We start from the raw sequence: 57,671 nt of genomic DNA, 5'->3' as shown, positions 1-57,671 counted from the left end.
GGTGTCCGCCGGCGACCTCGCCACCGGTTTCGACAGCTGGATCGCCCGGGCCCTCGACCGGTTACGCGCCGACGAGCCGGACACCTGGTGAGCCGCCGGGCTCAGCCGAAGGACTGTCCTTCGCCGCGGTAGGTGGGGACGCTGATCCGGGAGCCGTCGGCGTCGATCAGGTGCACGGTGTCGAACCGTTCGCACAGTTCACCGGCCTTGGCGTACCGCATCCACACCCGGTCGCCGATCTTCAGGCCGCCGGCACCCGACAGTGGGGTCTGTACCTCGCCGGCGCCCTCGGTGCCGATCAGGCGCAGGCCGGCCGGCCAGACCGGCAGCGGTGAGCGGCTGGCGGCGGCCGGGCCCGAGGCCTGATAGCCGCCCGCGAACGCGGTGACGATCCCGGGCGCGGGCTTGCGGACCACGGGTAGCGCGTAGAACATGGCCGGCCGGGGCGTGAAGCCCCGGTAGCCGTCGAACAGGGTCGGCACGTACAGTCCGGATCCGGCGGTGACCTCGGTGACGCCGGGGTCGGACACGCTCAGTTCGATCGATCCGCTGCCGCCGCTGTTGACCAGTTCCAGGTCGCCGACCACTTCGCGCACCGCGTCGAGCACCTTGCCGCGCCGGCGGCCGATCTCCGCCCCGGAGATCGACTTCACCAGGCGCACAGCGGGATTGGTGTCGGGCAGGCCCGCGATCTGGGCCTCGTAGGTCATGACGCCGGCGACCGTGAAGCCCCGGCCGGCGGCGACTCCGGCCAGTTCGGCGGCCTGTTCGGGGGTGCGCAGCGGCGAGCGGCGGACGCCGAGGTGCAGCGGGCCGAGCCGCAGCGAGGCGTCGACGTCGAGGCAGACCCGCAGCGGGCCCGGCCCGGCCACGGTGCGCAGCAGATCGAGCTGCGTGATGTCGTCGACCATGAAAGTGACTGCGGCGCGGACGGATTCGTCGGCGCCGATTTTCGCGATCGCGGACCGGTGCACGGTCGGGTAGCCGAGCAGGATGTCCCGCGCGCCGTGCTGGTGCAGCCAGAGCGCTTCGGCCGGCGAGTAGGCCATGATCCCGCGGTAGCCGCCGGCGGCGGTCAGCTCGGAGCCGAGGACCTCTTCCAGGACGGCACGGACGCGGACGGATTTGCTGGCGACCCGGATCGGCACGCCGCGCGCGCGCCGGACCAGGTCGGCGGCGTTGGCCCGTAGGGCGGGGAGATCGATGACAGCGAAGGGGCCGTCCAGGTCGGCGGTGGCGGTCTGGAGCCGCTCGAGCGCGGTGGAATCGATCACCTGTTTACTGAACCACGAATCTGGTCACCCGTCCAGGACCACTCCCGGCGGGAACCGGGATCAGCGGTCGACGGCCTTCGCCGCCAGGCAGGACACGAGATCGTCGAGCACGACCAGGGTGGTCTCGTCGTTGCAGTCGGCCAGCCAGCGCAGTACCGAACCGTGCACCACGGCCAGCGCGTAGGCGGCGATGGAGTCCAGCGGCTCGATCCACATGGTCCCGGACCGGTCGGCACACAACTGCAGGAAGGAGGCGACCTGACCGTCCAGCGCGCGGAAGAGCGCGACCACGTCGGGGTCGGCCGAACAACCCGCGGCCGGCGCCTCCCAGCGTCGCTGCAACGCCGCGATACAGGTCTCGAAGCCACGAATATGCTTGTCCGGCTTCGCTTTGATCGCCGGGAACAACGAGCTGATCCCGGCGTGCAGCAGCACCCGCAGGGCGCGGGTACCGGTGCAGTTCAACGAGGACGCGGCCTGTTCGACTGCATTCTCCAGTAGCGGAAGTGTTCTCACCGCGACTGTCTGTCCACTTGCCATCACTTACGACAACCTCTCGGCGACACGAATCGCGCGCACACCCCTCTTGCGCGGCGGAGCAGGACCTTCGGTCGCCGTTGACCTGCGGACCCCTGGGCGGGCTCACCCGTTCAGTGCTTTCACATCATAGCCCTATTACAGGGAGCGCGACCAGGTTCGGGAGAATTTCCATACCGAAGGATTGTTTCTGGCCGAAACTATGAATACACATACAAACCGACCGGACGTATTAATTGTAAAAGATAGCCTTGACCGGTGAATTCCGACCACCCCGACCATCCCACCCTGTCGGGCACATTCAATGTCCGCGATCTGGGCGGCCTACGCACCGCCTCCGGCGCCACCGTACGCGCCGGCGTCCTGCTGCGCTCCGCGCACCTTCCCGACCTGGACGAAGACGGCCGGCGGACCCTGCGGACGCTCAGGGTGACCGCGGTCTTCGACCTGCGCAGCACCCACGAGATCGCGCACATGGGCGCCGACGCGCTCCCGCCCGGCGTCCGGCTGGCCGCCGTCCCCTTCGACCCCGACAGCGGCCGGAACCTGGGCAGCCCGCCGGACCGCCCCGACGCCGCCGGCGACATGCTGCGCTCCTACCGCGGATACCCGACCCTGCCCGGCACTGCGACCGCCATCACAGCCGTCGCCCGCGAACTGTCCCGGCCCGACGGCGTCGCCCTCGTGCACTGCGCGGCCGGCAAGGACCGCACCGGCTGGACGATCGCCACCCTGCTGCGCGCCGTCGGCGTCACCGAGGACGACATCCTCACCGACTACCTGGCCAGCATCGGCGCCATCGACGCCCTCGCCGCCGACGTGGCCCGCAAATCCGGCGGCTACCGGCTGCCGCAGCCGTATCTCGAAGTGCGACAGGAATATCTGGCCGCCGCCACCGAATCGATGCACACGCACTACGGCAGCCTCGACGGCTATCTCACCACCATCGGCATCGACACCACCACCCGCGACCGGCTGGGCGAACGCCTGCTGAGCTGAACCCTCCGGGACCGCTGTCGACCTACGCGACCCGGTGCACCAGACCGTCGGCGTCGATCCGGACCTCGTTGCCGGTGTGGAACCACGTGCCGGTGAACCGGGAGCTAGTGGTCTGCGGATCGTTCCAGTAGCGGCGGCTCACGTTCGGGCCGCGGCACAGCAGCTCCCCGTGCCCGCTGTCGGCCGCCGGACCCCACAGCGCCAACTCGGTGCCACCGAACGGGAGCCCGAGCACATCACGGCCGTGCACCGCGCCGTCGGGCAGATCGCCGGCGCAGGCCAGGCCGATCCCGCTGGTCTCGGTGGCGCCCCACACCGACCACTGCTGCGCGCGCGGGAACATCCGCCGCAGCACCGCGCCCACCGTCGGCGCCGGGCCGCGCTCGGACCGCGCCGCCTCCGACGGCCCGACCTCGGACCGGTGACTGGCCAGGCACACCTGCTTCACGCCCTCGGCCCGCACCTCGCTCAGCTGCGGCAGCAGCCCGGCGACCGTGCGCGGCGTCGTGGACACCATGTCGATCTGTCCCCCGGTCAACGTCTCGGCGATCCGGGCCGAATCCGGCACCAACACCACCGTGCCGCCCACCGCGAACGTGGGCAACACCTGGTCGACGCAACCGCTGGCGTGCGCGAGCGGCGCCAACACCAGATTGCGCAGGCCGTCGGTGGGCAGATTGAGCGCACCGACCATCGACCGGACCGCGGACAGCAGATTCTCGTTGGTCAGCTCCACCCCGCGCGGCGCGCCGGCGGGCGTCTCGGCGCTGGTGTAGCAGAGCAGGGCCAGCTCGGTCAGCGAGGCACCGTCGTCGATGAACGCGGCACCGTCGGGGAACCGGCTGTAGCCGTACTCCGGGCCACCGCCGTCGAGCACGAAGTCGGCGCTGCTGTCGGCGAGCACCCGGCTCGCCGCCGCGTCGGACAGGCCGTCGGCGACCAGCACCGGGACCGCACCCGACAGCAACGCGCCCAGGAAGGCCTGCACCCAGGACGCGCCGACCGGCATCTTGACCGCCACCCGGTCGCCGTAGCCGATGCCGTGCTCCTGCAGACCGCCGGCGATGCGCGCGGCGGCATGCCACAACTGCCGGTAGGTGAGCCGCGGACCGCCCACCTCGACCACCGCCTCCCGCGCGGAGAAGGCATGCACCTGCACATCCAGCAACTCCGTGAGCGCCGGATTGAGATTGCCGTACCGCAGCACACCGTCGGCACCGCGGGCCAGCGGGTTACTGATCCACGGACCCCGCGAGCACTGCGGGTATTCGACCAGAACAGGCGGCATACGTCCTCCGATGCCTCGAGTCGCCACGGCCCATGATATGAGGTAAGTCACAACAATGGGCGGATAGTCGACAATCGGTGCCCATCCGCGATGTGCCGACCACCCACGTCACGCTGCTGTTTTGTGCCACGACACCGTCGGCGCGTGCCACCGCCCTGGTCCGCGGGTCGCTACTTCCCGGTATAGGTCGCCTTGCCCGGACCGTCGGTCAGGAAGCTGCGGACCGCGCCCTTCAGATCGTCGGTGCCGAAAAGCTCGCCGGAGACCCGCGGGGTGACCGAGTCGGCATGCGCGATTCCCCCGGACCGCCAGGCCGCCACGATCTGCTTGGTGGCAGCGTGCGCCCGGGTCGGCCCGTCGGCCAGCCGCACGGTCAGCGCCCGCGCCACGGCGTCGACGTCCTCGTGCACGCCGTTCACCACACCCCAGTCGGCGAGGGTCGCGGCGGGATACAGGTCACCGGTCATGACCAGCTCCCGGGCCCGGCCCGAACCGGCCCGCTCGGCCAGCCGCTGCGGACCGCCCATCGACGGCGTCAGCCCGACCACCGTCTCCACCAGACCGAACTTCGCCTTCGGCGCGGCCAGGATCAGATCACACGCCAGCGCGATCTCGAACGCGGCGGTGAGCGTCAGACCGTGGGCGGCGAACACCACCGGACAGGGCAGGGCCTCGAGCGGGGTGATGATCCGGTCGAACAGCCCCTGCCACAGCTCGGCACCCTCCGCGACCGTCAAGCCCTCGAAGACGTGCACGTCGACACCGCCGGAGACCACCTTGCCCTCGGCACGCAGCAGCACCGCGCGCGGCGTGCGAGCCGACAGCTCCGCGACCCGACCGGCGACCGACTCCATCATCGCCGCGTCGAACAGGTTGAGCGGCGGACTGTCGAAGGTCAGCACGGCCAGTTCCGCACCGGCGGGGGTAACGCTGTACTCGAGCCGGGTGGGTGTCGAATCAGTCATGACAGGAATGTATTCCACAGTCTGCGAAACTGACAGGGTGACCACGAACAGCCCCGCCACACCGGGGAGCTACGTCGAACCCGGCGAATTCAAGCGCGACACCAACTACATCACCACCCGCATCACCGCCGACGGTCGCGACGGCTTCCCCGTCGAGCGCGGCAGCTACCGGCTGATCGCCGCCCGCGCCTGCCCGTGGGCGAACCGCACGCTGATCGTGCGCCGGCTGCTCGGCCTGGAACCGGTTCTCTCCCTGGGCCTGTGCGGGCCGACGCACGACGCGCGCAGCTGGACCTTCGACCTCGACCCCGGCGAGGTCGATCCGGTGCTGGGCATCCACTTCCTGCGCGACGCCTACCTGCGCCGGTTCCCCGACTACCCGCGCGGCATCACGGTCCCGGCAATCGTCGACGTGAACACCGGCGCCGTGGCGACCAACGACTTCGCCCAGATGACCCTCGACTTCTCCACCGAGTGGACCGAATTCCACCGCCCCGGCGCACCGCAGCTGTATCCGCCGGAGCTGCGATCGGAGATCGATACCGTCGCCAAGCGGATATACACCGAGGTCAACAACGGTGTGTACCGCTGCGGCTTCGCCGGCGACCAGCAGGCGTACGACGCCGCCTACGACCGGTTGTTCACCGCGCTGGACTGGCTGGAGGACCGGCTGAGCCGGCAGCGCTATCTGGTCGGCGACACCATCACCGAGGCCGATGTCCGGCTGTTCACCACCCTGGTCCGGTTCGACCCGGTCTACCACGGCCACTTCAAGTGCAACCGCAACAAACTCGACGAGATGCCGGCGCTGTGGGGTTACGCCCGCGACCTGTTCCAGACCCCGGGTTTCGGTGACACCGTCGACTTCGACCAGATCAAGGCGCACTACTACATCGTGCACACCGACATCAATCCCACCCGGATCGTGCCCAAGGGCCCGGATCTCAGCGGCTGGCTGACCCCGCACGGCCGGGAGAAGCTGGGCGGTCGCCCGTTCGGCGACGGCACCCCGCCACCGCCGCCGGTCCCCGCCGAGGTCGTCGGCCGGAAGTGAACTCGGCGGCCCCGGGTGCGATCAGCCCGGGGCCGCCCGACCCGGCGCAACGCTCAACGGCCGGCGCGGCCGAGATACCGCAGGGCGACCGCGCCGGCGCGCGTACTCAACAGCACCGCCGTCGCGACGAACAGGCCCGCGTCGACGGCCGGGGCGAGCGGACCGCGTGGCGGCGGCGTCCGTAACACGACCCCGTCTCGCACTCGGTACTCGGCGTCACGCATCGATGTCCCGCGTCCGCAGCAGCCACCACGCGCCCGCACCCAGCCCGGCCGCCCACAGCAGCAGCACGATCGCGGCGGCCGGGGTCGGGGCCAGCGCGGACGCGTTCGGGAAACTGTCCACCGAGATCAGCCGGATGCTCGCCGAACCCGGCAGCAGCACCGCCGTGCCGGGCATGCCCGCGCCGCCGAACACCGCCCACAGCACCGGTTCGGCGACCAGCCAGCCCACCAGGGCCACGAGACCGGAACCGAAGGCGCGCAGGATGATTCCCAGACTCGCGCCGATCACTCCCCAACAGCCGGCCGCGAGGACCCCGCTGCACAGGTTCTCCACCAACACCCCGACCGGCAGGCCGGAGCGGCCACCCGCCAGCAGCCCGATCGTCCCGCCGACCGCGGTCACCACCCCGAGCAGCAGCGAAAAGACCGCCACCGCACCGAATTTCGCGCCGGCCAGCAGATCCCGGTCGGGGGTGAACAGCACGGCCAGCGCCAGGCTGTCGTCGCGGTACCACCGGCTGGTCGCCCGCAGCCCGGCGACCGCCGCCACCACCGCCGTCACGACGAACGCGGCGTACAGCCCCAACCCGTACGTGCCGAGTCCCCATTTGCCGTGCTCCTGCGGCTTGTTGCCGAAGGTGCTGCCCGCGATCCCGGTGACCAGCGCGAACACGGCACAGGCCGCGAGCACGTTCCAGGTCGACCGCAACGTGGTGTAGCCGCGGAACTCGGCGAGACCGGCGCGGGTCACCTCCGCCGGGACGGTCAGGTTCATCGGGTTCATCGCGGCATCCCGTACGAGGTCGGAGGTTGCGGTACCGGACCGGGCGGCGGCGGATAGCCGACCGGCCGGGCCGGAACCGGATAGGCCGGGGGCTGCGCCGGAGCGGACTGGCCACGCGCGGTCAGTTCCGCCAGCACGCGATCCGGGTGGATCGTCTCCAGCGCGGGCGGGCTCACATGCACGCGGGCCACGCGGGCCGCGGCCTGGACCTGCTCCGGCGTGGCCTCGGCGACGCCGAGCCGGCCGTCGGGCCGCATGACCGTATCGGTGAAACCCTCGGCGGCCAAGGCGGTGGCGAGCGCGATCGGGCTGGAGGAGGCGACGACCAGCCGGTCCGGGTGGTCGCGACGCAACCGGCGCGGACTGCCCTGGAACACCACGGAACCGCCGGACAACACGATCAGGCCGTCGGCCACCGGCACCACCGGCGCCAGGCTCTGCGCGGTCAGCACGACTGTGCCGCCGCGCCGGGCGTGCCCGCGCACCACATCCAGCAGCCCGACCTGATCGGCGGGATCGAGTCCCGCGAGCGGATCGTCGAGGACCAGCAGCGGCGGATCGCCGATCACCGCGACGGCGAGAGCCAGCCGGGTGCGCTGGGATTCGGCCAGTTCGCGGATGCGGATATCGGCCACCTCGGCCAGGCCCAACCGGGCCAGCAGCTGATCGACCCGCTCGTCGCCGGCGCCCGCCGCCGCCGCGTACCGGCGCAACTCACCGCGCGCGGTGCGGGCCGGATGCAGACCGCGCGACTGCAGCATCGCACCGACCGGAGTGGCACCGCGCCCACCCGGCGCCCGGCCGCCGACCGTGACGGTCCCCGAGCTGGGCGGCAGCAGGCCGAGCAGGATCCGGACCAGCGTGGTCTTGCCGGAGTCCGGCGGTCCCACCACCGCCGCGATACCGCCCACCGGGACCCGGAACGACACGTCCCGCAGCACGGTCACGCCGCCGAAGGCGCGGTGCAGGCCCGAGACCGAGCAGGCGGCTCCGGTCATCGGTGGCCTCCCTCGGCCGCGGTGTCGCTACCCAGGGCGGGCAGCGGGTCGGCGTCGATCACCCGCGGCTGCGGCCAGGTGCGCGGCGCGGGCCCGAATGCCTTGCGCGCGTTCATCGTCACGATCCGGCCGAGCGCGCGATTGCCGAATCCGCCGATGGCCGCACCGATTCCGGCCGGGATCACCTTGCCCAGCATGAGCACACCGCGCTTGGCCACGAACTGCAGCACGAACCGCTTCACCAGGGAGTCGTTCATGGCGCTGATCCCCGGAATGCGGTCGGCCAGCAGCATTCCCCAGTTCTTGGCCGAATGCCCGACGTTCTTCTCCACGATCTCCATCCCGGAGTCGCCGAGCACCACGGCCAGCACCAGGGCACGCCGGCGGGCGGCGTCCTCGGGGGCGACACCGTGTACCGCCGCGACCGCGAGGGTGAAGATGGCCGAGGCCTCCAGGAAGAACGCGGTCTCGGCGCCCATGGCGGCGAGCGAGGTGATCGTGCCGACGCCGGGGACGGCCGCGGTCGCGCCGACGGCGGTCCCGCTGCTGGTGACCGCGGTCAGATACATCCGTTCCATCCGCTGGACCAGTTCGGCCGGGGACTCCTCCGGATACATCCGATGCAACCGGCCGACGTACCGGGCCACCGCGGGTGCCTGCAGTTCGGCGCCGTTGTCCAGCAGGGACACGATCGCCTTCTCCGCGGCGTCGGTGAACATTCGCCATCACCCCTCTCGTTGCCGCCGAGTCTATTGTCCGATGCCGGGTGACGGTGGCCCCCGCCCCGACGAGCTGTCACGCTGGAACGATGACCGAGACCGACGCGCACGTACCGCCGACCGGTTCCACCGCGATCTGGCCGAACTTCGTCTACCGCGACGCACCTGCCGCGATCGAATTCCTCTGTACCGCTTTCGGATTCACCGAGGTAGCCCGCTACGGCGAGGGATCGACGGTCGATCACGCCGAACTGGCCGGGCCCGAGGGCGGCGGCATCATGCTCGGCAGTGTCCGGCCGGAGAGCTCGCTGCACACGCTCCCACCGGGCACCGGAGCCGCCTATCTGGTGGTGAGCGACCCGGACACGCTCTACGAACGCGCCAAGGCCGCCGGCGCGGTCGTCACCCACGAACTGCAGAACGAGGACTACGGTTCCCGCGGCTTCGCCTGCCGCGACCCCGAGGGCGTCCATTGGAGCTTCGGCACCTACGCGGGCGCCAGGCACCCGGGCTGAGCGTCGGCGGCGAGACAACCGTGCCACCGGCCCCGGTGAGTCGATAGTTCCGACCCGAGCGACGGTAACGCTTGCCCGCGATCTGTTCACCGGGCGCGCTGTGGTGTACCCGGCAGAATGCGTAGACCGCCGCGCATCCGTGCGAGGCATCACGCCCGGTCGTCGGGCGTGATGCGGTGTAGCGATCCGGCCGGAATGGGTCGACCGCCGTGCGTTCGGCGAGGCGTCGGCGCCCGGTCGGGCGGGGTCCCGGCAGGGCGCGGATGTGCCGGCTGCGAACACGGAGGCGGCTTGTCAGGGCCGGTGGGTACCGTCGATTCCGATGAGTGAGACTGCGCGGACCGACCGATCCGACCCCGGCTGGCTGCGGCGACTGTGGACGATCACCCGGCAGCGGCCGGGGCTGCTGACCGGCACGATCGCCGCCGTCCTCGCCGGTGCCGGGGTGGAGGTCGTCATGCCGCTGGCGGCCCGGGCGGCGCTCGACAGCGCCGTGCGGGCCGACACCCGTGCGATCACCGTGGTGTCGGGGCTGATCGTGATGCTGGCCGTGGTCCGGTTCCTGACCTCGTACGGCCGGCGCTGGCTGGCCGGGCAGCTGGCGCTCGACGTGCAGCACCGGCTTCGGGTGTCGGTGCTGCGGGCCGTCCACCGCTACGACGGGCCGACCCAGAACCGGCTGCGGACCGGGCAGGTCATCTCCCGTTCGATCAGCGACCTGCAGCAGGTCCAAGGTCTGTTGGCGATGGCACCGCTGTCGATCGCGCAGCTGCTGATCGTGGTGCTGGCGGCCGTGATCATGTTCGTGCTGTCGCCGCTGCTGGCGGCAGCCGCGCTGCTGACGGTGCCGGTGATGCTCGCGGTGGTCTACCGCACCCGGCCGCGGCTGCACGCGGCAACCTGGGCCGCGCAGCAGCAGGCCGCCGAGGTCGCCCAGCACGTGCAGGAATCGGTCGCCGGTGTGCGGGTGGTGAAGGGTTTCGGCCAGGAGGCCCGCATGGTCGGCGTGCTCGAGGAGCACGCCCGCACGCTCTACTCCGACCGGATGCGGGCCGCCCGCATCGACGCCCGGTTCGCGCCGACGCTGGCCGCGGTGCCGCAGGCCGGGCAGGTGATCGTGATCGGGCTCGGTGGTGTGCTGGCCCTGCACGGCGGGATCGGTGTCGGCACCTTCCTCGCGTTCGCCGGGTACGTGACGCTGTTGGCGGGCGCGTCGCGGGTGGTGGGCAGCATGGTGGTGCAGGCCCAGCTGACCCGGGCCGCCGCCGAACGCGTCTTCCAGGTGATCGACGACGCGCCCGCCGCGGTCGATCCCGAACGGCCGCAACCGGTTCCGGCCGGCCCGCTGGGTGTCGAGTTCCGCGACGTCACCTTCGGTTACGACCCGGACCGCCCGGTGCTGCGCGACCTGGACCTGCGGGTCGCGCCGGGTGAGACGGTCGCGGTGATCGGCCCGGCCGGCTCCGGGAAGTCCACGCTGGCCCTGCTGCTGCCGCGGATCTTCGCGCCGGACCACGGTTGCGTCCTGCTGCACGACACCACCGGCGCCGAGGTCGACGTGGCGAACGTGCCCGCGGCGGAGCTGCGCGCGGCGGTCGGGGTGGTGTTCGACGAGCCGTTCCTGTTCTCCGACACCATCGCCGCCAATATCGCGCTCGGCCGGCCGGACGCGAGCCAGGAGGAAATCGAGGCGGCCGCGAAACTGGCCGCGGCCGACACCTTCATCGACGACCTGCCCGACGGATACCGGACGGTGGTCGGCGAACGCGGTCTCACCCTGTCCGGCGGCCAGCGACAGCGACTCGCCCTGGCCCGCGCCCTGCTCGCCGACCCGCGCATCCTGGTCCTGGACGACGCGACCTCGGCGGTCGACGCCGTCACCGAGGCGGCCATCTTCGCGGCGCTGCCCAACGGCGGCCGCACCACGATCATCCTGGCCCACCGCGAGTCCACGCTCGCGCACGCCGACCGGGTGGTCCGGCTGCCGGAACCACAGCGGTTCGAGCAGGCCGGCACGCTGTGGCCGCCGCCGGTTCCCGCCGAATCCGCCGAGGTGCCCGAAGAGGTCCGCGCACAGCTGCGCCGACTGCCGCCCGCCACCGACACCCCCGGCCAGGTCCTGGACGCCGATCTGGCCGCCTACGTGCGGCAACAGACGTCCGGCACCGCACCGCAACCGGCCACCGAGACACCCGGGCCCACCGACACCTCGCTGTGGCGGCTGTTGCGGCCGGTGCGGTGGACGTTGGCCTTGGTTGTGGTCTCGCTGGCACTGAATTCCCTTGCGGGCGTGGCCTTCCCCGCCTTGAGCCGGTTCGCGCTCGACTCGGGCGTCGCCGGTCACCGGCCGGGCGCGCTGGCCGCCGCGGCGGTGATCGGAGCGGTGCTCGTGGCGTTCAGCTGGTGCAACGACTCCGCCGGCACGCTGGCGGCCATGCGGGCGGGTGAGCGGCTGCTCTACGGCCTGCGGATCCGGTGTTTCGCGCACCTGCAACGGCTGGGGCTCGATTTCTACGAGCGGGAACTGTCCGGCCGGATCATGACCCGGATGACCACCGATATCGACGCGCTGTCGACCTTCCTGCAGACCGGGCTGGGAACGGCGCTGGTCAGCGTGCTGACCTGTTCGGGCATCGCGGTCGCGCTGCTGTTCATCGATTCCGGTCTGGCGCTGCTGGTCTTCGCGATGTTGTCGCCGCTGGTGCTGGCGACGTGGCAGTTCCGGCGGGTGTCCTCGGCCGCCTACAGCGCGGCCCGGGAGCGGGTCTCGGTGGTGAACGCCGATTTCAGCGAGAACATCACCGGATTGCGGGCGGTGCAGGCCTACCGCGCGGAATCGGCCGCCGCGCAACGGTTCTCCGGCTATTCCGAGGCGTACCGGGTGGCCCGGACCCGGGCGCAACGGGCGATCGCGCTGTATTTCGGCTTCTTCATCGCATGGTCGGATGTCGCGCAGGCGGCGGTGGTCTACGTCGGCGCCCACCAGGTGGCGCGCGGCAGCAACACCGCCGGGACCCTGGTGGCGTTCGTGCTGTACCTGACGCTGCTGTTCAACCCGATCCTGCAGCTCTCGCAGGTGTTCGACGGGTACCAGCAGGCCCGGGTGGGTCTGACCCGGATCGGCGCCCTGCTGCGCACGCCGTCCTCGATCGCCCCGGACCCGGCCGAGCCGGCCCCGATCACCGGGCACCTGCGCGGCGAAATAGCTCTGGAGGGAGTGAATTTCCGCTATTCGGAAGCGAAAAACCCTGCGCTAGAAGATGTTTCGTTGCACGTGCCGGCCGGGACCACCCTCGCCCTGGTGGGTGAGACCGGCGCCGGCAAGTCCACGATCGTGAAGTTGCTCGCCCGGCTCTACGACTTGCCGCCCGCCGCCGCCGAACCGGACGAATCGGAAACGGGCGCGATTCGAATGGACGGAATCGACATCCGCGACTATCGGCTGTCGGACTACCGCGCCCGGCTCGGCGTCGTACCGCAGGAAGCTCACTTGTTCAGTGGCGACATTGCGAGCAATATTGCATTCGGGAAAACTTTCGCGAGCCCGGCGGAAATCGAACGCGCGGCCGCGGCGGTCGGCGCGCTGGAGATGATCTCCGGATTGGCGCACGGCATGCGGCAACCGGTCGGCGAGGGCGGCCGCGGACTGTCCGCCGGGCAGCGGCAGCTGGTCGCGCTCGCCCGGGCAGAACTGGTCGACCCGGACCTGCTGTTGCTCGACGAAGCGACGGCGGTGCTGGACCCCGACAGCGAGGAGAAAGTCTTGGCGGCCAGCGCATCTCTCATGGCCGGCCGGACGGCGGTGATCGTCGCGCACCGGCTGGCGACCGCCGCGCGGGCCGACCGGATCGCCGTCGTCGCACACGGCCGGATCACCGAAATCGGCACCCATCCGGAGTTGCTCGCGGCTACTGGTCAGTATTACCGACTCTGGCGAGCAGCCGAGAACACCGTAGGAATATTGTCGTCGGAGGACGAGTCGACATCTATGAGGGTCGGACCGACCGGCGGTCCATAACCGTCGCGTCTTCCGGCTGGGCCTATCCTCAACAGAGGGCGCACCGGCGGAACCGCCGGAGTACCCGTGCCGGGCACGTCACAAACGTCGCAGCGCGAAGAACGAAATGAGGCGAACACCTGCTGTGAGCAGTTCAATTTCCCAGTTCGGACAGAACCAGTGGCTCGTCGACGAGATGTACCAGAAGTACAAGCAAGACCCCTCGTCGGTCGATGAGAGCTGGCACGAGTTCCTCGCGGACTACACGCCCGAGCAGCCCGGTGATCCGACGGGTGCTCCTGCCGCCGATGCTCCGACCTCAGCCGCTACCGCAGCCCCCGCGCCCGCCCCGGTGATGCCGCCCGCGCCGAAGGTCGTCCCGGCCGCCTCCGCGGCCGCCGCGCCGCCGGCCGCCCGCGCCGGGCAGCCGCAGACCACCCCCGCCCCCGCCTCCAACGCCCCGGTCGCGCCGCAGGTCCCGGTGCTGGCCGAGGACCAGGCCCAGGTCCTGCGCGGCCCGGCCGCCGCCATCGTCAAGAACATGTCGGCGTCGCTCACGCTGCCCACCGCCACCAGCGTGCGGGCCATCCCCGCGAAACTGATGATCGACAACCGCCTGGTCATCAACAACCACCTGGCCCGCACCCGCGGTGGCAAGATCTCGTTCACCCACCTGCTGGGTTACGCCATCGTGCAGGGCATCAAGTCCTTCCCGAACATGAACCGGCACTTCGCCGAGGTGGACGGCAAGCCGAACGCGATCACCCCCGCGCACACCAACCTCGGCCTGGCCATCGACCTACCGGGCAAGGGCGGCGTCCGCACGCTGGTGGTGGCCGCGATCAAGAACTGCGAGACGATGAGTTTCGCCCAGTTCCACAGCGCCTACGAGGACATCGTGCGCCGTGCCCGCGACGGCAAGCTCGGCGCCGACGACTTCAGCGGCGTCACCATCTCGCTCACCAACCCCGGCACCATCGGCACCAACCACTCGGTGCCGCGCCTCATGCCGGGCCAGGGCGCGATCATCGGCGCCGGTGCCATGGAGTACCCGGCCGAGTACCAGGGCATGAACGAGGCCCGCCTCGCGGAGATCGGCATCGGCAAGCTGATGACCCTGACCTCCACCTACGACCACCGCATCATCCAGGGCGCGGAGTCGGGCGACTTCCTCAAGACCGTCCACAAGCTGCTGATCTCCGACGAGTTCTACGACGAGATCTTCCACGGCATGGGCGTGCCCTACGAGCCGGTCCGCTGGCGCACCGACATCCAGGAATTCGGTGTCGACAAGAGCGTGCGCGTGCAGGAGGTCATCTCGGCCTTCCGCAGCCGCGGCCACCTGATGGCCGACACCGACCCGCTGCGCCTGGTGAAGGACAAGTTCCACAGCCACCCCGACCTGGACATCTCCGCACACGGCCTCACCCTCTGGGACCTCGACCGCGAATTCAACGTGGCCGGCTTCCACGGCAAGGACCGGATGAAGCTGCGCGACGTGCTGTCGATCCTGCGCGACGCGTACTGCCGGCACGTGGGCGTCGAATACACCCACATCCTGGACCCGGAGCAGCTGCACTGGATCCAGGACCGGGTCGAGCAGAAGCACGAGAAGCCGACCGTCGCCCAGCAGAAGTATCTGATGTCGCGGCTGAACGCGGCCGAGGCCTTCGAGACCTTTCTGCAGACCAAGTACGTCGGCCAGAAGCGCTTCTCGCTCGAGGGTGCCGAGTCGGTCATCCCGATGATGGACGCCGTCATCGACCAGTGCGCCGAGTACGCCCTCGACGAGGTCGTGATCGGTATGCCGCACCGCGGTCGGCTGAACGTGCTGGCCAACATCGTGGGCAAGCCCTACTCGAAGATCTTCACCGAGTTCGAGGGCAACATGAACCCGGCCGGCACGCACGGCTCGGGTGATGTGAAGTACCACCTGGGCGCGCACGGCAAGTACTTCCAGATGTTCGGCGACAACGAGATCGACGTGTCGCTGACCGCGAACCCGTCGCACCTCGAGGCTGTCGACCCGGTCCTGGAAGGTCTGGTCCGCGCCAAGCAGGACCTGCTCACCAAGGAAGACCTGATCGCCCGCGGCGAGGAAGCGCGCACCTTCTCGGTCGTGCCGATGATGCTGCACGGTGACGCAGCGTTCGCCGGTCAGGGTGTGGTCGCCGAGACGCTGAACCTGTCGGGCCTGCGCGGCTACCGGGTGGGTGGCACGATCCACATCGTGGTGAACAACCAGATCGGTTTCACCACCGCGCCGGAATACAGCCGGTCCACCGAATACTGCACCGACATCGCGAAGTTCATCGGCGCGCCGATCTTCCACGTCAACGGTGACGACCCGGAGGCCTGTGCCTGGGTGGCGCGCCTGGCGGTCGACTACCGGCAGCAGTTCCACAAGGACGTGGTCATCGACCTGATCTGCTACCGCCGTCGCGGCCACAACGAGGGCGACGACCCGTCGATGACCCAGCCGTACATGTACGACGTCATCGACACCAAGCGCAGCGTCCGCAAGTCCTACACCGAATCGCTGATCGGCCGTGGCGACATCTCCATGAAGGAGGCCGAGGACGCGCTCCGCGACTACCAGGGTCAGCTGGAACGCGTGTTCAACGAGGTCCGGGAGCTGGAGAAGTACCAGGCCACCCCGAGCCCGTCGGTCGAGGGCGACCAGCCGGTGCCGCCGACCGTGGTCACCGCGGTGGACAAGAGCGTGCTGCAGCGCATCGGTGACTCGTTCGTCGACGTGCCCGCCGAGTTCCACGTGCACCCGCGCGTGCAGCCGGTGCTGGACAAGCGGCGCGAGATGGCCTACGAGGGCAAGGTGGACTGGGCGTTCGCCGAGCTGCTGGCCTTCGGTTCGCTGATCGACGAGGGCCGCGCGGTGCGCCTCACCGGTCAGGACTCCCGGCGTGGCACGTTCTCGCAGCGCCACTGCGTGATCATCGACCGGCAGACCGGTGCCGAGTACACCCCGCTGCACAACATCCACAGCAAGGACCCGGGCTGGTTCGCCGTGCACGACTCCGCGCTGTCGGAGTACGCGGCGGTCGGGTTCGAGTACGGCTATTCGCTAGGTAACCCGGACGCACTCGTGTTGTGGGAGGCGCAGTTCGGTGACTTCGTCAACGGCGCGCAGTCGATCATCGACGAGTTCATCTCCTCCGGTGAGGCGAAGTGGGGTCAGCTCTCGGAGGTCGTGCTGCTGCTGCCGCACGGTCACGAGGGCCAGGGCCCGGACCACACCTCGGGCCGCATCGAGCGCTTCCTGCAGCTGTGCGCGGAGGGTTCGATGACGGTGGCGGTGCCGTCGACCCCGTCGAACTACTTCCACCTGCTGCGCCGGCACGCGCTGGACGGCATCCGCCGCCCGCTGATCGTCTTCACCCCGAAGTCGATGCTGCGCAACAAGGCCGTGGTCTCCAACATCGAGGACTTCACCGACAACAAGTTCCGGTCGGTGCTCGAGGAGCCGATGTACGAGAGCGGCGACGGTGACCCGACGAAGGTGAAGCGGATCCTGCTGACCAGCGGCAAGCTGTACTACGAGCTGGCCGCCGAGAAGGCGAAGAAGGGCCGCGACGATGTCGCGATCGTGCGGATCGAGCAGCTGTACCCGATCCCGTCCTACCGCCTGAACGAGAAGCTGGAGCACTACCCGAACGCCACCGAGGTGGTGTGGGTGCAGGAGGAGCCGGCCAACCAGGGTGCGTGGCCGTTCTTCGGCCTGAACCTGCCGGAGGTGCTGCCGGAGCGGTTGGGCAAGCTGCGCCGTATCTCGCGCCGGCCCATGTCGGCCCCGTCCTCGGGGTCGAGCAAGGTGCACGCGGTGGAGCAGGCCGGAATCGTCTCCGAGGCACTGGCCATGGAGCTGTAGCACCCGAAACGGCAAGTGCGAGAGGCCCGATCACTCCCCGCGAGTGGTCGGGCCTCTCGGTATGATGCTGCCGGAACCCCGAACGAACCGATCAGTTCGCTCGACGGTGTCGCAGTGAGGATTCCGCGCCCGGTCGCGCGGGCGGGAGGACGGCAGTGGGTACCGCAGTCGGCGAGACGTTCGCCGGATACGCGATCGAGGGTGTGCTCGGCCGGGGCGGTATGGGCACGGTCTATCTGGCGCGGCATCCGCGCCTGCCACGCAAGGTGGCGCTGAAACTGTTGCACCGCGATGTATCCGAGGATGCCGACATGCGGGCGCGGTTCCTGCGCGAGTCGAGTGTGGTTGCGGGCCTGGATCATCCGGGAATCGTGGCTGTGCTGGACCAGGGCGTGGAGAACGGGCAGCCTTGGCTGGCAATGCAATACGTGCACGGCACCGACGCGAGCCGGCCGACGCCGCGGATTCCGGCGGTGGAACGCTCGGTGCGCATCATCGGCGACGTCGCCACCGCACTGGACCACGCGCACAGCCGGGGCGTGCTGCACCGGGATGTGAAGCCGGCCAACATCCTGCTCACCGCACCGGAGGCCGCGAGCCCGGAACGGGCTGTGCTCACCGATTTCGGGATCGCGCGGCAGCTGAGCGCGAACGCTTCCAGCACGGTGACCGGAAGTTTCGCCGCCACACTGGATTACGCCTCGCCCGAGCAGCTGTCGGGTGGTGCCGTGGACGCCCGGTCGGATCAGTATTCGCTGGCGTGCACGCTGTTTACGCTGCTGACCGGCGAACCACCGTTCACCGCGGCCGATTCGGCGCAGGTCATCGCGGGTCACCTGATCAAGCCGGTGCCCTCGATCGACCGTCCCGGCGTGCCCGCCGAGCTGAGCCGGGTGGTGGCGCGGGGCATGGCCAAGGATCCGGCGGAAAGATACGACAGTGCGGGCGAATTCGCCGCCGCCGCCACGGCAGCGGTACGCGGGAGCACCGTGGACGGCACCGCCGCCGGATCGGAACCCGACCCGGGCCCGCCCGCCGCGCCGGCCGATCGTGGCCGCCGCGCGACGCCGGTACCGCGGACCGTGGTCGCGGCGCCGGACGACAATCCGTGGCCCGCGGTCCTCTCACTGCTCGTGGGTATGTTCCTGGTGACCGTCACCGGATCGGCGCTACCCCTGGCGGAGCGGGCCCTGCAGTCGGAACTGCACGCCGATTCGAACTCGGTGCACTGGCTGACCACGATCCACGACCTGGGCTGGGCGGTACCGCTGATCACCGCCGGCTGGCTCGGAGATCGGTTCGGCCCCAAGAACATCCAGATGGCGGCCCTGGGCGTCTTCTGCCTGGCCGCGATCACATGCGGCTTGTCGGGCACCTTCTGGGGCCTGACCGCGGCCTATCTGGTGCTGTGTGTCGCCTCGGCGCACGTGATGCCCCAGGCGATGGCGGTCGCGATCCGGATCGTCCCGTCCGGTCGCCGGACCATGGCGATGAGTGTGTGGACCGGGGTCGCGATGGTCTCGATGCTGGGCGGACAGTTCATCGACGCCTCGCTGATCACCGATCTGAGCTGGCGCTGGATCTTCCTGATCGCGGCACCCATCAGTCTCGGCACACTGGTGATGACCGCGGTGCTGGTGCCCAGCCTGCCCGCGCAGGGCGGCCGCGCGGGCGTGCCGGGCCTGGCGCTCGGGGGGCTGAGCTTGACCCTGTTCGCACTCGGGATCGATCAGTGGAGCGTCTCCGACTGGGGTGCGATCAGCTGGGAGCTGTTCCTGGTGCCGAGCCTGCTGCTGGGCGCGGTGTTCATCCTGCGGCGGCCGCGCCCCGGCGCGGATGATCTCCAGGCGGCGACGCGGGCACTGCTGAGCGACCGTGACGTCGCGTTGTCCATGCTGGCCATGACGGCCATGGGGGCCGCGCTGGCCTCGGCCGCCGCGACCATGGTCATGTATCTCGAACTGGCCCAGCACCTGTCGATGCGGGAGTCGACGGCGATGTGGCTGCCGGCGACGGCCGCGGCGGTGGTGGCCGTTCCGTGGTGCGGGATCCTCGCGGTCCGGCTGCATCCGGCGGCCATGTCCGGCATCGGCTTCGGCTCGATCTTCGTGGCGACCGTCCTACAGTTGGCGGCGATCACCTCGGCGCCAGCGGTTCCGACGCTGACGGTGGCGGGAGCGCTGACCGGGCTCGGCTCGGTCTTGTCCTGGACTCCGCTCGCGACCATCGTCGCCCACCGGGTGCCACGCGGGCACGTGGGCACCGGGGCGGGACTGTTCATCCTCGCGGGCCAGACGGGGATCTTGGTGGGCCGTTCGGTGACGGGCGCCCTGCTCAGCTCGCGGCTGGCCGCGTCGACCGCGCCGACCGGTGACGTGCTGCAGCACACGGCACGGGAGGCGGCACGGTCGGCGATGCTGGTGCCGATCGCGTTCGCGCTGTTCGGCATGTTGCCGGTACTGCTGGTGAGCCGGGGGCGGACAACTCCGGCGGCCACCACTGTGGCCTCGCACACCCCGGTCCGCTGATCCGGCTCGGCGCCGAAAGGCCCGGTCTTCCCCATCGATCGGGTCTCTCGGCGCCGGAGGCGCCGCCTTCCGACCGCACCGGGCGGCCACCCCCCTTCGGCGGCCGCACCGCCGTCGGCGCACGGCACCATGGGCGTGCCGTAGCCGACCGATTGCCGGCACTCGGAAACGGCAACGGCGGCTGGTGAATTGGTGCGCGGGTAAAATTCTAACCGATTTCGGAGGAATTTCCTCGTCATAAATTCGCAACGCGCCGAACGGATTTCGCCGCGATCGCATCCGAATCCATTGCACCGGTGGTAATTCGGACTTTCCGCCGGAATTTCCGCGCAGGAACCGACCGCCCGCCCGGTGCCGCCCGGCCGAATGCGCGCAACGACCGCCCGCGCGCGACCCGGCGATCGGGGCCTCTCGGAGTACCCAGCGAACCCCGGACGATAACGTGTTCTACATGACCACGGCACACCCCGGCGATTCCCTGCCGAACGAAGAGCACCACGAAGGCGGATTCCGGCCGGTCGCCGACCTCATCGCGGCCCGGCGCAAGTCCGGCGAAGGCGCGGTCGCCGGCGGCCCGCACTTCGGTGAGCTGGTCGAACAGACCCGCATCCTGATGGACCGGGTCCGGCTGATCAGCCCCTCCGACGAGCTCGCCAAGGAGGCGATCGCCACCCTCGAGGGCCTCAACGCCCGCCTCGCCGAGGCCGTGGTCGACGAATGGGCCTCACCCACCTGGACCCGCCACGACCTGCCCGGGCGCGGCAACATCACCCTGCCGCCCTACGTGGTCACCGCCGCCGGCCCCGAAGGTGTCGAGGCCACCGTCACCTTCCGGACCTTCCACCTCGGCGGCAACAGCGCCGCACACGGCGGGCAGGTCGTGGTCGCCTTCGACGACGTCCTCGGCATGGCCGCGGCCCTGGTCGGCAAGGGCATCACCCGCACCGCGTCGCTGACCGTCGACTACCGCTCGGTGACCCCGCTGAACAAGGAACTCGCCCTGGTCGCGCGGGCCGAACGCCAGGAGGGCCGCAAGATCTGGCTGCGGGCCACCCTGCACGACGGCGAGCGGCTGTGCGCGGAAGCGCACGGCCTGTTCATCCTCCTCAAGCCGGGCCAGCCCTGACAGACCGGTCAGATCCGGTTGCCGCGCCACCGAATCCACTGCCCGAACGGTAGAGTGCGGCGTGGCGAGGGCCCGGCCGGCTGATGCGGGCCTCGGGGAGGGCAGTGCGGTGAATGCGGCAGTCGGCGGGACGTTCGCCGGATATGCGATCGAAGGTGTGCTGGGCCAGGGCGGAATGGGGACCGTCTTTCTGGCCCGGCATCCCCGGCTGCCCCGCAAGGTGGCGGTGAAGCTGCTCAACGCCGATGTGTCGGTGGATCCCGACCTGCGCGCCCGCTTCGAGCGCGAGGGCACGGTCGTCGCGCAACTCGACCACCCCGGCATCGTGTCCGTGCTCGACCGCGGTGTCGAGCACGGACAACCGTGGCTGGCCATGCAGTACGTGCCGGGTACCGACGCCAGCCGGCTGGATCCGCGCACCCTGAACCCCCAGCGGGCGGTGCGGATCATCTCGGAGGTCGCGACCGCGCTCGACCACGCGCACAGCCGCGGGATCCTGCACCGGGACGTGAAACCCGCCAACATCCTGCTGGCCGCCCCCGAGGCCGGGCATCCGGAGCGGGCTGTGCTCACCGACTTCGGCATCGCGCGCGTGCTGACCTCGAACACCCAGCACACCTCGACCGGAAACCTCACGGCCACAATCGCATACGCCTCACCCGAGCAGCTGTCCGGCGATCCGCTGGACCCGCGCTCGGACCAGTACTCGCTGGGCTGCACCCTGTTCGCCCTGCTGGCCGGCCACCCGCCGTTCGCCGCGACCGACCCCGGCCAGGTGGTGGCCGCGCACCTGGTGAAGCCGGTGCCGCCGCTCCCCCGCCCCGACGTCCCGCCACAGCTGAACCACGTGATCGCGCGGGCCATGGCCAAGAACCCGGCCGAACGATTCGGTAGCACAGGCGAATTCGCCGCAGCAGCGGCCGCGGCACTGCGGGGCGGTACCCCCGTCACGACGCCGGTGCCCTTTCCGCCTGCGGCACAACCGACGCCGCCGTCCGCCTACCCGGTCCAGCTCGGCTATGTTCCCGGACAATCACAGGTCGACGCGCCGGCGGCCCGTGCTCCCTGGGGTGCGCTGTGCGCCATGGCTTTCGCCGTCGTGATCATCTGCCTCGGTCGCGCGGCACAGGGAACCGGCCTGCCCAGGCTCCGGCACGATATGCATGCGAGCATCGGACAAGTGGGCTGGCTGAACCTGATCGACCTGCTCGCCTACACTGCACCGCTACTGCTCGCCGCCCGGCTCGGTGATCGCTTCGGACCCAAGCGAATCCAGCTCGCCGGGCTGACCGTCTTCGTCCTCGGCTCGGCCGGAGCGGGACTGGCCGCGAGCATGGGAATGTTGTCGGTGGCCCACGCGATTCAAGGCTTGGGCGCCGGACTGGTTCTGCCGCAACTGCTGTCGGTTCTGGTCCGGACCGTCCCGCCACGCCAGCGCGGCGTGGCGGCCGGGATCTGGGCCGCCGCGTGGGCGCTGGGCGGCCTCGCGGGACCGTTCGCCGGTGCGGTGCTGACCTCCACGGGAAGCTGGCGGTGGACCGCGCTGGCCGAGGTGCCCGCCGGGCTGGTGGCGCTCGCGCTGACGGCTGCCGTGCCGCGGCTCCCGCGGCTGCGGACGCCACCCGACCCGGGTGGTCATCTGATCTTCGGTGCGGGTGTCGTCGCTACCGTCGCGGGCTTCGGGCGGGCCGACGAGTGGGGAACCACCGGCTGGGCGCTGGGCGTTGCCGGACTGCTCGTACTCGGCGTGTTCGCCTTGGTCCAAGCCGGGCGCACCGGCGCCGGAACCCCGGGGCCGAGTCGGATTGCCGCCCTACCGAGTCTGGCGACCGCGATCCTGGCGACGGCGCTCACCGCGATGATCTTCCTGTTCTTCGTCTATCTGGAGATGGAGCAGGACCTGTCGGCCGAACATGCCGCCCTGATGCTGGTTCCGGCGGCGATCATCGCCGCGGTGTCGGCGCCGATCTTCGGAATGTTCAGCGACCGCGTGCATCCGGCGGCACTGCCCGCCGCCGGGTTCGGCCTGCTGTGCGTGACCGCATTCGGTGCTCTGGCCCTGATGACCATGCACCTGCCGGTGGTGGCCTTGGCGATATTGGGCGCGCTGGGCGGCCTGGCCCTGGGCTGCACCTGGGCATCCCTGGCCGCCGCCGCGGCGCGCACCCTGCCGTCCGAGCGCCCGGGCACCGGCGCCGCGAGCTACACGGCCGCCTGGCTGATCGGTTCGGCGGTCGGCGGCCCCGTGATCGGTGTGCTGTTCGGTAACCGGTTGCGCGCCACCGGGTTCGGGTTCGGCATGCACCCGGGATCTTCCTCGCTCCTCGACAAATACAGCACCGCGCTCAGCCAGACGATGCTGTTGCCGGCCGGTCTGCTGATCCTGGGCGCGATCGTGTCGGCGCTGCTGCGGCGCCCGCGCACCGCGTCCACCCCGGCGGGCGACCCGACGATGCGACCGTACTGACCGCTGCCACGACACCGGCGCGGCTGCGGTGGATCGGCTGCGGCGTGCGGCAGCCGCGTCTCCCCGCAGAAAGCCCCTCCGCCGCAGGTCATCTCGCTGTCGGTGCGGTCACGTAGATTGCGGCACATGAGTTTTCTGGGTGGGGTGTTCGGCTCCGAGCGCAAGCGGCGGTTCGCCGAGACCGCTTGCACGATTCTGCGGTCCTACGAGCAGATGACCGAGGTCGTGCCGGATCTCGACGGGTTCGGGATCGACTTCCGGGCCGGCGAGATCCACGGGCGGATCAACCTGGACACGGTGTTCCGCCGCACCCGCTCGCTGTCCGATACCGAGGCGTTCGACATCCTCGCCGATTTCCTCGCCGGCACACCGGGTCTGAGTCCCCGGGCGGCCAAGGGCAGCTGGGACGAGGTGGCGCCGAAGCTGCGGCCGCTGATCCGGCAGGCCGGGCAGCTGGCCAACCGGATGGAGGGCATGCGGATCGCCGACCACACCCTGTGGCGCCCGGTCCTGCCCTGCCTGATCGAGTCGGTGGTGATCGACCGAGACACCTCGATGGAGAACATCCATCCCGGCGAACTCGAGCGGTGGGATGTGGACACCGACACCCTGTTCACGACCGCGCGGGCGAATCTGGCCCGCTACGCCCAGCAGGTACTCGACACCTACGACCCGGTGAAACACCGTGGCGGGCTGTATATCTCGGACACCAGCGGCGACAACTACGCCGGTTCACTGCCGCTCGTGCCCGGATGGCTGGCCGCGATCGGCGCGAAGGCCGGGGTGCGGCCGATCGTGTTCGTGGGCGGCAATGTCGGCGTGCTGATCGGCGCGGAGACTTCGGCGGCCCAGGTGGCCGCCCTGGTCGGTACGGCCCGGGAGGTGTTCGACCAGGCGGTGCGGCCGGTGTCGCCGCAGCCCTACACGATCGAAGGCGACCGGCTGGTGCCGTATCTGGTGCCGGAGGGCCATCCGGCCTGGGCGCCGATCCGCGCCGCGGAGGCCACCCTGTGGTCGTCGGTCTACGGCGGACAGTATCCGGGCCTGCGCGCCGACCTGGACGCGAACCTGATCGAGGACTACGCCGCGAAACTCGTCCACGTCCGCGCCCGCGACGGCCGGGAATCCACCTACGCCGCCTGGACCGACACCGTGCCCACCCTGCTCCCCCGCGCACACACCGTCAGCCTCACCGCGGTCGACACCGGCGACACCTTCATGGTGCCCTGGGAAGTCCTCGACGCCGAACTACACCTGACCCCGGTCGAGGACCTGTACCCGCCCCGCTACCGCGTCGAGCACCATCCCGCACCTGATGTGATGGCGCGCCTACGCGCCGCCCAGGGCCTGGGCTGACCGCGATTTCCGCACTGCCACTGCGCGTTCGCCAGCAGCGCGTACTGAGCAGCCGTGCGCTGGTACACGCACCCCGGATCCGGTGAATTACCGCTGGGCCGCATCGGGTTTCGGCGTCCGCGATCCGCCGTGGACTCCCTTCCCTCGGGGTATCGGCGGCAATGTCGCTGGTCTCGGCTATCGGTGTCCGATGTCGATCCGCTGGGTCTCGCCGCGTCGTAGGTCCGGGAGGCTGCGGTGCGGGTCACACGAAGCGTGCTGCGTCGCCCTTGTTCGGGTTCTATTCCGTGCCGTATATTCGGCGTGGAATATTTGGGACGGAACCTGTCAGTGGGGGCCGATAGTGTTCCCGGCGTGGAAGGCGTGACAGAGCGGTGAAGCAGTCGGTACCAGCGTTGACACCTCTGGCGATCTCGGTTCTCGCCCTGCTGGAGGAGCGCCCCATGCACCCGTACGAGATGTACCAAGTGCTGCTCAGCCGGCACGAGGACCATCTGGTCAAGGTCCGGCCCGGGTCGCTGTACCACACGGTGACCCGGCTGGCCGAGCAGGGACTGGCCCGCGCCGAGGGCACCGACCGGGCCGGCAACCGGCCCGAACGCACCATCTACACCAAGACCGACGCCGGCGGCGCCGCGCTGCGCGACCGCATCGCCGAGGTGATCCGCCGGCCGGTCAACGAATTCCCACTCTTCCCACTGGCGATGTCGGAGGCGCACTCGCTGCCCGTCGCCGAGGTGATCGAGCTCATCGAGGAACGAATCGCCCACCGGCACATCGAGATCGGCGAGGCCGACGCCGTCCTGCAGTGGGTCACCGGCCGCAACATCCCCCGCCGGTACTGGATGGTCCTCGAACTGTTGCGCGCCCAGGGCGTCGCCGAGGTCACCTGGCTGACCGGCGTCCTGGCCGACCTGCGCGACGGCAGCCTGCCGTGGGAACCCGAGCCCGGCGGCGACCACCGCGACCAGCCGGACCCCGAACTCGGCCACGACTGGGCCAGCGCCGTGACCGACGACGCCCTCGACCGGATCCGGAAAGGCGGTGCGCTCCCTGTCGAACCCTGACGCGGGCACGCGGCCCGCACGCACCACACCACCTTCGTCCGCCGACGGCCTGTCGGCGACAACCCCGTAGATGGGAACCAAATCCATGACAACCCAACGCAATCCGTGGCCCGCGTTGTACGCGATGGTCGTCGGGTTCTTCATGATCCTGCTGGATATGACCATCGTCTCGGTGGCCAACCCGGCCATCAAGATCGACCTCGACACATCCATGAACAACGTCATCTGGGTCACGAGTTCGTACCTGCTGGCGTACGCGGTGCCGCTGCTGGTCACCGGCCGGCTGGGTGACCGGTTCGGCCCGAAGAACCTCTACCTCGCCGGCCTGGCCGTGTTCACCCTGTCCTCGCTGTGGTGCGGTCTGTCGAACACGATCGGCATGCTGATCGTGGCCCGCGCCGTGCAGGGTCTGGGCGCCGCGCTGATCACCCCGCAGACCATGGCGGTCATCACCCGCACCTTCCCGCCGGACAAGCGCGGTGCGGCCATGGGCCTGTGGGGCGGCGTCGCCGGCCTGGCGACCCTGGTCGGCCCGATCCTCGGTGGCGTCCTGGTCGACAACTGGGGTTGGCAGTGGATCTTCATGATCAACGTCCCGATCGGTGTGGTCGCCTTCGCGCTCGCCGTGTGGCTGGTGCCCAGCCTTCCGACGCACTCGCACAAGTTCGACCTGGTCGGCGTGGCGCTGTCCGGGATCGGAATGTTCCTGCTGGTCTTCGGAATTCAGGAAGGCAACGACCACCACTGGAACAGCGGCATCTGGGCCATGATCGTCGGCGGCCTCGCGGCCATGGCGGTGTTCCTCGTCCACCAGTCGCGGACCAAGAGCGAACCGCTGGTGCCGCTGGTGCTGTTCCGCGACCGCAACTTCTCGCTGTCCAGCATCGCGATCGCGGCCATGGGTGCCTCGATCGTCGGCCTGATGGTGCCCACCTACTTCTATCTGGAGGCGGTGCGCGAATACTCGCCGACCAAGGCGGCGCTGGTCTTCGCGCCGATGGCCATCATCACCGGTGTGATCGCGCCGGGTGTCGGCAAGGTCTCCGACAAGCTGCATCCGGCACTGCTGCCCGCCATCGGGTTCGGGTTGTTCTCGGCCGTGCTGTTCGGTTTCTCGGCCCTGATGACGCCCACCGGCTCGATCCCGATGTTCGTGCTGCTCGGCAGCGTCGCCGGTATCTCCAACGCCTTCATCTGGGCGCCGCTGGCCGCGGTCGCCACCCGCAACCTGCCGATGCAGCTGGCCGGCGCCGGATCCGGTGTGTACAACACCACCCGGCAGATCGGCTCGGTGCTGGGTAGTGCGTCGATCAGCGCCCTGCTCACCTCCCGGCTGAACGCGCAGGGCCTCAACAGCACCGGCATGGGTGAGGGCTCGAAGGTGGCGCACATGCCGCCGTTCATCGCCGAGAAGTTCAGTACCGCACTGAGCGAGGCGACGCTGCTGCCCGCGGCGATCCTGCTGATCGGCATGGTCGCGTCGGCGCTGTTCGCCAAGCCCAAGGTTCCGGCGGCGGCCGCGCCGGTGCCGGTGGACGCGGGGCACTGATCCCCTTTGCGCACAACTGAATTCGTGATGCCCGCCCGGTTCGCTCCGGGCGGGCATCGCTGTTCACCGGTGCGGCCGGACTCGGTGCAGTCAGAACTTACTGCGGCACATAGGGCTCGGCTGTGTCGACGGATTCGTTGGGGTGCAACCGACTCGGATCACACCGATGCGAGTTCAGCCCACGCGCACGGTGATCGACGGGTACCCGGTCGCCCCGTCCGGAACCACGTCGTGGACCTGACCGGTCTGCACGGCGCCGGTCCCGTCGGTCGCGCGGGCCCGCACGGTGTGCCGGCCCGGGGTGGCCGGCCAGTCGAAACTCCACTGCCGCCAGGTGTCCGCGGTCGGTTCCACGGCCAAGCGGGCCGGCTGCCACGGGCCGTCGTCGATCTGCACCTCGACCGCGGTGATCCCCCGGTGCTGGGCCCAGGCCACACCCGCGACGGTGACCGGACCGGCGGCCGGGCTCGCACCGTCCCGCGGCACGTCGATCCGGGTGCCGGTCTTCACCGGGCCCTGCGCCGACCAGCCGCGCTGCGTCCAATACGCTTGTGCCCGATCGAATCTGGTGACCTCGAGTTCGGTGACCCACTTGGTGGCGGAAACGTACCCGTAGAGGCCGGGCACCACCAGGCGGGCCGGGTATCCGTGTGCGATGGGCAGCGGTTCGCCGTTCATGCCGATGGCCAGCAGGGCATCGCGGCCGTCGGTGAGCACCGACAGCGGGCTGCCCGCGGTGAACCCGTCGATACTGTGCGAGAGCACCATGTCGGCGTCGGGGTGCGGACCGGCCGCGGCGAGGAGTTCGTCGAGCCGGAAGCCGAGCCAGCGGGCATTGCCGATCAGGTCCCCGCCCACCGGATTCGACACACAGCACAGCGTCACCAGCCGCTCGATCGGCTGCCGCGCTTGCAGATCCGCCCAGGTCAACCGGATCTCCCGCTCGACCATGCCGTGGATGCGCAGCGACCACGAGTCGGTACTCACCTGCGGTACGAGCAGTGCGGTGTCGATCCGGTAGAAGTCCCGATTCGGCGTCAGGAACGGCGTGAGCCCCGGCAACCGCAGGTCGGCGCCCGGATCCACCGATACCGGTGGTGCCACCGGCGTCGGGAGGGTCAGCTCCGCCCGCTCCCCCGCCACGCTGTGCAGCGCATTACTCCACAACCGTCCCACGACCCCGGCGACCGCCGCGGCCGCGCCCACTGCCGCGATGCCGCGCAGCGCCCCACGCCGGTCGATCTCCGAGCCACGCCGCACGGCAGTGCTTCCGCCACTGGATGTTTCGGCAGCAGCAGTGGAATCGACGCCTCCCGCGGCATCTTTCGAGATCTCGGACGCACTCTCACGATCGACGGCGGCCGCTGCGCCGGAACCACTTTCGGCCGAGACCTCGGAATCGGTCACCGGGCGGTCGCCCGGAACGGACGTCGGGCCCGGCGGCCCGCCTGCCGGGCCGATCCGCTCGACCAGCACCCGCAACGCCGCGATCCCCGCCGCCACACCCAGCAGCGACGGCAGCGCCCAACTCCAGTTCGCGGCGGGTCTGCCCACCGCGACCGCCGCCACGAACAGGCCGAACACCGCGAGCAGCACCGACCCGGCCGGGCGATTCCGCCGCTCCACCCAACCGGCGAGCGCGGCGACCGCGAACGCGACGACACCCATCCCGAGGTACAGCACCAGCTTGTCGTCGGTGCCCACGGTCTTGATCACCGCTTCCCGGACCCGATCGGGCGTGTGATCGATGACACCGGCCCCCAGCACGGCCAGCGGGGCACTCCCCGCGCCCACCGGCGCCGCGACCAGTTCGGCCACTCCCAGAGTCAACGCCGCTGCCGCGACACCCGCCGTCGCACGCAGTCCCGATGCCGCCATAACGGCAGCCTACGTCGATCCGAGGGCCCGCTACGGGGCCCGGCGGGACTCGTCACCGTTCCGTCAGATTCGGCGCCCCGGGGTCACGATGTCGACACCCCGCTCGACAATCCCGCCGGGCACCGACATGGTGGTAAGGGTGCGATCTGCCCGGATTTCCGGTCGGCCGAGCAGGCCGGCTCCGGCCCGATCCGGACGGTGACCGGCGGGAAAGGGATTACACGGCGTACGCCCAGCGTTTTCTCAGCGATACGCGTTTACCTTGGATGCGAAGGTGTTCGACACCCGGTTAGGACGTGATGACTGTGCCGCAACACGAGGACCAGCCCGAAGGCTGGCGCACCCAGCCCCCCGGAGCCTCCGGCACCGGCGCGTACCGGACACCGGGCCAGTACGGGTCGCAGTCCGGCCACAGCGCGGCACAGTACGGGCGCGACGCGTACGGCCGGCCGATCTCCCACGGTCGGCACCTGCCCTACGACGCGTACGGCCGGCCGATGCCGCAGTACATCCCGCCGCAGTACCCGCCGGCCCCGGCCGCACCCCGGCACGGCCGCACCTTCGGCATCCTGGCGGCGGTCGTCGCGGTGGTCGCCACCGCGATCGGGGTCGGCGCGGCCACCCTCGGCCACCAGCAGTCCGATATCGCGGGCCCGGGCACGGCCGGTTCGGTGCGGCCGGTGGACTCGCAGACCGCGCCGCAGAGCCTGGACGAGGCGGTGCGGCGGGTAGTGCCGGGAATCGTGTTGATCAACACCGAGATCCTCGGCTTCGACAACCGCAGCGGCGAGTTCGGGAACACCGGTGAGGGCGCCGGTACCGGCATCGTGCTCAGCGCCGACGGCAACATCCTCACCAACAATCACGTGGTCGAGGGTTCCCGGGACATCTCGGTGACCGACGTCGGCAACGGCCGCACCTACAAGGGCACGGTCACCGGCTACGACCGCACCGACGACCTCGCGGTGGTCCATCTGACCGGCGCCTCGGGCCTGGCGGTCGCGCCGCTGGGCAATTCCGACGACGTCGGCCCGGGCGACAGCATCGTCGGCGTCGGCAACGCGGGCGGCAACGGTTCCCCGGTCGCCGCGCCGGGCACGGTGACCGCGACCGGCAAGTCGATCACCGCCAGCGACGAATCCGGTGCCGCCGAGCAGCTCACCGGCCTGATCCAGGTGGCCGCCGACATCCAGCCCGGCGACTCCGGTGGCCCGCTGGTGGACAAGAACGGCCAGGTCGTCGGCATCGACACCGCCGCGTCCCAGGGCTTCAAGATGGGCACCGGCGGCGGCGAAGGCTTCGCCATCCCGATCAACAAGGGCGTGAAGATCGCCCAGCAGATTCAGGCCGGTACGGCCTCCAACACCGTCCACATCGGCCCCACCGCCGCGCTGAGCATCTCCGTCACCAGCGCCCACGGCACCGGCGCACTGGTCAACCTGGTCGACGGCAACGGTCCGGCGGCCGCGGCAGGCCTCCAGAAGGGCGACGTGATCACCGGTGTCGACAACACCCTGATCGACTCCCCCACCTCACTCACTTCCACAATGGACCAGCACCACCCCGGCGACACCGTCACCCTGCACTGGAACAGCCGGCTCGGTGGCCCGCGCACCGCACAGATCACCCTGCAAGAGGGCCCGATCGGCTAGGTCATCGAGGCTGCTGTTCGGTGATGGATGCCCAGTCGTCCGCGCCGCGACCCTCGGCGATGGCGTCGTCGAAGACGGTCCGCAGCAGTTCGCCGATCGGGAGCGTGATGCCGTGTTCGGCCGCCGCGTCGAGCGCGAGGTGGAGGTCCTTGCGTCCCAGCACCGTGGTGAATCCGGCCGGCTGGTAGCGCCGTTCGGCGATCATCGATCCGTAGCCGGTGTAGACGCCGCCCGGGAAGAGGGTCGAGGTCAGCAGTTCGACGAGCTGCCCGGAGTCGACGTCGGCGCTCTCCGCGAGGCTTACGGCCTCGCCCAATGACTGTATCGCGCAGGCGATCAGGTAGTTGCCGACGATCTTCACGACGTTGGCCTGTTCCGGGCGGTCGCCGAGTCGCCAAGTCCGCGAGCCGATCACGTCGAAGAAGGGTTGCACGCGGTCGAGCAGCGCGGGCGCACCGGCCGCGAGGACGTTGAGCGCTCCGGCTTCGGCGACCGGAACGCGGCCGAAGACCGGCGCCGCGACGTAACCGACACCATGCTCGGCATGCACGGCACCCGCCCGGCGGGCCAGGCCGGCGCTCACCGTGGCGAGGTTGACGTGCACGGTCCCGCTCGGGGTCCGGCCGAGGACACCGGAGTCGATGAACGTCTCGGCGACGGCCCGATCGTCGGACAGGACCGAGAAGACCACCGGCGACTTCATGGCCGCGGTGACCGAGTCGGCCCGATGCGCACCCGCCGCGACCAGTTCGTCCACCGGCCCGGCGGAGCGGTTCCACACCACGACGTCGTGGCCGGCCTGCAACAGGTTGCGCGCCATCGGTTTTCCCATGGCTCCCAGACCGATGACCGCGATGCTGCTCACGCCGGGCTCCCCTTTCTCGAACCTTCCAGGACGGTTCAAAGATGCCATGCAGTCGGGGCTGTGCGGTCGACCGACCCGCACGGCTGACGATGCGGCTGGAAGAGACGTTCCGGACGTCGCACCGGCGATCCGGCGGTCAGCCGATGGCCCACTCCGGCAGCGGTTCCCGGGCAGCCAACCATTCCGGTGGTATGCCCGCCACAGCGCCTCGGCGGCCGGATCCGGTGTGGGCGGCCACGATTCCGCCGACGATCGCGGCCGTGGTGTCGACGTCACCGCCTGCCCGCACACAGGCGGTGACGGCGGCCGGGTAGTCGGTGAGGTGGGTTGCCGCGGCCCACAACGTGAACGGCACCGTGTCGTGCGCGGTGACCCGCGCCCCGTTACCGAGTTCGTAGGCCGCTTCCTCGACGCTCCGGCCGACCAGTCGGCGGGCCCGGCGGATCCCGGTGGCGGTGCGTCCGTCCACCAGATAAGGATCGACGGCGTCAAAGAATTCTGTTGCGGTGCAGCCTGTTTCGCGAGTGCGAGCGGCGAACCCGGCTGCCGTGGCGACCGCCATGGCGCCGACGATCGCCTCGGGGTGGGAATGGGTGACCTCGGCCGACAGCGCCGCCTGCGCGGCCGCGCGGTCCAGGTCGGCGGCGAAGTACGCGCCCAGTGGCGCGACCCGCATGGCGGCGCCGTTGCCCCACGAGCCGCGGCCGTCGAAGGCGGCACCGGCCGCCTCGGCCCAGGGGCGGCCGTCGCGGATCTCGTGCAGCAGGGCGACGGTGTTGCCGCTGTAGCCGCGGTAGGGCTCGCAGCGGTCGGCGAAGGCAGCGGCGAGGGCGTCGCGATCGACCGCACCGCGCGAACGGATCTCGTGGAAGAGCGTCGCGGCCATCTCGGTGTCGTCGGTCCACGGCCACGGGCCCGCGGGCACGCTTCCGGCGACGAGTTCGGTGACCGAACTCCCAGGTACGAAGAATTGCGCTCCCAGCGCATCGCCCACTGACAAGCCGTCCAGACTGTCGTGGGCCACATCGGAATTCGGTGACATACGGCCGCATATCATGCCATGCCGACCGGGACCTTCGCCCGACCCACATCAGGTAGCACGTCCGCCGGGTCACCGCCTAGGGACGCGAACACCTCGCCGACACCCCTCGCGACTTCCACCGAACCGATCGCTCCTGAACGACGAAGGTCGCCGTACCCCAACGGGATACGGCGACCTTCGAGCGGCGCGACTCAGTTGTAGATCGCGTCCACGTCCGCCGCGAACTGCTTCATGACCACCGCGCGCTTGAGCGACATCTTCGGGGTCAGCTCGCCGCCCTCGACCGTCCAATCGACGGGCAGGATGCGAATCTTCTTGATCTGCTCGGCCTTCGAGACCAGCTTGTTGGTCGCGGCGACCGCGGCGTCGATCTCGGCGACCAGGGCCGGGTTCGAGATCAGCTGCTCGATCGGGGTGTCGGCGGCGAGACCGTTGCGCTCCTTCCAGCCCGGCAGCGCCTCCTGGTCGAGGGTGATCAGCGCGCCGACGAACGGCTGCTTGTCACCGACCACCATGACCTGGCTGATCAGCGGGTGCGCCCGCAGCGAGTCCTCCATGGGGGCCGGGGAGACGTTCTTGCCGCCCGCGGTCACCAGGATCTCCTTCTTGCGGCCGGTGATGGTGACGAACCCGTCGGCGTCGACGGCACCCAGGTCACCGGAGCGGAACCAGCCGTCGGCGAACGCCTCGTCCGTGGCCTCGGCGTTGCCCCAGTAGCCGTTGAACACGACCGGACCGCGCAGCAGCAGCTCGCCGTCCTCGGCGATCTTGACGGCGTGCCCGGGCAGCGGGCGGCCGACCGAACCGACCTTGATGTGGTCGGGCACGTTGACGGTGATGGCGGCCGAGGTCTCGGTGAGCCCGTAACCCTCGAGGATGGTGAGGCCGATGCCGCGGAAGAAGTGACCGAGCCGGGCACCCAGCGGGCCACCACCGGAGACCGCGATCTCGCAGCGGCCACCGAGCGCGGCACGCAGCTTGCCGTAGACCAGCGCGTCGAACAGCTTGTGCTTGAGGTTCAGCACCAAGCCGGGGCCGCCGGTCTCCAGCGACTGGCTGTAGGCGATGGCGGTGTCGACGGCGGCGTCGAAGATCTTGCCCTTGCCCTCGTTGTGCGCCTTCTGCTTGGCCGCGTTGTAGACCTTCTCGAAGACGCGCGGCACCGACAGGATGAAGTTCGGCTGGTAGGCACCGAACTGGGCGGGCAGGTTGCTCCAGTCGGCGGTGTGGGTGACGGTGACCCCGGCGTCGAACGAACCGACCGAGACCGCGCGCGCGAAAACGTGGGCCAGCGGCAGGAACAGCAGGGTGCGGTTGCCCTGGCGCACATACTCGGGCACGGCCTGGCGGATGACCGCGGACTCGGCGTACAGGTTCGAGTGCGAGAGCATGACGCCCTTGGGGCGGCCGGTGGTGCCGGAGGTGTAGATCAGGGTGGCCGGCGAGGCGGCGACGACCTGCTTGCGGCGCTCGTGCACGACGGCGTCGTCGATGCCGGTGCCGCGCTCGGCCAAGGTGGTGAGGGCGCCGGCGTCGATCTGGAGCACTTCGGCCAGGGCCGGCAGGTCGCCGTGGATCTCGGCGATGGTGGCGGCGTGCTTGGCGGTCTCGACGATGATCAGCTTGGTGGCGGAGTCGGACAGGATCCACTTGGCCTGTTCGGCGGAGGAGCTGTCGAAGATCGCGACGCCGCAGGCGCCGGCGGTCCAGATCGCGTAGTCGGCGACGACCCACTCGTAGCGGGTGGCGGCGAGGATGGCGACCCGGTCGCCGACCTCGATGCCGGAGGCGATCAGGCCCTTGGCGACGGCGGTGACCTGCGCGGCGAATTCCGCGGCGGTCACGTCGTTGTATCCGCCCTTGCCGTCGGGGGTGTTGAACACGACCAGGCCGGGTGTGGTCTCGGCGTGCCGGAACACGCTGTCCGACATGTTCGCCGTCTCCGGGATGGTGTACGTCGCAGGGACGTCGAACTCACGCATCGGTGCCCTTCCGAGGAAAAATCTGGCTACTGCGAGTGTGTTACTGCTCAGTAGAGAGTGTGACCGCCACCCTATCGCGCCGACCCGCACACCGGACCGGTAGTACCCCCGAACCGCAGGTCGAGTGCGCTTACCGGACCGGTGTGTAGTCGCGACGTACCGGGTCGCGGGCGACCACCTGGCCGAGCATATACGTTACTGCACGTAACGTGTAAAGCCGTCACGAACGCCGAATCGCCTCACTCACCGGGACACAGCGGCCGCGATCGAACCGTCAGGATGCGCGCGCGGACCCCGCGGTGGCCAGCGCGTTACGGAGGAATCCAGCCAGCTCCCGCGTCAGCACGGCCGCCTCCCGCACCAGCGAGGCCTGCAGCTGCGACACGTGCCACATGCCGTGCGACACAGTGAAAGCCGTGTCCACGCCCGCCGCTTCCAGTGCCGCGACCAGCGCCCGGGACTGGTCGAGCAGCAGTTCGCTGTCGTCGACCTGCACATAGGTCGGCGGCAGGCCCGCCATCCGGCCGTGGATCGGCGCGAAGCCCGGCGTGCCGGGGTCGACGCCGGCGCCGTAGGCGGCGGCAGCGTTCAGGCCCAGACGCCGGTTGATGACGGTGTCTCGCGCTCGCGGCGCGGGCAGCCCCGGATTCGCCCAGGGCGCGATCAGGCCGAGCGCGGCCGGTGTGTACCCGAGCTCGCCGATCAACCGCTGCGCGGTCGCCAGGGACAGGCCGCCGCCCGCCGAGTCACCGGCGACAGCGATCTGCCCAGGCGAAATACCTTGGGTGCGAACCAGTTCCGCGAAGGCCGCGACGGCGTCGTCGAGACCGGCAGGGTAGGGGTGCTCGGGCGCGAGCCGGTAGTCCAGCGCGTACACCGGGCAGCCGACCTCGACCGCCAGGTGCGCCACCAGCGACCGGTGCGTCGCCGGTGAACCGACCGTGTAGGCACCGCCGTGCAGGTAGAGCACCGCCCCCGCAACGGTCGCCGGACCGGCGGTCACCCGCTCGGCCGGCCGGCCCGCCAGGGTGATGCGCTCGACCGTCACACCCGGGGGCAGCGGCTGGACGACCTTGGCGCCGCCCTCGAGCAGCGCCCGCTGCACCGACCAGGGCAGCCGGTGATAGAAGGCCACGCGGAACAGCAGATCCGCCGCGGCCCGCGCGATCGGCCGCGGAACCATCAGAACCGACATCGTGCGCGCCGGGTCAGATGTTCGCGAAGCGGTTCACGAAACCGCCGATGATCTGATAGCCGGTCGGCATGAACCGCTGCGACACGTCGAGCAGCTTGGCCTCCCAGCCGATCAGCACGCGCGACTTGCCCTTGGCCACACCGTCGACGATGGTGCGGGCGGCCATCTCCGGCGAGTGGATCGCCAGATACTTGTCGAACAGGGTGGCGCCCTTCTTGCCGTCGACGTTCTCGGCGTAGGTGGCGTTGCGCGCCACGGCGGTCTTGATGCCTCCCGGGTGCACGCAGGTGACCTTGACCGGCTTGCGCCCGACTCGCATCTCCTGGTTCAGCGCCTCGGTGAAGCCGCGGACCGCGAACTTGGCGGCGTTGTAGGCCGACTGCGACGGCACCGAGATCAGGCCGAACAGGCTGGACACGTTGATCACGTGGCCGTCGCCGGACTCGATCAGCATGGGCAGGAACGCCTTGGTGCCGTTGGCGACACCCCAGAAGTCGACGTCCATGATGCGCTCGATGTCCTTGAAGGACTCGTGCTCCACGTCGCCGTGGTAGGCGATACCGGCGTTGTTGTAGATCTGGTTGACCTTGCCGAACTGCGCCTTGACCGCGTCGGCGTACAGCAGCACGGCCTCGCGCTCGGCGACGTTGAGCCGGTCGCTCTTGACCTCGGCGCCCAATGCCTCACAGCGGCGGACGGTTTCGGCCAGCCCTTCGGCATCGATGTCGGACAGCGCGAGCTTGGCACCCTTACCGGCCAGGTTCTCGGCCAGCGCGCGGCCGATACCCGAACCGGCACCGGTGATGACACAGACTTTGCCGCGGAATGAGTAAGACATGATCTTCTTTCGTCCTCGATGACGTGAGTGTTGTTGTGCCGGAGCCCGCCCGATTCGGTCAGCGGCCGGAGGCGGCAGCATCGCGTAACCACGGAGGCCGTCCGAATCGGGCGAGGTGTTGCTGCTCAGGAAGCCTTGGTGGTGGTGTAGGCGTCCGCGTCGAAGTTCTTGGTGATCTCGCGGAACCGGAAGGTGAAGTCGGGCCACAACGTGGTGTTGTTGCCGTGCTTGTCGAGGTACCAGCTGGCGCAGCCGCCGGTGCTCCAGACCGCACCCTCGAGCTTCTTGTGCAGCTCGGCATTGTAGGCGCGCACGGCCTCCGGCTTGACCGACACGGTGCCCAGCTGCTGCCGGTCGACGACCTTCAGCGCGTCGGCGATGTAGTTGATCTGCGACTCGATCATGAAGACCATCGAGGTGTGGCCGAGGCCGACGTTCGGGCCCAGCATGAAGAACATGTTGGGGAAGTTCTCGATCGCCGCGCCCTTGTAGCCCTGCTGCCCGATCCGGTCGAACTGTTCGGCCATGGTGGAACCGTCGGCGCCCACGATGTGCTCGTACATCGGCGAGTCGGTGACGTGGAAGCCGGTGGCCACGATGATCGCGTCGATCTCGCGCTCGGTGCCGTCGCCGGTGATGATCGACTTCTCGGTGACCTCGACGATCGGGTCGGTGACCACGTCGACGTTGTCGCGGTCGAGGGCCGGGTAGTACTCGTTCGAGATCAGCATGCGCTTGCAGCCGATCCGGAAGTTCGGCGTGACCTTGGCGCGCAGCTCGGCGTCGCGGATCTCGGCGAACAGCTTGGCGCGGGCGATGGCCTCGAAGCCCTTCATCAGGATCGGGGCCTTGGCCAGGCCGACGACCTGGGTCTCGCGCGCGGCGTAGATGGCCGAGCGGGACAGCCGCTGGAAGCCGGGGATGTTCTTGAACGCCCACTTCTCGATGCCGGTGTACGCGCGGTCCATGCGCGGCAGCAGCCAGGGGGCGGTGCGCTGGTAGACGTCGAGGTGCTCGACCTCGCCCGCGATGGACGGGACGATCTGGATGGCGGAGGCGCCGGTGCCGATGACCGCGACCTTCTTGCCGTCGAGGTTGGCCTCGTGGTCCCAGCGCGCGGAGTGGAAGATGTCGCCGGCGAAGTCCTCGATGCCCTTGATGTTCGGCAGGTTCGGTTCGCAGAGGGCGCCGACGGCGGAGACGACGAAGTCGGCGGTGAAGGCGCCCTGGGTGGTCTCGATCTCCCACTGCGAGGTCTCGCCGTTCCAGCGGGCGCTCTGCACGTCGCAGTCGAAGATGTGCCGGTCGCGGACGGAGTACTTGTCGGCGACGCCCTGGATGTAGGCCTGGATCTCGGCCTGCTTGGAGAACGAGCGGCTCCAGCCGGGGTTCAGTTCGAAGGAGTAGGAGTACAGGTGCGAGGGCACGTCGCAGGCGGCGCCGGGGTAGGTGTTGTCGCGCCAGGTGCCGCCGACGTCGCTACCACGCTCGAGGACCAGGAAGTCCTTGCGGCCCTGCTGGATCAGCCGGACGGCGAGACCCATGCCCGAGAACCCGCTGCCCAGAACGATGATGTGCGAGTGACGGACCGATCGGCCGGCGGCTGCCTTCTGCTTCGCGGCGACGCCTTTGTCTGTAACCTTGCGACTCATGTATTGGAGCCTAGGGGCTTATTGAGTGTGAGTCAACAGCCTGTTGAATACGAGTCAACAATATTGACCGACGTTCAGTAAGATGAGTCGTGTGAGTGGTACCGAAAGTACCGCCAAACGGGCCCGGTTGAGCCCGGAAGAGCGGCGCAAACAGTTGATCGGCGTGGGCCACGAGATGCTGCGCGAACGCCCCCTCGGCGACATCACGGTCGCGGCCGTCACCGCCCAGGCCGGCGTCTCCCGCGCGCTGCTGTTCCACTACTTCCCCACCCTCGAGGACTACCACCGGGCGATCCTGCACAACGCCAACGCCGAACTGCTCGACCACGTCCGCCCCAACCCCGCACTCGCGCCCCTGGACATGCTGCGCGACTCGATGGAACGCTTCATCGGCTACGTCGAACACAACCAGACCGCCTACCACGCCATGCTCCGCGGCCCCGCCAGCGCCAGCCCCGTCGTGGTGGAACAGGCCGAGGACACCCGCGGCAAGATCGCCGAGATGCTGTTCGCGGTGGTCCCGATCGACGCCGCCGACCCCGACCGCCCCCGCCTGGAACTCGCCGTCCGCGGCTGGATCGCCTACCTCGAACAGGTGGTGCTCACCTGGCTCGCCGAACCCACCATCACCCGCGAGCAACTCATCGACCTGTTCGTCCGATCGCTGCCGGCACTCACCCTCACGCCGCAGATCGCGGCGATCCTGGCGACGGACCTGCCCGAAATATCGCCTCCGGCAACGGAATAACGATGCACGACACGGCTCAACTCTCGTACTCGTAGCCCGACCGGTCACGCGCGCCCCGCGTGGTCAGCGCCGCCGAGGCGGCGGCGGCGAGGATCAACAGGCACGAAACCAGTAGTGCCACACTGACTCCGCGCTGGAACGAGGCGAAGGCGGCGTGGATGACCTGATCCACGATCGGGCCGTAGCTCGCGGAGGCGGCGGCGTCGCCACCCGAAGGTACGGCGCCGGTCTCGACCGCGGTGATCACCACCGCGCGGAAGTTGTCCGGAACACCCAGGGCCACCAGGCGATCGGTGAGGTCGGTGGTCAGGTAGGAGTTCACCAGCGAGCCCAGGGCCGCCACGCCCACCACCGCGCCGATCTGGCGCATGGTGTTGGTGGCGGCGGCCGCCATGCCGGAGTGCTCCGCCGGGACTCCGGACAGGACCGCCGAGGTCAACGGCACCACCGCGATCCCGAAGCCCAGCCCGGCCAGCGCCAGCGCCGCCACCAGCGGCGCGAACTCGACTGTCACACCGAGGAATTCACGGGTCAGCAGGATGCCCGCCGCGCCCAGCACGCAGCCGGCCAGCATCGGGGTGCGGGAGCCGCGCAGTGCCACCCAGAAGCCGGAGCAGACCGAGCCCGCGATGATCGCCACCGCCATGGGCGCGAAGGCCGCCGCGATCCGGGCACCCGAATAGCCGATCACCTCCTGCAGATACAGCGCGGTGAAGAAGAAGATCGAGAAGATGCCGAAGTACACCGCGAACGCCACGATCAGCGCGCTGCGCACGGAAGGCCTGCCCACATAAGCGAAATCGACCATCGGATTGCGAACCCGCCGCTGCACCACCACGAATCCGGCGACCGCAACGCCGCCGATCACGAACAGCGCTGTCACCCAGCCGGTCCCGTAACCCGCTCGCTCTCCCTCGATGGCGGCGAAGATGACGCAACCCAACCCGGTTGCCCCGAGCAGGAATCCGGCCCAGTCCACCGGACCGGGCTGCGGATCGGCGCTGTCGGGCACCCAGCGCACCGTCGCGGCCAGCACCAGCACACCGAACACCAGATTGAACCAGAACACCGACCGCCAGCCGAACGCACCGACCAGCACCCCACCCAGCACCGGCCCCAGCGCCAGCGCCAGCCCGGACACCGCCGCCCACGCACCCAGGGCCCGCGCCCGCGCCGCGCGATCCGGATACAGATGGCGGATCACCGACAGCGTGCCCGGTTCGGATCCGGCGGCACCGACCCCCATCACCGCCCGCCCGGCCACCAGCACGCTCACCGTCGTGGCCAGCGCCGCCAACAACGAACCGGCACAGAAGATCACCAGTCCCGCCACCATCACCTTCTTGCGCCCCCACCGGTCACCCAGGCTGCCGGCACTGAGCATGAGCGCGGCGAACACCAGCGTGTAGGCGTTCACCACCCATTGCAGCCAGGTCACGCCCGCGTGCAGATCCGACTGCACGTCGGCCAGGGTCACACTGACGATCGTGGTGTCCAGGAACGTCACGAACAGCACCGCGGTGACGGTGAGCAGCGCGACGACCGGGCAGGCGGGAGCGGGACCGGTACGCACCGCGGTCTCCTATCCGATCGGCGGCACGCCGGCGCAGGCGGCCGGCGGGTTCCCCTCCAGCGTCAGCAACGCGCAGAACGTCGCCGCGGTGACCTTCCAGCCACCGGCGGCGCGCACCGCGCCGCCGCGCTGCCCGGACAGCGCCGCCGTCCCGGCGAGCAGGATGGTGTAGGTGACGTCGACGTGGTCGGTGCCGGAGCTGGCCACGTTCTGCACCGTGGCGGTGGTGCTCTTGGCCATCGGCGACCCGGCCTGCGCGTTGATCGCGTCGGCGAACTGCGCGCCGTTCTCCAGTAGCGAGATCTTCTGCGCCGCAGGGGTATTGCCGTCGAAGAACTGCTGGAAGACGGTGGTGACGGCCTCGGTCACGGTCGGTTCACCGGTGGTTGGTGCCGCGTGCTTCGAAGACGATCCGCCGCAGGCCGTCAGCGGCACGGTGAGCGCGGCGACGACGAGCAATCCGGCACCGCGCCGGATGCGATGTGGGGCACGAGCGTTGGACGGGACCATTTTTCGGCCTCCCTCTGCGAGACGGTCTGCCGATCGGTCACGTCAGGGTACGTCCGCCCCCGGCCGGTCCGAGGCCGGATAACGGCTCGTCGGCGTGATCGTCGCGAAGCCGAGATCTCCTGCGGCGGAGTCAGGGCACCACCATGTACCACTCGGTGAACGTCCCCTGCGGCGGCCAGGTGTCGGCCATGAGTTTCGCGAATCCCGTTCCCACCCAGAGGTCCTCGGTCACGGCGGTGCCGGGCGTCACGCCCGCCCACACGTAGACGAGATCCGATCGCGCACCGGCCGATCCGACCCAGCCCAGCACGACATGGTTGCCGCACGGACCCCGCTGGTAGCCCAGCGGAGCGATGTGCGCGAGCACGTGCCCGGGCCGGCCGTGCGCCGCCTCCAACGCGACAGCGATGGTGCCGGTACAGAACTTCGCGTCACCGAAGGTGTAGATCGTGGTGCCGAACGGTGTCCACTGCGGCAGCGGATCGGCCTGGGCGGGGGCCGCCGGCCACCCGCACGCCAGCGCGACGATCGCCGCCACCCGAATTGCGAGCCGCCTCGATAGCATCCGATGTCCTTCCCGCCCAAAGACATTCGGGAGACATCGTATCGAAATTGACGCGAATCGGGCAGGGCCGAACTCGGTCCGCAGTAGCTATTCGCCGGAGTGCCGGGCCGGCGTGGTCACGCTCCGGTACCCACTCCGGCCCTGAGGCACTCAGTCGGCGTCGAACCCGGCCGTCGCGCGCTCACCCCGGGTCGCGATCGCGGCCAGCGCCGCCGCGATCAGGATCAGGACCGCCGAGACCAGTAGGGCCATGCTCACGCCGTGCTCGAAGGAGGCGAAAGCGAGCTTCAGCAGCTTCATCACCGGGGCGCTGTGCGGGCCGCGGATGGTGCCGCCGTTGGGGGCCGAACCGGTCTGCACCGCATCCACCACCATCGAGGTCATCGACCGGTAGAACGGGTCGCGGTTCAGTTTCGCGGCCAAGTCGCCGGTCAGATACGAGTTCACCACCGAGCCCAGCGCGGCGACACCGACTACGGCGCCCACCTGGCGCATCGTGTTGGTGGCCGCTGCCGCCATCCCCGAATGCGCGGCCGGCACACCGGACAGCACGGCCGAGGTCAACGGCACGATCGCCACCCCGAAACCGAGCCCGGCCAGCGCCATGGCCGCCGACAGCGAGCCGAATTCGATGGTGCCGGAGAGCAGTTCGCGGGTCACCAGCAGACCCGCCGCCGCCAGCACACAGCCGACCAGCATCGGAATCCGCGCCCCCTGCCGCGCCACCCACAGCCCGGACAGCAGTGAACCACCGATGATCGCGATCGCCATCGGCGTGAACAGCGCCGAGGTCCGCATCCCCGAATACCCCATCACCACCTGTAGATACAGCGCGGTGAAGAAGAAGATCGAGAACACGCCGAAGTACACCGCGAACGCCACCAGCAGCGCACTGCGCACCGAAGGCTTTCCCAGATAGGCGAATTGGATCAGCGGATTACGAACCCGCAACTCCATTAGCACGAATCCGGCCAGCGCCAGCCCGCCGATCACGAACAACGTCACCATCTCGGCGGTCCGATAGCCGGTCCGCTCACCGGCGATCACCGCGTAGATGATCGTGGCGAGACCCACTGCGCCGAGCACGAATCCGGTCCAGTCGAACCGGCCCGGCTGCGGGTCGGAACTGTCCGGCACGAACAGCGCCGTCGCGGCCAGCACCACCACACCGAACGCCAGGTTGAACCAGAACACCGACCGCCAGCCGAAACTGTCGAGCAGCAGCCCGCCCAGCACCGGTCCCAGCGCCAACGCCAAACCCGATACCGCCGCCCACAATCCGAGGGCCTTGGCGCGCGCGGCTCGATCCGGATAAAGGTGCCGCAGCACCGACAGCGTTCCCGGCTCGGACCCGGCCGCGCCGACCCCCATCACCGCCCGGCCCACCACCAGCGCGGTCACGTTCTGCGCCAGCGCCGCGACCACCGAGCCCGCGCAGAACACAACCAGCCCGGCCACCATCACTTTCTTGCGGCCGAACCGGTCGCCCAGGCTGCCGCCGCTCAACATCAGGGCCGCGAAGGTCAGGGTGTAGGCGTTGATCACCCACTGCAGCGACGCGACCCCGGCATGCAACTGCTCCTGGATGTCGGCGAGGGTGACACTCACGATGGTGGTGTCGAGGAAGGTCACGAACAGCACCGCGGTCACGGTGACGAGCGCGATCGCCGGGCGATGCCGGCTGGGTGCCGAAGCGGTGGACACTGCGATCTCCTATCCGATCATGGCGCACCGCAGGGCAGGCCGCGGATTGCTGGTCCATTGTGAGCACAGATCCGCCGCCGTTGTACGGCAAGCCGGGCACGACGGCGCGGCAAGTCCACTACGACGGCGCATCGAGCGGGCGCGGCAGTGCGACCGCCTTACAGTCCGTGTGCGTCCAACCACGTTCGCGCGACGTCGGCGGCCGAGGCGTGCTCGTCGCGCACCTGCCGCACCGCGGCGCAGAATTCAGCCGTATTCAGCTCTCCGGCAACGTAGTTCAGCTTCTTCACCTGGGTGTCGGAGAGCGCGCCGGACCGCAGCAGCGGCAGTTCGTTGCGGGCGCGGAAGACGTAGGTATCGTCGGCGACGGTCACCAGCTCGCCCGCGCCGCCCGGCAGCAGCGCCGCCGGGGCGGTCAGAACCCCGGCGTCGACCCGTCCGTCCCGCAGCGCGGTCCGCAGCGCGAGGTCGTCGGTGAACACCGTCGAGTTGGTGATGTCGCAGCCGGCGGCCCGCAGTGGCGCCAGCACGTCGTGTTCCGGGTCCGGCGCCGGGCGCAGCGGGTCCAGGGCGTGGCCGGCGGCCACCCCGACCGTCAGTTCGCCGCAGTGCGGCGCCAGCGCGGCCAGGGTCGCCGGCTGGTGCGCGGCGGTCGCGGGGGTGAGCACGAACTCGGGCCGCAGATCGGTGCCGTCGGCGATATCGGAGGTGGCCAGGCCCTGCGGCAGGGCCCGGCTCAGCGCGTCCGCGACCGTCGGCACCGCGGGGTCGGCCACCGACGAGCGGTCGGGCTTGCGGGCCGGGGAGCCGGGATCGAAGGTGGCCAGCAGATCTCCGCTGGTGTCGCCGACCAGGGTGACGGTGCCGGCGTCGAGCGCGGCCAGCAGATCCGCGCGCTGCCCGAGCCCGGTCCGCACGGCGGTGTGGGCGCCGGTACGCGCCAGTGCTTGCGCGTAGATCTGGCCGATCAGTTCGGACTGCGCGGAATCACCGGCACCGACCGTGATCTCGGCCGGCTGTGGCGCGTTCGAGCAGGACACGGCCAGCGCGGCGGTCGCGCCGGCGACGAGCCGCACTGCGGCTGGGAAACGCATCCTGCGACACCCACTCCCTCGTGACACACTGTTGACCACCCGGCAGGCGGTACGGACGAGCGGACGAGAACGTCCGGATCGCATGGTAGCCGGGGCACCGATCGGGTCCGGCGACACTCGTCTCACGCACCTTCCCAACCGTGCATCCCCGGCATGATGGACGAGCCGGATCCCCGGACCGGTCCGCACGCACGCGCTTCGGAAGGACACTTGTGAAAGCCTGCATCCCCGCGGCACCGCGACGCCGTCCCGTACCGCGTTTCCCGGTCGCGGCCGTCGTGTTCGCCGTCGCGGCCGCCCTGACCGCCTGCGGCAACTCCGATCCACTGGCCGGTTCGGGACACTGCGATGCCGACCCGTCGCGGCTGACGGTCGGCTCCGCGAACTTCCCCGAATCCGAGACCGTCGCCGACGTGTACGCGGAAGCGTTGCGCGCCAACGGTTTCACCGTCGACACCAAACCGGGCATCGGCAGCCGGGAGGCCTACGTGCCGGCGCTGCGGCAGTGTTCGGTGAGCGTGCTGCCCGACTACACCGGAAACCTGCTGCGGTACTTGGACCCCAAGGCCACAGTGTCCGCCGAACCGGAGATCGAGCGGGCGCTCGCGGGCGCGCTGGGCCCGGATCTGGCCGTCGCGACGCCCGCACCCGGACAGGATTCCGACGCGGTCGTCGTCACCCGGGCCACCGCCGACCGCTGGCACCTGCAGTCGATCGCCGATCTCGCCGCGCACTCCGGCGAGGTGAAGTTCGCGGGCATGGCCGAATTCCAGGAGCGGCCCGACGGCCTGCCCGGCCTGAAAGAGACCTACCACCTGACCATCTCGCCCGGCGCGTTCGTGCCGATCGCCGACGGCGGCGGACCCGCCACGGTCCGGGCGCTCACTTCCGGGCAGGTCGACGCCGCCGATATCTTCACCACCTCCCCCGCGCTGGCCGCGAACGATCTGGTGGTGCTGGCCGATCCGCTGCACAACTTCTCGGCCCAGAACGTGGTCCCGCTGTTCAACGCCCGCAAGAAGTCCGACCGCGCGACCGCCGTATTGAACGCGGTATCGGCGCAACTCACCACCGATCAGCTGCTGGCGCTCAACGAGGCGGTGTCCGGGGCGAGCAAGACCGAACCGGCCGCGGCCGCGAAGGCGTGGACGGCCGCCCACCACCTCGACCAGCCGATCGGGTAGCGGGCGAACCGATGAGTGAGATCGAGTTCCACGGCGTCGCCAAGACCTTCCCCGACGGCACCACCGCCGTCGCCGGCCTGGATCTGCGGATCGAATCCGGCTCGTTCACCGTCTTCGTCGGGCCGTCGGGGTGCGGCAAGACCACGTCGATGCGGATGATCAACCGGATGGTCACGCCCAGCGCGGGCCGGATCACCGTGGGCGGCAACGATCTCGCCACCGTCGACCCGGTGCGGCTGCGGCTGGGGATCGGGTACGTGATCCAGAGCGGCGGCCTGCTGCCGCACCGGACCGTGCTCGACAACGTGGCCACGGTGCCGGTGCTGCGCGGGACTTCCCGGCGCGCGGCCCGCGCCGCCGCCCTGGAGGTGATGGACCGGGTCGGGCTGGATCGCGCACTGGCCCAGCGCTATCCGGCACAGTTGTCGGGCGGGCAGCAACAGCGTGTCGGGGTGGCCCGCGCCCTCGCGGCGGATCCGCCGATTCTGCTGATGGACGAGCCGTTCTCGGCAGTCGACCCGGTGGTGCGTGAGGAGCTGCAGGCCGAAATGCTGCGGCTGCAGAGCGAATTGCGCAAGACGATCGTGTTCGTGACCCACGACATCGACGAGGCGGTCCGGCTCGGGGACCGGATCGCCGTCTTCGGCCACAGCGACCCGAACGCGAACGGCGGCAGCCTGCGGCAATACGACTCACCCCGCGACCTGCTGGCCCAGCCCGCCGACTCCTTCGTGGCCGAGTTCGTCGGGCGCGACCGCGGTTACCGCGGGCTGTCGTTCCGGACCGCCGACGACGCGGCCCTGATCGGCGAGATCCACACCACCACAATCGAAAACCTCGCACAGGTGCGCTTGGAGACCGGCGACTGGGCCCTCGTGGTCGACCCCGACCGCAAGCCACTCGGATGGATCGACGCCGCCGGAGTCGACGCGGTCCGCGCCGGGGAGCCCCCGCGCCCGGCCGCAGGTGGATCGCTGTACCCGCCCGGCGGCGATCTGCGCCAGGCGCTCGACGCCGCGATCTCCTCCCCGTCGGGTATCGGTGTGGCCGTGGACGATTCGGGCGCCGTCCGGGGCGGGATCGCGGCACCTGCGGTGCTGGCGGAACTGAGCCGCCAGCGCTCCGCGGAGGACAAGGCCCGCTGCGCCGCCGAGCCGCGGGGCTGACGGCGATGCGCTACCTGGTCGACAACTTCGGTGTGATCCGCGGCGACGCCGCCACCCATCTCCGGCTCGCGTTGCTGCCCTTGCTGATCGGGCTGGTGATCGCGATCCCGGCGGGCACGCTCGCCCGGCAGGTGCCGTGGCTGCGGCGCGCCGTGGTGACCGCCGCCGGTGTGGCGTACACGATTCCGTCGCTGGCCCTGCTGGTGATCATTCCGCCGCTGGTCGGGATCACCACCATCGATCCGCTGAATGTCGTGCTCACCCTGAGCATCTACTCGGTCGCGCTGCTGGTGATCGCGGTGCCCGCCGCCCTGGACACCGTGCCGGCCGCGGTCCTCGACGCCGCGGACGCGCTCGGCCATCCACGCTGGCGCCGCATCCTGACTGTCGAATTCCCGCTCGCGCTACCGGTTTTCGTGGCGAACCTGCGGGTGGTGGCGGTCACGAACATCTCGATGGTCACCGTGGGCGCGCTGATCGGAGTCGGTGGGCTCGGCCGGCTGTTCACCCAGGGCTATCAGCGCGACTATCCCGACGAGATCGTGGCGGGCATCGTGGTGGTGCTGGTACTGGCCCTGATCGTGGACCGAATTCTGTTCCTGTTCGGCCGGTGGGCGACACCGTGGGCGCGGCGGACGGGAGCGGGCGCGTGAACCTGTTCGTCGAGGCCTGGCACTACCTGACCACGGCCGCCAACTGGTCCGGCCCCACCGGGATCGGCGAGCGGCTGCTGCAGCACCTCTGGTACAGCCTGCTCGCGGTCGGCCTGTCGGCGGTGATCGCGGTGCCGGTCGGCCTGCTGGTCGGGCACACCCGGCGCGGTGCCGCTGTCGTCGTCGGGGTCGCCAATGCCGTGCGCGCGCTGCCCACGCTGGGGCTGCTCACCTTCGTGGTGCTGCTGCTCGGACTCGGGCTGCTGCCGCCACTGCTGGCATTGCTGACCGTCGGCATACCGCCACTGCTGGCGGGCGCCTACGCGGGAATCGCGGCCGTCGACCCGGCGGTCGTGGACGCCTCCCGGGCCATGGGCATGACCGAGTCGCAGGTGCTGTTACGGGTCGAGGTCCCCAATGCGCTGCCGGTTCTGCTGACCGGGTTGCGCGGCGCGACGCTGCAGGTCGTGGCCACCGCGACCATCGCGGCGTATGTGAACCTGGGCGGTCTGGGCCGCTACATCTTCGACGGGATCGGCCTGTACCGCTACGACCGGGTGCTGGTGGGTGCCTTGCTGGTGGCGGCGCTGGCCCTGGCCTTGGACGGGCTGCTGGCGCTGGCGGTGCGGGCGAGCGAACCCGGTACCGGGCGGCTGCGCCGGCTCACAACGCCGGATAGCCCTCGTTTCCCGGGCCTGCGACGGATTCGCCGCCCGCGGCGCTGAACGCGGTCAGGCCGCCGATCAGGCCCGCGCGGTCGTGTGCGGGCATCCGCGCCACGACCGCGGCGATCTCGTCGCGGCGGCGGGCCAGCACTTCCCGTACCACGGTCCGGCCGCGCTCGGTCAGTTCGATGATCTGTTCGCGCCGCGAGTGCGGATTCGGCTTGCGATCCAACAGTTCCGCCGCCACGAGCCGGTCCACCATGCGGGTCGCGGTGGAGGGCTGCACGCCGAGTTCGGTGGCGAGGACGGCGATCTTCACCGGCCCGCGGGTGGACAGGATGACCAGCGTCCGGAACTGCGGGATGGTGATGGTGTCGTCGACATGGGCGATCGAGCGGGCGGACAGGCCCATGAGCAGCCGCGATGCGGTGAGCAGCGCGTCGGTGAGCGCGGCGGCGGATTCGTCACCCGGCTCGCTGTCGCCGCGGTCTGTCCTGTGTTCGTGTTCCGTCGAAACGTTCACCACTGATCCATCCTGCCGCGCGGCTCCGGTGGACGCGCAACCGGCTACACCTTCGACTGTGACCGGGGCCGCAGGGGGCACACCAAAAATTCATGCAGTGCGCAACTATTGCACAGTGCGCTAAGGGTAGAGTCTCGGTCTCGTGGTCCCAGGCACAACATTTCGATCCCACCACGGCAGCGCGCCCACACCGGCCCACCACCGCCGCTGGGCGGGCGCGACCGTCCTCGGCGTCGTCGTGGGCTACCTGTCCGTGCTGCTCGCCGACCCACGCCATTTCTACACCGACGACACCGAAGCCCAATACGGGCCCATGTGGGTGATGCTCGGCCGCCACCTGCACGAGGGCCGCTTTCCGGCCCTCGTGCCGTGGGAGTGGATGTCGGGAAACTACGCCATGGAGGAAGCGGGGCTCTACAATCCGCCGCAACTGGTCGTGGACTGGTTCGCGCCCATGGTCGACGATCTGGCGTCGTACGTGACCGTGGTGAAGCTGATCTTCTCGATCATCGCCGCACTGGGCGTGTTCCGGGTCTGCCTCGCCTACGGCGCCCGCGCGCCCTGGGCCACGGTCGCGGCGGTCGGATTCCCGCTGTCGGGCTGGTTCCTGTTCTTCGACGAAGCCAGCTGGGCCACCTCGCTCACCGGCACGGCCTGGATGCTGCACGCCTGGGCCGCCGCCGTGCGCTACCTGCGACAGCAGGACCGACCGGCGCGGCAGCGGCGGTGGCGCGACGGGCCGGTACCGCTGTTCGTGTTCCTCTATCTGGCCATCTCGGTCCAATACGTCTTTCCCGCAGTCGAATCCGGGCTGATGATCCTCGCGGTCGGTGCCGGTGACGTCATCGTGCGGCGACGCTGGGCACCCGCGCTGCGGCTGCTCGCCGTCACGGCGTGCGCGGGCCTGGCCGGACTCGAGACCTACCTGCCGGGCATGCTGTCCTCGCCGGTCACCTGGCGCGGCAACGAGACCGTGATCGCCGACACCTTCCTCACCGTGCCGTGGTCGGAATCGCTGAACGCCAGCCTGCCCAGCACCCGCCCGGCCTTCACCGGCTGGTGGGGTTACGTGCAACCGCTGCCGATGGTCTACATCGCGTGGTTCGTGATCCCGATGCTCGCCTTCGTCGACTGGCGGGCGGTGCGTGCCGCGTGGCGCGAGCTGTCCGGCCTCGGCCTGTTCACGCTGATCTTCCTGCTCTGGACCGCGGGGCCCGGCCGGATCGGCCCGCTGCGCTGGCCGGCTCGGGTGCTGCCCATGCTGGCGGTCGGGGTGCTGGTCGGAATCTGCTTGCTGCTCAGCCGCTTCGGCGCGTTCGCCGATTGGCGGCGCCGAGGTATCGCCGCCGCCACCCTGATCGGGCTACTGCTGATCCGATCCTTCAGCGCCGCACCACATCTGGTGGTCCGGCACGTCGTCTCCGCGCTGGTGGTCGGCGCGCTGACCGCCGCGGTGATCGCGCTGATCCGCACCCGCGGTGTCGCCGCCGGCTGTGTGCTCGCGATCCTGGTCATGTTCCCGATCGCCTACGAGCAGGTCCGCGACCAGGGCGCCACACCGATGTCCTACGGCTTCCCGGAGCGGCGCTCCACCATGGCCGCCGATTTCCCCGACTTCCCCGGCGTCACACTGCAACTGGCCGACCGAGCGCTGGTCGCGCCCGCCGACCAGCGCCCGGACCGGGCCTGGGGTTCGCTGGCATTCGGCAACTACGCCAAAAACATTCGCCTGCACTACATCAACGCCTACACCCCGATCGGATTCCGCGAGTTCAGCAAACTGCTCTGTATGGGCTGGGACGGCAGCACCTGCCCGGCCGCCTTCACCACCGCGTTCTCGGTCGACCCCACCACCGGCCGCACCTACGTCGACCTGATGAAGGTGGACCGGGTGGTGCTGCAGCGAGCCCAATTCCCCGACGCCGGAAACCATCCCGCGCCGCCGGGCTGGAAATGGGTCGACTACCCGGGTCACGAGAACTACATCTGGGTGCTGGAACGCGAGAACGGGCCGATCTTCGACCGCAACGGCATGATCTCCGACACCCGCGGCGTCACCGCCGCCTCCGTCTACTACGACAGTGTCACCAGCCGGGTCCGAGTCGGTTCGGCCACCGGCGGCAGCATCGTGTTCGCCCGGCTGCCGTGGCCTGGCTACCGCGCCACCCTCGACGGCCACGAACTCCCGATCCGGGCCGTCGCGGGCACCTTCCTGGCCGTGGACATCCCCGCCGGCACCCATGGCGCCGACCTGGTCCTGCAGTGGCGGCCGCCCGGCTGGCTCGCCGGGATCGCCGGTGGGATCGCGGGACTCCTGGGCCTGGCCGTGCTGCAGTGGATGTACCGCCGCAGGCCGGACGAGGCGGTGAACCCACCGACGGTCGAATCCGGTAGCGGCACCGACGCCGAGCGGCTGGTCACCGCGCAGAGCCACGGGTAGCAGGCCACTTCCCGGGCGGCGGCCCTGGACAGTTCCCCGGCCCACCGCGAGGCTGGGGGCATGCGCGCTTTGGCTGACGGAGAGTTCCGGACCGAGACCACCTACCTGAACACCGCCTCCTACGGGCTGCCCCCGCAGCGCGGACTGACCGCGGTGCAGGACGTACTGCGTGAGTGGTCGGCCGGGCGGGCCACCCCGGCCGACCAGGACGATCGGGTGGACGTGCTGCGGGACCGGTTCGCGGCTCTGCTGTCCGGCGCGACCGCCGCCGACGTGGCGGTCGGCAGTTCGGTCGGCGCCCTCATCGGCCCGGTCGCCGCCGGCCTGCCCGCGGGCGCGGAAGTGCTTGTGGCGGAAGGCGATTTCGCTTCGGTGCCGAATCCGTTCCGCTATCGCGGTGATCTGCGGGTCCGCAGTGTGCCGCTGGCCGAGCTGGTCGACCGGGTGCGCCCCGGCACCGCGCTGGTGGCGGTCAGCCTCACCCAGTCGGCCGACGGCCGCACCGTCGACCGCGCCGCGCTGCGCGCCGCCACCCACGCGCACGGCGCCCGCCTGCTCTACGACGCCACCCAGGCCGCCGGCTGGCTGCCACTGACCTTCGCCGACGCCGACTACTGGGTGTGCGCCACCTTCAAATGGCTGCTCGGCGCCCGCAGCGTCAGCCTCCTGGCCGCCGCCCCCGAGGCCGCCGCCGACCTGCGCCCCGTCGGCCCGGGATGGTATGCCGCACAGGACCGTTGGACCGAGATCTACGCCCCCGAACGCCTCGCCGACACCACCCGCCGCTTCGACGACACCCCCGACTGGCTCGGCGTCGTAGCGGCAGTAGCCGGCCTGGACGTCGTACACGAAACCACCGTCGACGCCATCCACGCCCACGACCTGGCCCTGGCCACCCGATTCCGCAAGGGCCTCACCGACCTCGACCTCACCCCGGTCCCCGGCGACTCCCCCATCGTCGCCATCCCCGGCGCCGCATCGGCCAACGACCGCCTCGCCGCCGCCGGCGTCATCGCCTCCGCCCGCGCCGGCGGCCTCCGCTTCTCCTTCCACCTCCACAACACGGCGGAGGACGTGGACCGAGCCTTGGACGTCCTCGCCCGCTGAGTCGACGGCCCACGTCGCGAACGGGTTTGGGCTGGAACGGTTTCCATCCCACAGGAACGGCCACCAACGGCCAAGCTCGAGACCATGGCAAGGCCGTGAGGGTGACATAGCCGCTGCCGTGCAGTCAGTGTCGTCCCGAGTCGCGGCCCGCCTCAGGTGGGTCGATGACCGCGACCGCACCCAGCGGTCCGTCTGCGAGCGGCCCTTTCCGATGAATGCGCCCGGTAGCTTGGCCCTCGAATCGCAACAGCGGCGCGGCACCGCGAGGATCCCCAGCGATGATGACCGCTTCGGGTTTCTCGCGGACGCTGTCCGGCAGGGCATCAGCGAAAGCCTGTGCGACCGAACGTAAATCGGCCACGACGGGGCCGTCTTCCCGCTCCTGCTCGAAGGCGTTAGCGTAGTCACCGATGGCGTCCATGGCCGCTTCGAGGAACCCGCCGGCGACGACAGCCTCGTCAGTGAGGAGGACACCGTCGAGCTTCTGTCTGCCGGTGAGACTGTGCCCGGGCAAGCTGCACCGGTTCTCGAGCACGCTGGTGTCGTCCATGATGACGATCGGCCGAGCCGCGCAGCTGTCACCGACGGCCATCAGTGACAACAGGCTCCACAAGGTTGTCCAACTGTCACGCATGCGGGCTGCGGCCGCGCCCCCGCCCGTGTAGGTGACGTCGAATTCCGCTAGAGCGATGCTGGAGTCGACCAATTCAGCCCACACCGATCGCGTCCACTTGGCTTTGGCCCGCGCTGCCCCTCCTTGCTCAGAGGCCCTCACACTGTCAGCCTTGGGTGCTGGGCACCGCCATGTCACCGAATCGGAGCTTACGAACGCAAGGATCCGGTGCACGGCGTTGAGCCGGTGCTGACCGTCCAGCACAGTGAGGTGACAGCTGTCGGCAAGTGCGCTGCCGTAGACATGCCCGAACGACCGCCAGGCCACAACCTCGTTCTTGGCACAGCGATGAGAGTTCTTGCGGCGCAGCACATGCAGGTAGCTCTCGAACGTGTCGCCGACGAAGGCACACGGTTGTTCCTGCGGAACAGCCGGTTCGCCGGTTCCACCGCCGGCGCGGAGTTTGACGGCAGTAGCGGCCGGGTCGTTGCGCACGTCGAGCCTGGCGACCATGCGCATTATCTCGTCGACCTTGTCGACGGGCGCTCGACCTTGAAGGGAGCGCGCCCCCGGGGTACCGAGTGACGATCCGGCGATGAGTCGCTGGATGCGGGAACGCGCCGCGGTGTCCGATGGATCCGCAGCGCCAGCGCTGTTGTCGTTCATCAGGAGTTCCTCACCGAAGCAAGTCGATAGATCCAGTCGTACTTGTGCTGAAGTCGCTCCCACCGGCGCGTGACCGCCTTCGGGGTCATGTCCCGGAGGAACAATTCGACGATCTCGGCGGGGGTATAGCCGCAGGCCTTTCCCCACACGATGCACCGGTCGATCTCCGACAGCGGTGCCAGATGCTCGCGGATGATGTCGTTGTCGATCGAAGTGTCGGCCGGGTCGGCGGTGGGCCCGGTCAGCACCGATGTCGCGTTGGACCAGCTGGACAGGTCGCCGCCGATGTCGTCCTCGGGGGGTGATGAGCGGCACCAGATTCTTCTGGCTTCGTCTGTGCTTGCGGAACTCGTTACCGAAGGTGAATACGCAGGAGCCGATGAAGAACGAGCTCAATGCCATTCCGCGGCTGGGATCCCACCCGGCATGCTCGCCCAGGTCTCGCAGTTCGTTGCCGACCTTGATGACGGCCGATGCGACGGCCGGTTGGACCATGTCGTCGCGGTACTGCATATCGACCACGAGCCGCCGACGTTCCTCGGGCGTCGGTTGCGGTTTGAGGTAGATGCCCTTTTCTCGCATGGCTGCGAAGATGTGCCCGCTGCGCGACCACGCGTCGAGCACGGCGTAGCCCTGGCTCGCTAGCTCGGTGGCGACCTCGTCCCACTCCGGGCCGGTGAATCCTGACTCGGCTAGGGCGGCGTAGAGCTCCTGCTCGCCCTGCCCTGGGTCGAGCTGATCGGCGGCTTCGAGAAGAGCTGTCTCGAAACCGATGTCGTCGTCCGTGACCGCAGCAGGTGATGCCCACGCCTGCTGCACCGGCAGCTGGACGGCTGGGTCGGGGTCCCAGCGTGGCATCGGGGACGCGGGTGGAGAGTCTGGTTCCGCCGACGCCAGATCGGTTCGGGGCCTGGCCTTGTCGCCGCCGGAGCCATTGTCACGCCACGCCATGCTTTTCCTCCTCGGACCTGCACTGCTCCCGCCGGGCCCTGGGCTCCCAGCAGTCGAACACCGGACCCAAGGACGTGGCCGGCAACCAAGGTAATAGGTCCTCGGCCCCACCGATTTCCCCTCCCCATCCGGAAATTCGCATTTCCCGCCGATTCTGTTCCCGAGCGGGGCATTTCCAGCTTCCGGCCACCTATCACTTTGTCTGGCAACGTAAGAAGGGAGCCTTCAGATGACTGACCGGAATCGGGACCGAGCACACGCCGGGCAACGAGGTGAGCTGCGATGATCACCACGTTGATCGGCTTGGGCACCGGAACGTCGACGGCGGCCGGGTTCACCTGGTGGATGACACACGACGGCCCGGCACGCCTGTGCGCGGGGATGGTTGCGGTGTTCCATTCGAATACCGAGCGCCGCAAGGACGCTCGCGCAGTGCTGGCGGCGACCAAGCAGCACCGCGAGCAGCGCAAGCGGCTACGCAAGTCCGGAAGGGACCGGTGACTACCGCCGGACCGCGGGGCCGTGCCGGCTTCTCATCGCTCCGGCAACTCCGGCACGGCTCCACCCCTGAATCCGTACAACTACCCCCGGCGGTGCGGCGGGGTCGTCGCGGCGCCGGGCGTTACTCTCGCTGCGCACTGTATTCCCTGATCGCCCGGTACCACCCGAGCCTGTCGGAGGTATGCATGGTCAGCGACGTTCAGCCAGCGGCAGCGGCCCGGCCGAAATACCGGTGGCGGCGCTACATCTGGCTTGCCGCATTGTTCGAGCCCGCCAGCCTGTTCCTGGTGGTTCTGCCGCTGGTGCGGTACTGCCACCACACCGGGTTCGCGCTCGGCGCGCATGTCGCGTTCTGGTTCGGGCCGATCGCGGTGCACGTGCTGCTGCCGATCGCGGATTTCGTTGTGCCGCCGGATGATCGGAATCCGGAGGACAGCATCATCGAATACCTGGCCGGTGATCCGTACTACCGGGCGGTCACGATGCTGTGCCTGCCGCTGCAGCTGGCGTCGATCGTCACCGCCTGCTACCTGTGGACCTCCGACGCGCCCGCACCTGTGGGACAACGCATTCCGCTGACGGCAGTCGACAAGGTCGGGCTCGCGTTCACCATCGGGCTGGTCGGCGGGATCGCCATTACGGCCGGGCACGAGCTCGGGCACAAGAAGGTCGAGCTGGAACGATGGCTGGGCAAGGTCATGCTGTCCCAGGTCTGTTACGGACAGTTCTTCATCGAACACAATCGCGGGCACCATGTGCGGGTCGGCACCCTGGAGGATCCGGCCAGCGCCCGATTCGGGGAGAGCATGTGGCGCTTCGGGATCCGGTTCGGTTTCGACAGCCTGTGGTCGGCCTTCCGGTTGGAGGCCGAACGGCTGCGCAAGGCCGGGCACGGGCCGTGGAGTCCGCGCAACGACATGATCACCACCAGCCTGATGTCCGTGGCGCTGTTCGGGATCCTGGCCACCGTCTTCGGGATCGAGGTCCTGCCGTACCTCGCGCTACAGGCCTTTTACGCCTGCTTCATGTTGATGATGATCGCCTATACCCAGCACTACGGCCTCGGCCGCAAGCGCACCGCGAGCGGCCGCTACGAGCGGGCCACACCCGCCGACTGCTGGGACAGCAACCGCACCCTCACCAATCTGGCGCTGTTCAACGTGCAGCGGCACGGCGACCATCACATCAACCCCACCAACCGCTATCAGGCCCAGCGCCTGGTCGACGGTCCGGCCATGATGCCCACCGGATACACCGGCATGATGCTGCTGGCCGCCGTACCACCGCTGTGGCGCCGGGTGATCGACCCGCTGGTGCTGGCCCATATCGGCGGCGACCTCGAACGCCTCAATATCGAGCCCGCGAAACGCGACCGAGTGCTGGCGTCCTTGCGCCGCCGTGGCCTGCTCGAGCCGGGGAGCCCGGCCTGACCGCGCGGGCGGGCCGTCCAGAACGGAATTGTCAGCCGATCCTCAGGTTCCGGCCGATTCATCCGTGACACGCTGATCCGGGTGCCGCCGGACGCGGTGCCCGTACCCCAGCACCCGGAGGCCGCCCTGCAGCACGGACGCATTCTCGTCGTCGACGACGCCGACGCCATTCGCACCGCGGTGGCGTCGGCGCTGAGCACCGCCGGCCACCAGGTGCTGGCCCGCCCCGACGGCTCGACCCTGGAACAGGATCTGCAACGGTTCCGCCCCGACGTGGTCGTGCTGGATGTAATGCTGCCCGGCCGCAGCGGATTCACCCTGCTCGACACCGTCCGCGGGCGCTGCGACGCCGGTGTGGTGATGCTGACCGCCCGCGACGGGGTCGAGGACCGGGTTCGGGGCCTGCGCTCGGGCTCCGACGACTACGTGGTCAAGCCGTTCGACCTGGCCGAGCTGGTGGCCCGGATCGAGGCGCTGCTGCGCCGTCTGGGCCGGGTCCACACCAAGCTGACCGTCGGCGACCTGGTGGTGGACGTCGACTCGGGTGTGGTGGTGCGCGGCGGCGCGGCCGTCACGCTCACCGCCACTGAATTCAAGCTGCTCGCCCACCTCGCCACACACCGGGATCAGGTACTCACCAAGACCCAGATCCTCACGGCCGTATGGGGTTACGAGGACTACGACCCGAACCTGGTCGAGGTGTACGTCAGCGCGGTGCGCCGCAAACTGGAGGAGCACGGCCCGCGCATGCTGCACACCGTCCGCGGTCTCGGCTACGCGTTGCGGGCCACCGAATCCGCGGGGACCGGCGTCTGATGCGCACCATGTCGCTGCGCCGGCGGGTGACGGTCACCGCCGTGGCGATCGCGGGAGCGCTGCTGGTGGTGGTCGCGCTGGCGGTGCACATCCTGTTCGGCTTCGTGGTGCACCGCGGCGAGAACGCGGTCCTGACCGACCACATGCAGCTGGCCCGCCAACTGGCCCTGGACAATACTCCCGCGACCACGCTCGTCCAGCGGATGGACAAGGGCTCGGTGCGGGCGCGGCTGGTGCTGGCCGACGGCCGCACTCTCGGCAGCCTCGACCCCGCGGCCGGGTCGCAAGATCCGTCCCGCACGGCCCGGCTGACCGGTCCCGGCGA

General features: G+C 69.8%; 46 protein-coding genes (2 of these 46 running past the window's edge). 24 read left to right on the top strand and 22 right to left on the bottom strand.

The genetic code is table 11. From position 1 onward, the window contains the following. On the top strand, positions 1-91 hold the end of the coding sequence (locus EBN03_RS01725; RefSeq protein WP_122186045.1) for an ESX secretion-associated protein EspG. Its footprint begins 656 nt before the window's first position; the window shows 91 of its 747 coding nt (coding positions 657-747); its start codon lies off the left edge, out of view; the stop codon is at positions 89-91. 10 nt (positions 92-101) lie between these two features. On the opposite strand, the gene EBN03_RS01720 is transcribed toward EBN03_RS01725, so the two are convergent. Both EBN03_RS01720 and EBN03_RS01715 read right to left on the bottom strand, forming a co-directional pair. Continuing rightward, positions 102-1,274: an amino acid deaminase/aldolase gene (locus EBN03_RS01720; protein WP_122186044.1), complete on the bottom strand. Its 1,173-nt coding sequence runs from the start codon at positions 1,272-1,274 to the stop codon at positions 102-104. Between the two features lie 60 nt (positions 1,275-1,334). Beyond that, on the bottom strand, positions 1,335-1,790 hold the full coding sequence (locus tag EBN03_RS01715) for a TetR family transcriptional regulator (RefSeq protein ID WP_233608043.1): 456 nt from the start codon (positions 1,788-1,790) through the stop codon (positions 1,335-1,337). Between the two features lie 279 nt (positions 1,791-2,069). On the opposite strand from EBN03_RS01715, the gene EBN03_RS01710 reads away from it, so the two are divergent. Continuing rightward, positions 2,070-2,810: a tyrosine-protein phosphatase gene (locus tag EBN03_RS01710; protein WP_122186042.1), complete on the top strand. Its 741-nt coding sequence runs from the start codon at positions 2,070-2,072 to the stop codon at positions 2,808-2,810. 22 nt (positions 2,811-2,832) lie between these two features. Here EBN03_RS01710 and EBN03_RS01705 read toward each other — a convergent pair whose 3' ends face one another. Together EBN03_RS01705 and EBN03_RS01700 are read right to left on the bottom strand one after the other, a co-directional pair. After that, on the bottom strand, positions 2,833-4,098 hold the full coding sequence (locus EBN03_RS01705; protein ID WP_122186041.1) for a class I adenylate-forming enzyme family protein: 1,266 nt from the start codon (positions 4,096-4,098) through the stop codon (positions 2,833-2,835). Between the two features lie 170 nt (positions 4,099-4,268). Next, entirely contained in the window at positions 4,269-5,063 is a 795-nt protein-coding gene (locus tag EBN03_RS01700; protein ID WP_122186040.1) for an enoyl-CoA hydratase/isomerase family protein, read from the bottom strand. 37 nt (positions 5,064-5,100) lie between these two features. Here EBN03_RS01700 and EBN03_RS01695 point away from each other — a divergent pair, with 37 nt between their 5' ends. Next, on the top strand, positions 5,101-6,117 hold the full coding sequence (locus EBN03_RS01695; RefSeq protein WP_233608042.1) for a glutathione S-transferase family protein: 1,017 nt from the start codon (positions 5,101-5,103) through the stop codon (positions 6,115-6,117). A gap of 53 nt (positions 6,118-6,170) precedes the next feature. Here EBN03_RS01695 and EBN03_RS33955 read toward each other — a convergent pair whose 3' ends face one another. The 4 genes from EBN03_RS33955 to EBN03_RS01680 are packed head-to-tail and all read right to left on the bottom strand — an operon-like array spanning position 6,171 to position 8,842. Next, positions 6,171-6,341: a hypothetical protein gene (locus EBN03_RS33955; protein ID WP_158675504.1), complete on the bottom strand. Its 171-nt coding sequence runs from the start codon at positions 6,339-6,341 to the stop codon at positions 6,171-6,173. Next, positions 6,334-7,125 (bottom strand): hypothetical protein, encoded by a 792-nt coding sequence (locus tag EBN03_RS01690; RefSeq protein ID WP_122186038.1) that lies wholly within the window; start codon positions 7,123-7,125, stop codon positions 6,334-6,336. The genes EBN03_RS33955 and EBN03_RS01690 overlap by 8 nt, the downstream gene beginning before the upstream one ends. Next, the gene (locus EBN03_RS01685; protein ID WP_122186037.1) at positions 7,122-8,123 is read right to left on the bottom strand and encodes an ATP-binding cassette domain-containing protein; all 1,002 of its coding nucleotides are present in this window, start codon (positions 8,121-8,123) and stop codon (positions 7,122-7,124) included. The genes EBN03_RS01690 and EBN03_RS01685 overlap by 4 nt, the downstream gene beginning before the upstream one ends. After that, a complete protein-coding gene (locus EBN03_RS01680) occupies positions 8,120-8,842 on the bottom strand; it encodes a hypothetical protein (protein WP_122186036.1) in 723 nt (240 codons plus the stop codon). The genes EBN03_RS01685 and EBN03_RS01680 overlap by 4 nt, the downstream gene beginning before the upstream one ends. 89 nt (positions 8,843-8,931) lie before the next feature. Here EBN03_RS01680 and EBN03_RS01675 point away from each other — a divergent pair, with 89 nt between their 5' ends. The 9 genes from EBN03_RS01675 to EBN03_RS01635 all read left to right on the top strand — a co-directional run bounded on the left by EBN03_RS01675 (position 8,932) and on the right by EBN03_RS01635 (position 27,333). Further along, complete coding sequence (locus EBN03_RS01675; protein ID WP_122186035.1) at positions 8,932-9,357, top strand: VOC family protein; 426 nt, start codon at positions 8,932-8,934, stop codon at positions 9,355-9,357. A gap of 322 nt (positions 9,358-9,679) precedes the next feature. Beyond that, on the top strand, positions 9,680-13,375 hold the full coding sequence (locus EBN03_RS01670) for an ABC transporter ATP-binding protein (protein WP_122186034.1): 3,696 nt from the start codon (positions 9,680-9,682) through the stop codon (positions 13,373-13,375). A gap of 106 nt (positions 13,376-13,481) precedes the next feature. Beyond that, positions 13,482-17,240, top strand: a complete 3,759-nt coding sequence (locus EBN03_RS01665; RefSeq protein WP_122186033.1) for a multifunctional oxoglutarate decarboxylase/oxoglutarate dehydrogenase thiamine pyrophosphate-binding subunit/dihydrolipoyllysine-residue succinyltransferase subunit — start codon at positions 13,482-13,484, stop codon at positions 17,238-17,240. A gap of 155 nt (positions 17,241-17,395) precedes the next feature. After that, the gene (locus tag EBN03_RS01660) at positions 17,396-19,768 is read left to right on the top strand and encodes an MDR family MFS transporter (protein ID WP_122186032.1); all 2,373 of its coding nucleotides are present in this window, start codon (positions 17,396-17,398) and stop codon (positions 19,766-19,768) included. 451 nt (positions 19,769-20,219) lie between these two features. Continuing rightward, positions 20,220-20,894, top strand: a complete 675-nt coding sequence (locus EBN03_RS01655; RefSeq protein WP_122186722.1) for a PaaI family thioesterase — start codon at positions 20,220-20,222, stop codon at positions 20,892-20,894. Positions 20,895-21,003: 109 nt separating this feature from the next. Continuing rightward, the gene (locus tag EBN03_RS01650) at positions 21,004-23,361 is read left to right on the top strand and encodes an MDR family MFS transporter (protein WP_147471430.1); all 2,358 of its coding nucleotides are present in this window, start codon (positions 21,004-21,006) and stop codon (positions 23,359-23,361) included. Between the two features lie 126 nt (positions 23,362-23,487). Beyond that, complete coding sequence (locus EBN03_RS01645) at positions 23,488-24,717, top strand: hypothetical protein (protein WP_122186030.1); 1,230 nt, start codon at positions 23,488-23,490, stop codon at positions 24,715-24,717. A gap of 395 nt (positions 24,718-25,112) precedes the next feature. Further along, the gene (locus tag EBN03_RS01640; protein ID WP_233608040.1) at positions 25,113-25,784 is read left to right on the top strand and encodes a PadR family transcriptional regulator; all 672 of its coding nucleotides are present in this window, start codon (positions 25,113-25,115) and stop codon (positions 25,782-25,784) included. An 85-nt stretch (positions 25,785-25,869) separates the two neighbouring features. Further along, a complete protein-coding gene (locus EBN03_RS01635) occupies positions 25,870-27,333 on the top strand; it encodes a DHA2 family efflux MFS transporter permease subunit (RefSeq protein WP_122186720.1) in 1,464 nt (487 codons plus the stop codon). A 174-nt stretch (positions 27,334-27,507) separates the two neighbouring features. Here the strand turns inward: EBN03_RS01635 and EBN03_RS01630 are convergent, their stop codons facing one another. Beyond that, on the bottom strand, positions 27,508-29,211 hold the full coding sequence (locus EBN03_RS01630) for a molybdopterin-dependent oxidoreductase (RefSeq protein ID WP_122186029.1): 1,704 nt from the start codon (positions 29,209-29,211) through the stop codon (positions 27,508-27,510). 299 nt (positions 29,212-29,510) lie between these two features. Here EBN03_RS01630 and EBN03_RS01625 point away from each other — a divergent pair, with 299 nt between their 5' ends. Beyond that, positions 29,511-30,863 carry a S1C family serine protease gene (locus tag EBN03_RS01625; RefSeq protein ID WP_267899246.1) on the top strand — a complete coding sequence of 451 codons (1,353 nt, stop codon included), beginning with the start codon at positions 29,511-29,513 and terminating at the stop codon, positions 30,861-30,863. Position 30,864: 1 nt separating this feature from the next. Here EBN03_RS01625 and EBN03_RS01620 read toward each other — a convergent pair whose 3' ends face one another. The 6 genes from EBN03_RS01620 to EBN03_RS01595 form a co-directional block, all read right to left on the bottom strand. Further along, the gene (locus EBN03_RS01620) at positions 30,865-31,728 is read right to left on the bottom strand and encodes an NAD(P)-dependent oxidoreductase (protein ID WP_122186028.1); all 864 of its coding nucleotides are present in this window, start codon (positions 31,726-31,728) and stop codon (positions 30,865-30,867) included. A 136-nt stretch (positions 31,729-31,864) separates the two neighbouring features. Then, entirely contained in the window at positions 31,865-32,752 is an 888-nt protein-coding gene (locus EBN03_RS01615; protein WP_233608038.1) for an ADP-ribosylglycohydrolase family protein, read from the bottom strand. Positions 32,753-32,961: 209 nt separating this feature from the next. Continuing rightward, positions 32,962-34,752, bottom strand: coding sequence for an AMP-dependent synthetase/ligase (locus EBN03_RS01610; RefSeq protein ID WP_122186026.1), 1,791 nt, complete (start codon positions 34,750-34,752; stop codon positions 32,962-32,964). A 274-nt stretch (positions 34,753-35,026) separates the two neighbouring features. Next, entirely contained in the window at positions 35,027-35,947 is a 921-nt protein-coding gene (locus tag EBN03_RS01605) for an alpha/beta hydrolase (RefSeq protein WP_122186025.1), read from the bottom strand. A gap of 13 nt (positions 35,948-35,960) precedes the next feature. Next, positions 35,961-36,785 carry an SDR family NAD(P)-dependent oxidoreductase gene (locus EBN03_RS01600; protein ID WP_122186024.1) on the bottom strand — a complete coding sequence of 275 codons (825 nt, stop codon included), beginning with the start codon at positions 36,783-36,785 and terminating at the stop codon, positions 35,961-35,963. Between the two features lie 125 nt (positions 36,786-36,910). After that, positions 36,911-38,437 (bottom strand): flavin-containing monooxygenase, encoded by a 1,527-nt coding sequence (locus EBN03_RS01595; RefSeq protein WP_122186023.1) that lies wholly within the window; start codon positions 38,435-38,437, stop codon positions 36,911-36,913. Positions 38,438-38,528: 91 nt separating this feature from the next. Between EBN03_RS01595 and EBN03_RS01590 the strand changes: the two genes are divergently transcribed. Next, complete coding sequence (locus tag EBN03_RS01590; RefSeq protein WP_407671065.1) at positions 38,529-39,185, top strand: TetR/AcrR family transcriptional regulator; 657 nt, start codon at positions 38,529-38,531, stop codon at positions 39,183-39,185. 16 nt (positions 39,186-39,201) lie between these two features. Here the strand turns inward: EBN03_RS01590 and EBN03_RS01585 are convergent, their stop codons facing one another. The 5 genes from EBN03_RS01585 to EBN03_RS01565 all read right to left on the bottom strand — a co-directional run bounded on the left by EBN03_RS01585 (position 39,202) and on the right by EBN03_RS01565 (position 44,631). Further along, positions 39,202-40,758, bottom strand: coding sequence for an MFS transporter (locus tag EBN03_RS01585; protein WP_233608036.1), 1,557 nt, complete (start codon positions 40,756-40,758; stop codon positions 39,202-39,204). Between the two features lie 9 nt (positions 40,759-40,767). After that, a complete protein-coding gene (locus tag EBN03_RS01580; RefSeq protein WP_122186021.1) occupies positions 40,768-41,268 on the bottom strand; it encodes a hypothetical protein in 501 nt (166 codons plus the stop codon). A gap of 130 nt (positions 41,269-41,398) precedes the next feature. Beyond that, a complete protein-coding gene (locus EBN03_RS01575) occupies positions 41,399-41,833 on the bottom strand; it encodes a hypothetical protein (protein ID WP_147471429.1) in 435 nt (144 codons plus the stop codon). Between the two features lie 150 nt (positions 41,834-41,983). Next, positions 41,984-43,537: an MFS transporter gene (locus EBN03_RS01570; protein WP_233608035.1), complete on the bottom strand. Its 1,554-nt coding sequence runs from the start codon at positions 43,535-43,537 to the stop codon at positions 41,984-41,986. A 158-nt stretch (positions 43,538-43,695) separates the two neighbouring features. Next, positions 43,696-44,631, bottom strand: a complete 936-nt coding sequence (locus tag EBN03_RS01565) for a glycine betaine ABC transporter substrate-binding protein (protein ID WP_122186019.1) — start codon at positions 44,629-44,631, stop codon at positions 43,696-43,698. Positions 44,632-44,843: 212 nt separating this feature from the next. Here EBN03_RS01565 and EBN03_RS01560 point away from each other — a divergent pair, with 212 nt between their 5' ends. The 4 genes from EBN03_RS01560 to EBN03_RS01545 are packed head-to-tail and all read left to right on the top strand — an operon-like array spanning position 44,844 to position 48,359. Continuing rightward, entirely contained in the window at positions 44,844-45,815 is a 972-nt protein-coding gene (locus EBN03_RS01560; RefSeq protein ID WP_407671064.1) for an ABC transporter substrate-binding protein, read from the top strand. A gap of 11 nt (positions 45,816-45,826) precedes the next feature. Then, the gene (locus EBN03_RS01555) at positions 45,827-46,981 is read left to right on the top strand and encodes an ABC transporter ATP-binding protein (RefSeq protein WP_122186018.1); all 1,155 of its coding nucleotides are present in this window, start codon (positions 45,827-45,829) and stop codon (positions 46,979-46,981) included. 5 nt (positions 46,982-46,986) lie between these two features. Then, on the top strand, positions 46,987-47,634 hold the full coding sequence (locus EBN03_RS01550; RefSeq protein ID WP_122186017.1) for an ABC transporter permease: 648 nt from the start codon (positions 46,987-46,989) through the stop codon (positions 47,632-47,634). After that, a complete protein-coding gene (locus EBN03_RS01545) occupies positions 47,631-48,359 on the top strand; it encodes an ABC transporter permease (RefSeq protein WP_122186715.1) in 729 nt (242 codons plus the stop codon). The genes EBN03_RS01550 and EBN03_RS01545 overlap by 4 nt, the downstream gene beginning before the upstream one ends. Here the strand turns inward: EBN03_RS01545 and EBN03_RS01540 are convergent. Continuing rightward, on the bottom strand, positions 48,298-48,822 hold the full coding sequence (locus EBN03_RS01540) for a MarR family winged helix-turn-helix transcriptional regulator (protein ID WP_233608033.1): 525 nt from the start codon (positions 48,820-48,822) through the stop codon (positions 48,298-48,300). The two genes, EBN03_RS01545 and EBN03_RS01540, sit on opposite strands and share 62 nt — an antisense overlap. 142 nt (positions 48,823-48,964) lie before the next feature. Here EBN03_RS01540 and EBN03_RS01535 point away from each other — a divergent pair, with 142 nt between their 5' ends. Beyond that, the gene (locus tag EBN03_RS01535) at positions 48,965-51,262 is read left to right on the top strand and encodes a hypothetical protein (protein WP_456093806.1); all 2,298 of its coding nucleotides are present in this window, start codon (positions 48,965-48,967) and stop codon (positions 51,260-51,262) included. Between the two features lie 60 nt (positions 51,263-51,322). Further along, positions 51,323-52,369: an aminotransferase class V-fold PLP-dependent enzyme gene (locus tag EBN03_RS01530; protein WP_122186016.1), complete on the top strand. Its 1,047-nt coding sequence runs from the start codon at positions 51,323-51,325 to the stop codon at positions 52,367-52,369. 124 nt (positions 52,370-52,493) lie between these two features. Here the strand turns inward: EBN03_RS01530 and EBN03_RS33575 are convergent, their stop codons facing one another. Continuing rightward, entirely contained in the window at positions 52,494-54,599 is a 2,106-nt protein-coding gene (locus EBN03_RS33575; protein WP_147471428.1) for a hypothetical protein, read from the bottom strand. Between the two features lie 282 nt (positions 54,600-54,881). Between EBN03_RS33575 and EBN03_RS01505 the strand changes: the two genes are divergently transcribed. From EBN03_RS01505 to EBN03_RS01490, 4 genes are all read left to right on the top strand, one after another. Further along, a complete protein-coding gene (locus EBN03_RS01505; RefSeq protein ID WP_122186011.1) occupies positions 54,882-55,100 on the top strand; it encodes a hypothetical protein in 219 nt (72 codons plus the stop codon). Positions 55,101-55,285: 185 nt separating this feature from the next. Next, a complete protein-coding gene (locus EBN03_RS01500; protein WP_122186010.1) occupies positions 55,286-56,530 on the top strand; it encodes an alkane 1-monooxygenase in 1,245 nt (414 codons plus the stop codon). Between the two features lie 81 nt (positions 56,531-56,611). Then, positions 56,612-57,346 carry a response regulator transcription factor gene (locus EBN03_RS01495; protein ID WP_233608032.1) on the top strand — a complete coding sequence of 245 codons (735 nt, stop codon included), beginning with the start codon at positions 56,612-56,614 and terminating at the stop codon, positions 57,344-57,346. Continuing rightward, a protein-coding gene (locus tag EBN03_RS01490; protein WP_122186009.1) for a HAMP domain-containing sensor histidine kinase crosses the window boundary here: on the top strand, positions 57,346-57,671 show its beginning. Its footprint extends 1,057 nt past the window's final position; the window shows 326 of its 1,383 coding nt (coding positions 1-326); it begins with the start codon at positions 57,346-57,348; its stop codon lies off the right edge, out of view. The genes EBN03_RS01495 and EBN03_RS01490 overlap by 1 nt, the downstream gene beginning before the upstream one ends.

This window comes from Nocardia stercoris (assembly GCF_003696265.1).
Taxonomy (GTDB): Bacteria; Actinomycetota; Actinomycetes; order Mycobacteriales; family Mycobacteriaceae; genus Nocardia; species Nocardia stercoris.
This window is presented reverse-complemented; position numbering and strand designations above follow the sequence as displayed.

Coding starts and splice junctions, on each gene's coding strand:
- EBN03_RS01645 (WP_122186030.1), top strand. CDS start 23,488: ATGAGTTTTCTGGGTGGGGTGTTCGGCTCCGAGCGCAAGCGGCGGTTC.
- EBN03_RS01605 (WP_122186025.1), bottom strand. CDS start 35,947: ATGTCGGTTCTGATGGTTCCGCGGCCGATCGCGCGGGCCGCGGCGGAT.
- EBN03_RS01700 (WP_122186040.1), bottom strand. CDS start 5,063: ATGACTGATTCGACACCCACCCGGCTCGAGTACAGCGTTACCCCCGCC.
- EBN03_RS01685 (WP_122186037.1), bottom strand. CDS start 8,123: ATGACCGGAGCCGCCTGCTCGGTCTCGGGCCTGCACCGCGCCTTCGGC.
- EBN03_RS01675 (WP_122186035.1), top strand. CDS start 8,932: ATGACCGAGACCGACGCGCACGTACCGCCGACCGGTTCCACCGCGATC.
- EBN03_RS01680 (WP_122186036.1), bottom strand. CDS start 8,842: ATGTTCACCGACGCCGCGGAGAAGGCGATCGTGTCCCTGCTGGACAAC.
- EBN03_RS01625 (WP_267899246.1), top strand. CDS start 29,511: ATGACTGTGCCGCAACACGAGGACCAGCCCGAAGGCTGGCGCACCCAG.
- EBN03_RS33955 (WP_158675504.1), bottom strand. CDS start 6,341: ATGCGTGACGCCGAGTACCGAGTGCGAGACGGGGTCGTGTTACGGACG.
- EBN03_RS01600 (WP_122186024.1), bottom strand. CDS start 36,785: ATGTCTTACTCATTCCGCGGCAAAGTCTGTGTCATCACCGGTGCCGGT.
- EBN03_RS01505 (WP_122186011.1), top strand. CDS start 54,882: ATGATCACCACGTTGATCGGCTTGGGCACCGGAACGTCGACGGCGGCC.
- EBN03_RS01555 (WP_122186018.1), top strand. CDS start 45,827: ATGAGTGAGATCGAGTTCCACGGCGTCGCCAAGACCTTCCCCGACGGC.
- EBN03_RS01705 (WP_122186041.1), bottom strand. CDS start 4,098: ATGCCGCCTGTTCTGGTCGAATACCCGCAGTGCTCGCGGGGTCCGTGG.
- EBN03_RS01595 (WP_122186023.1), bottom strand. CDS start 38,437: ATGAGTCGCAAGGTTACAGACAAAGGCGTCGCCGCGAAGCAGAAGGCA.
- EBN03_RS33575 (WP_147471428.1), bottom strand. CDS start 54,599: ATGGCGTGGCGTGACAATGGCTCCGGCGGCGACAAGGCCAGGCCCCGA.
- EBN03_RS01665 (WP_122186033.1), top strand. CDS start 13,482: ATGAGGCGAACACCTGCTGTGAGCAGTTCAATTTCCCAGTTCGGACAG.
- EBN03_RS01575 (WP_147471429.1), bottom strand. CDS start 41,833: ATGCTATCGAGGCGGCTCGCAATTCGGGTGGCGGCGATCGTCGCGCTG.
- EBN03_RS01630 (WP_122186029.1), bottom strand. CDS start 29,211: ATGGCGGCATCGGGACTGCGTGCGACGGCGGGTGTCGCGGCAGCGGCG.
- EBN03_RS01530 (WP_122186016.1), top strand. CDS start 51,323: ATGCGCGCTTTGGCTGACGGAGAGTTCCGGACCGAGACCACCTACCTG.
- EBN03_RS01670 (WP_122186034.1), top strand. CDS start 9,680: ATGAGTGAGACTGCGCGGACCGACCGATCCGACCCCGGCTGGCTGCGG.
- EBN03_RS01500 (WP_122186010.1), top strand. CDS start 55,286: ATGGTCAGCGACGTTCAGCCAGCGGCAGCGGCCCGGCCGAAATACCGG.
- EBN03_RS01565 (WP_122186019.1), bottom strand. CDS start 44,631: ATGCGTTTCCCAGCCGCAGTGCGGCTCGTCGCCGGCGCGACCGCCGCG.
- EBN03_RS01655 (WP_122186722.1), top strand. CDS start 20,220: ATGACCACGGCACACCCCGGCGATTCCCTGCCGAACGAAGAGCACCAC.
- EBN03_RS01690 (WP_122186038.1), bottom strand. CDS start 7,125: ATGAACCCGATGAACCTGACCGTCCCGGCGGAGGTGACCCGCGCCGGT.
- EBN03_RS01580 (WP_122186021.1), bottom strand. CDS start 41,268: ATGGTCCCGTCCAACGCTCGTGCCCCACATCGCATCCGGCGCGGTGCC.
- EBN03_RS01610 (WP_122186026.1), bottom strand. CDS start 34,752: ATGCGTGAGTTCGACGTCCCTGCGACGTACACCATCCCGGAGACGGCG.
- EBN03_RS01635 (WP_122186720.1), top strand. CDS start 25,870: ATGACAACCCAACGCAATCCGTGGCCCGCGTTGTACGCGATGGTCGTC.
- EBN03_RS01550 (WP_122186017.1), top strand. CDS start 46,987: ATGCGCTACCTGGTCGACAACTTCGGTGTGATCCGCGGCGACGCCGCC.